47 protein-coding genes and 8 pseudogenes (1 of these 55 running past the window's edge) are annotated in these 57671 nt (G+C 32.4%); 30 read left to right on the top strand and 25 right to left on the bottom strand.

Annotation, left to right across the window (positions count from 1 at the left end):
- The 3 genes from LQ668_RS06540 to brnQ form a co-directional block, all read left to right on the top strand.
- Window positions 1–214, top strand: partial view of a thiolase family protein gene (locus LQ668_RS06540; protein WP_239775945.1) — the 3' portion only. Its footprint begins 944 nt before the window's first position; only the last 214 of its 1158 coding nucleotides appear in the window; its start codon lies off the left edge, out of view; it ends in the stop codon at window positions 212–214.
- Window positions 214–1491 (top strand): hydroxymethylglutaryl-CoA reductase, degradative, encoded by a 1278-nt coding sequence (locus LQ668_RS06535; protein ID WP_107634085.1) that lies wholly within the window; start codon window positions 214–216, stop codon window positions 1489–1491. Before LQ668_RS06540 ends, LQ668_RS06535 begins: the two co-directional genes overlap by 1 nt.
- A gap of 253 nt (window positions 1492–1744) precedes the next feature.
- Window positions 1745–3103, top strand: coding sequence for a branched-chain amino acid transport system II carrier protein (gene brnQ, locus LQ668_RS06530; RefSeq protein ID WP_025907512.1), 1359 nt, complete (start codon window positions 1745–1747; stop codon window positions 3101–3103).
- 72 nt (window positions 3104–3175) lie between these two features.
- Here brnQ and LQ668_RS06525 read toward each other — a convergent pair.
- Window positions 3176–4317 (bottom strand): IS3 family transposase gene (locus LQ668_RS06525; protein WP_239775944.1). Its coding sequence is split into 2 segments (ribosomal slippage): window positions 3176–4047 and window positions 4047–4317, totalling 1143 coding nucleotides; the frame shifts between segments, so codons are not numbered across the junction.
- Between the two features lie 324 nt (window positions 4318–4641).
- On the opposite strand from LQ668_RS06525, the gene LQ668_RS06520 reads away from it, so the two are divergent.
- The gene (locus tag LQ668_RS06520; RefSeq protein ID WP_158011165.1) at window positions 4642–4809 is read left to right on the top strand and encodes a hypothetical protein; all 168 of its coding nucleotides are present in this window, start codon (window positions 4642–4644) and stop codon (window positions 4807–4809) included.
- A 56-nt stretch (window positions 4810–4865) separates the two neighbouring features.
- Here the strand turns inward: LQ668_RS06520 and LQ668_RS06515 are convergent, their stop codons facing one another.
- Window positions 4866–5819 (bottom strand): family 20 glycosylhydrolase, encoded by a 954-nt coding sequence (locus LQ668_RS06515; RefSeq protein WP_275066855.1) that lies wholly within the window; start codon window positions 5817–5819, stop codon window positions 4866–4868.
- A 221-nt stretch (window positions 5820–6040) separates the two neighbouring features.
- Entirely contained in the window at window positions 6041–6532 is a 492-nt protein-coding gene (locus LQ668_RS06510) for a TspO/MBR family protein (RefSeq protein WP_239775943.1), read from the bottom strand.
- A 93-nt stretch (window positions 6533–6625) separates the two neighbouring features.
- Here LQ668_RS06510 and LQ668_RS06505 point away from each other — a divergent pair, with 93 nt between their 5' ends.
- Entirely contained in the window at window positions 6626–7246 is a 621-nt protein-coding gene (locus LQ668_RS06505) for an NAD(P)-dependent oxidoreductase (RefSeq protein WP_103362164.1), read from the top strand.
- A 173-nt stretch (window positions 7247–7419) separates the two neighbouring features.
- Here LQ668_RS06505 and LQ668_RS06500 read toward each other — a convergent pair whose 3' ends face one another.
- Window positions 7420–7584: a hypothetical protein gene (locus tag LQ668_RS06500; protein WP_158006029.1), complete on the bottom strand. Its 165-nt coding sequence runs from the start codon at window positions 7582–7584 to the stop codon at window positions 7420–7422.
- A gap of 154 nt (window positions 7585–7738) precedes the next feature.
- On the opposite strand from LQ668_RS06500, the gene LQ668_RS06495 reads away from it, so the two are divergent.
- The 4 genes from LQ668_RS06495 to LQ668_RS06480 all read left to right on the top strand — a co-directional run bounded on the left by LQ668_RS06495 (window position 7739) and on the right by LQ668_RS06480 (window position 12056).
- Window positions 7739–9040 carry an IucA/IucC family protein gene (locus tag LQ668_RS06495; protein WP_239775942.1) on the top strand — a complete coding sequence of 434 codons (1302 nt, stop codon included), beginning with the start codon at window positions 7739–7741 and terminating at the stop codon, window positions 9038–9040.
- Between the two features lie 118 nt (window positions 9041–9158).
- Window positions 9159–10088: an ABC transporter substrate-binding protein gene (locus LQ668_RS06490; RefSeq protein WP_025905391.1), complete on the top strand. Its 930-nt coding sequence runs from the start codon at window positions 9159–9161 to the stop codon at window positions 10086–10088.
- The gene (locus LQ668_RS06485; protein WP_025905392.1) at window positions 10078–11076 is read left to right on the top strand and encodes a FecCD family ABC transporter permease; all 999 of its coding nucleotides are present in this window, start codon (window positions 10078–10080) and stop codon (window positions 11074–11076) included. Before LQ668_RS06490 ends, LQ668_RS06485 begins: the two co-directional genes overlap by 11 nt.
- Window positions 11073–12056 carry a FecCD family ABC transporter permease gene (locus tag LQ668_RS06480; protein ID WP_107634128.1) on the top strand — a complete coding sequence of 328 codons (984 nt, stop codon included), beginning with the start codon at window positions 11073–11075 and terminating at the stop codon, window positions 12054–12056. The genes LQ668_RS06485 and LQ668_RS06480 overlap by 4 nt, the downstream gene beginning before the upstream one ends.
- Before the next feature lie 116 nt (window positions 12057–12172).
- Here the strand turns inward: LQ668_RS06480 and LQ668_RS06475 are convergent, their stop codons facing one another.
- The 5 genes from LQ668_RS06475 to dcuS form a co-directional block, all read right to left on the bottom strand.
- Window positions 12173–12772, bottom strand: a complete 600-nt coding sequence (locus tag LQ668_RS06475; protein WP_025905394.1) for a hypothetical protein — start codon at window positions 12770–12772, stop codon at window positions 12173–12175.
- A 139-nt stretch (window positions 12773–12911) separates the two neighbouring features.
- Entirely contained in the window at window positions 12912–14093 is a 1182-nt protein-coding gene (locus LQ668_RS06470; RefSeq protein WP_025905395.1) for an NAD(P)-dependent malic enzyme, read from the bottom strand.
- A 27-nt stretch (window positions 14094–14120) separates the two neighbouring features.
- Window positions 14121–15464: a 2-hydroxycarboxylate transporter family protein gene (locus LQ668_RS06465; protein WP_025905396.1), complete on the bottom strand. Its 1344-nt coding sequence runs from the start codon at window positions 15462–15464 to the stop codon at window positions 14121–14123.
- A gap of 136 nt (window positions 15465–15600) precedes the next feature.
- Window positions 15601–16314 (bottom strand): response regulator, encoded by a 714-nt coding sequence (locus LQ668_RS06460; protein WP_025905397.1) that lies wholly within the window; start codon window positions 16312–16314, stop codon window positions 15601–15603.
- Window positions 16308–17915 carry a DcuS/MalK family sensor histidine kinase gene (dcuS, locus tag LQ668_RS06455; RefSeq protein ID WP_025905398.1) on the bottom strand — a complete coding sequence of 536 codons (1608 nt, stop codon included), beginning with the start codon at window positions 17913–17915 and terminating at the stop codon, window positions 16308–16310. Before dcuS ends, LQ668_RS06460 begins: the two co-directional genes overlap by 7 nt.
- Before the next feature lie 196 nt (window positions 17916–18111).
- Between dcuS and LQ668_RS06450 the strand changes: the two genes are divergently transcribed.
- Both LQ668_RS06450 and LQ668_RS06445 read left to right on the top strand, forming a co-directional pair.
- Window positions 18112–18504 carry a (deoxy)nucleoside triphosphate pyrophosphohydrolase gene (locus LQ668_RS06450; RefSeq protein WP_025905399.1) on the top strand — a complete coding sequence of 131 codons (393 nt, stop codon included), beginning with the start codon at window positions 18112–18114 and terminating at the stop codon, window positions 18502–18504.
- Between the two features lie 2 nt (window positions 18505–18506).
- A complete protein-coding gene (locus LQ668_RS06445; protein ID WP_239775941.1) occupies window positions 18507–21389 on the top strand; it encodes a DEAD/DEAH box helicase in 2883 nt (960 codons plus the stop codon).
- Window positions 21390–21430: 41 nt separating this feature from the next.
- Here the strand turns inward: LQ668_RS06445 and LQ668_RS06440 are convergent, their stop codons facing one another.
- The gene (locus LQ668_RS06440) at window positions 21431–21904 is read right to left on the bottom strand and encodes a GNAT family N-acetyltransferase (RefSeq protein WP_107566037.1); all 474 of its coding nucleotides are present in this window, start codon (window positions 21902–21904) and stop codon (window positions 21431–21433) included.
- Between the two features lie 242 nt (window positions 21905–22146).
- Between LQ668_RS06440 and LQ668_RS12385 the strand changes: the two are divergent.
- The 4 genes and pseudogenes from LQ668_RS12385 to LQ668_RS06425 all read left to right on the top strand — a co-directional run.
- Window positions 22147–22263: pseudogene (locus LQ668_RS12385) on the top strand (IS3 family transposase); the annotation flags it as partial.
- A gap of 17 nt (window positions 22264–22280) precedes the next feature.
- A complete protein-coding gene (locus LQ668_RS06435; protein ID WP_198054465.1) occupies window positions 22281–22640 on the top strand; it encodes an IS3 family transposase in 360 nt (119 codons plus the stop codon).
- A 268-nt stretch (window positions 22641–22908) separates the two neighbouring features.
- A pseudogene (locus LQ668_RS06430) lies at window positions 22909–23214 on the top strand (M20/M25/M40 family metallo-hydrolase); the annotation flags it as partial.
- A gap of 24 nt (window positions 23215–23238) precedes the next feature.
- On the top strand, window positions 23239–23967 hold the full coding sequence (locus LQ668_RS06425; RefSeq protein ID WP_025907153.1) for an NAD-dependent protein deacylase: 729 nt from the start codon (window positions 23239–23241) through the stop codon (window positions 23965–23967).
- Window positions 23968–24420: 453 nt separating this feature from the next.
- Here the strand turns inward: LQ668_RS06425 and LQ668_RS06420 are convergent, their stop codons facing one another.
- Entirely contained in the window at window positions 24421–25911 is a 1491-nt protein-coding gene (locus LQ668_RS06420) for an MFS transporter (protein ID WP_037560301.1), read from the bottom strand.
- A 201-nt stretch (window positions 25912–26112) separates the two neighbouring features.
- On the bottom strand, window positions 26113–27051 hold the full coding sequence (locus LQ668_RS06415) for a TDT family transporter (protein ID WP_239775940.1): 939 nt from the start codon (window positions 27049–27051) through the stop codon (window positions 26113–26115).
- A 413-nt stretch (window positions 27052–27464) separates the two neighbouring features.
- Here LQ668_RS06415 and LQ668_RS06410 point away from each other — a divergent pair, with 413 nt between their 5' ends.
- Complete coding sequence (locus LQ668_RS06410) at window positions 27465–28463, top strand: M23 family metallopeptidase (protein WP_025907159.1); 999 nt, start codon at window positions 27465–27467, stop codon at window positions 28461–28463.
- Between the two features lie 183 nt (window positions 28464–28646).
- On the top strand, window positions 28647–29873 hold the full coding sequence (locus LQ668_RS06405; protein ID WP_119494115.1) for a pyridoxal-phosphate-dependent aminotransferase family protein: 1227 nt from the start codon (window positions 28647–28649) through the stop codon (window positions 29871–29873).
- A gap of 77 nt (window positions 29874–29950) precedes the next feature.
- Here LQ668_RS06405 and LQ668_RS06400 read toward each other — a convergent pair whose 3' ends face one another.
- Window positions 29951–31165 carry a CynX/NimT family MFS transporter gene (locus LQ668_RS06400; protein WP_025907163.1) on the bottom strand — a complete coding sequence of 405 codons (1215 nt, stop codon included), beginning with the start codon at window positions 31163–31165 and terminating at the stop codon, window positions 29951–29953.
- Between the two features lie 305 nt (window positions 31166–31470).
- Here LQ668_RS06400 and LQ668_RS06395 point away from each other — a divergent pair.
- A pseudogene (locus LQ668_RS06395) lies at window positions 31471–31611 on the top strand (IS256 family transposase); the annotation flags it as partial.
- A 172-nt stretch (window positions 31612–31783) separates the two neighbouring features.
- Here LQ668_RS06395 and ascB read toward each other — a convergent pair.
- From ascB to LQ668_RS06375, 4 genes and pseudogenes are all read right to left on the bottom strand, one after another.
- The gene (gene ascB, locus LQ668_RS06390) at window positions 31784–33202 is read right to left on the bottom strand and encodes a 6-phospho-beta-glucosidase (RefSeq protein ID WP_107572966.1); all 1419 of its coding nucleotides are present in this window, start codon (window positions 33200–33202) and stop codon (window positions 31784–31786) included.
- Window positions 33199–35073 carry a PTS cellobiose/arbutin/salicin transporter subunit IIBC gene (ascF, locus tag LQ668_RS06385; RefSeq protein ID WP_239775939.1) on the bottom strand — a complete coding sequence of 625 codons (1875 nt, stop codon included), beginning with the start codon at window positions 35071–35073 and terminating at the stop codon, window positions 33199–33201. Before ascF ends, ascB begins: the two co-directional genes overlap by 4 nt.
- 176 nt (window positions 35074–35249) lie before the next feature.
- Window positions 35250–36095: a BglG family transcription antiterminator LicT gene (gene licT / locus LQ668_RS06380; protein ID WP_025907170.1), complete on the bottom strand. Its 846-nt coding sequence runs from the start codon at window positions 36093–36095 to the stop codon at window positions 35250–35252.
- A 122-nt stretch (window positions 36096–36217) separates the two neighbouring features.
- Window positions 36218–37555, bottom strand: a pseudogene (locus LQ668_RS06375) (YfcC family protein).
- Window positions 37556–37889: 334 nt separating this feature from the next.
- On the opposite strand from LQ668_RS06375, the gene LQ668_RS06370 reads away from it, so the two are divergent.
- Together LQ668_RS06370 and LQ668_RS06365 are read left to right on the top strand one after the other, a co-directional pair.
- Window positions 37890–38636: a sirohydrochlorin chelatase gene (locus LQ668_RS06370; protein ID WP_107509824.1), complete on the top strand. Its 747-nt coding sequence runs from the start codon at window positions 37890–37892 to the stop codon at window positions 38634–38636.
- Window positions 38596–38862, top strand: coding sequence for a precorrin-2 dehydrogenase/sirohydrochlorin ferrochelatase family protein (locus tag LQ668_RS06365; RefSeq protein ID WP_133165631.1), 267 nt, complete (start codon window positions 38596–38598; stop codon window positions 38860–38862). Before LQ668_RS06370 ends, LQ668_RS06365 begins: the two co-directional genes overlap by 41 nt.
- An 83-nt stretch (window positions 38863–38945) precedes the next feature.
- Here LQ668_RS06365 and LQ668_RS06360 read toward each other — a convergent pair whose 3' ends face one another.
- A complete protein-coding gene (locus LQ668_RS06360) occupies window positions 38946–39653 on the bottom strand; it encodes a histidine kinase (RefSeq protein ID WP_239775938.1) in 708 nt (235 codons plus the stop codon).
- A 59-nt stretch (window positions 39654–39712) separates the two neighbouring features.
- Window positions 39713–39856, bottom strand: a pseudogene (locus LQ668_RS06355) (IS3 family transposase); the annotation flags it as partial.
- A gap of 964 nt (window positions 39857–40820) precedes the next feature.
- Between LQ668_RS06355 and LQ668_RS06350 the strand changes: the two are divergent.
- Together LQ668_RS06350 and LQ668_RS06345 are read left to right on the top strand one after the other, a co-directional pair.
- Window positions 40821–41015, top strand: a pseudogene (locus LQ668_RS06350) (tRNA-dihydrouridine synthase); the annotation flags it as partial.
- A 98-nt stretch (window positions 41016–41113) separates the two neighbouring features.
- Window positions 41114–42094 carry a tRNA dihydrouridine synthase gene (locus tag LQ668_RS06345; protein ID WP_107509822.1) on the top strand — a complete coding sequence of 327 codons (981 nt, stop codon included), beginning with the start codon at window positions 41114–41116 and terminating at the stop codon, window positions 42092–42094.
- 101 nt (window positions 42095–42195) lie between these two features.
- Here LQ668_RS06345 and LQ668_RS06340 read toward each other — a convergent pair whose 3' ends face one another.
- The gene (locus LQ668_RS06340) at window positions 42196–43236 is read right to left on the bottom strand and encodes an NAD(P)-dependent alcohol dehydrogenase (RefSeq protein ID WP_107509833.1); all 1041 of its coding nucleotides are present in this window, start codon (window positions 43234–43236) and stop codon (window positions 42196–42198) included.
- A 377-nt stretch (window positions 43237–43613) separates the two neighbouring features.
- Here LQ668_RS06340 and LQ668_RS06335 point away from each other — a divergent pair, with 377 nt between their 5' ends.
- The gene (locus LQ668_RS06335) at window positions 43614–46634 is read left to right on the top strand and encodes a YhgE/Pip domain-containing protein (RefSeq protein ID WP_239775937.1); all 3021 of its coding nucleotides are present in this window, start codon (window positions 43614–43616) and stop codon (window positions 46632–46634) included.
- Between the two features lie 303 nt (window positions 46635–46937).
- On the opposite strand, the gene LQ668_RS06330 is transcribed toward LQ668_RS06335, so the two are convergent.
- Window positions 46938–47612: an IS6-like element IS257 family transposase gene (locus tag LQ668_RS06330; RefSeq protein ID WP_071564456.1), complete on the bottom strand. Its 675-nt coding sequence runs from the start codon at window positions 47610–47612 to the stop codon at window positions 46938–46940.
- A gap of 566 nt (window positions 47613–48178) precedes the next feature.
- Here LQ668_RS06330 and LQ668_RS06325 point away from each other — a divergent pair.
- From LQ668_RS06325 to LQ668_RS06300, 7 genes are all read left to right on the top strand, one after another.
- Complete coding sequence (locus LQ668_RS06325; RefSeq protein WP_157946507.1) at window positions 48179–48343, top strand: hypothetical protein; 165 nt, start codon at window positions 48179–48181, stop codon at window positions 48341–48343.
- Between the two features lie 96 nt (window positions 48344–48439).
- The gene (locus tag LQ668_RS06320) at window positions 48440–48688 is read left to right on the top strand and encodes a hypothetical protein (protein WP_103361099.1); all 249 of its coding nucleotides are present in this window, start codon (window positions 48440–48442) and stop codon (window positions 48686–48688) included.
- A complete protein-coding gene (locus LQ668_RS06315; RefSeq protein ID WP_107510218.1) occupies window positions 48672–49046 on the top strand; it encodes a lasso peptide biosynthesis protein in 375 nt (124 codons plus the stop codon). Before LQ668_RS06320 ends, LQ668_RS06315 begins: the two co-directional genes overlap by 17 nt.
- The gene (locus tag LQ668_RS06310) at window positions 49043–50632 is read left to right on the top strand and encodes an asparagine synthase-related protein (protein ID WP_119634689.1); all 1590 of its coding nucleotides are present in this window, start codon (window positions 49043–49045) and stop codon (window positions 50630–50632) included. The genes LQ668_RS06315 and LQ668_RS06310 overlap by 4 nt, the downstream gene beginning before the upstream one ends.
- A gap of 34 nt (window positions 50633–50666) precedes the next feature.
- Entirely contained in the window at window positions 50667–50789 is a 123-nt protein-coding gene (locus LQ668_RS12380; protein ID WP_256891591.1) for a hypothetical protein, read from the top strand.
- A 78-nt stretch (window positions 50790–50867) separates the two neighbouring features.
- The gene (locus LQ668_RS06305) at window positions 50868–51722 is read left to right on the top strand and encodes an ABC transporter permease family protein (RefSeq protein ID WP_107510189.1); all 855 of its coding nucleotides are present in this window, start codon (window positions 50868–50870) and stop codon (window positions 51720–51722) included.
- Window positions 51719–52609, top strand: a complete 891-nt coding sequence (locus LQ668_RS06300; RefSeq protein ID WP_107510188.1) for an ABC transporter permease subunit — start codon at window positions 51719–51721, stop codon at window positions 52607–52609. Before LQ668_RS06305 ends, LQ668_RS06300 begins: the two co-directional genes overlap by 4 nt.
- A 163-nt stretch (window positions 52610–52772) precedes the next feature.
- Here the strand turns inward: LQ668_RS06300 and LQ668_RS06295 are convergent.
- The 4 genes and pseudogenes from LQ668_RS06295 to LQ668_RS06280 form a co-directional block, all read right to left on the bottom strand.
- A pseudogene (locus tag LQ668_RS06295) lies at window positions 52773–52898 on the bottom strand (IS3 family transposase); the annotation flags it as partial.
- 371 nt (window positions 52899–53269) lie between these two features.
- On the bottom strand, window positions 53270–55099 hold the full coding sequence (locus LQ668_RS06290) for a heavy metal translocating P-type ATPase (RefSeq protein WP_031903879.1): 1830 nt from the start codon (window positions 55097–55099) through the stop codon (window positions 53270–53272).
- Between the two features lie 292 nt (window positions 55100–55391).
- Window positions 55392–55673: pseudogene (locus tag LQ668_RS06285) on the bottom strand (type I restriction-modification system subunit M N-terminal domain-containing protein); the annotation flags it as partial.
- A gap of 94 nt (window positions 55674–55767) precedes the next feature.
- Window positions 55768–57306: an ATP-dependent nuclease gene (locus LQ668_RS06280; RefSeq protein ID WP_192946958.1), complete on the bottom strand. Its 1539-nt coding sequence runs from the start codon at window positions 57304–57306 to the stop codon at window positions 55768–55770.
- Window positions 57307–57671 lie beyond the last annotated feature (365 nt).

The following is a 57671-nucleotide window of genomic DNA, read 5'->3' as shown; positions in this document are numbered from 1 at the left end:
TGTTAAAAAGAACCTTAACATTCCAGATGAGAAATTTAACATTTATGGTGGCGCGATTGCTTTAGGTCACCCACTAGGCTCAACTGGCTCAAGATTAGTTACAACACTTGCACATGCCTTAAAACAAGAAGATAAGCAAACGGGTATTGCAACTGCATGTATCGGTGGTGGCTTAGGTATAGCATTAATGATAGAAAAAGGAGTAGGACTTTAATGAAACCTTTAACGAAAGATTTCAGACACTTATCACGACCTGAGAAAATCAAACAATTAAAAGATCATGGTTGGATTAAAGAAGAATCTGAGCAAATATTACTTAACAATTCAGAAATAGATAAAGAACTTTTAGAGAATTTAATCGAAAATGTCATTGGTCAAGGTACGCTACCAGTAGGTGTCTTACCTGAAATTATAGTAGAAGATAAAGCATACGCTGTACCTATGATGGTCGAAGAGCCTTCAGTAGTCGCAGCAGCAAGTTTCGGTTCTAAACTTTTCAACAAATCTGGTGGTCTTAAAGTTGTTCAAAATGACAATATTAAATTAGGTCAAATCGTATTTGATAATGTTACAGATACTGCTCAACTATCTAAGGATATACTAAATTTAGAATCAGATATACACCAAGTAGCCGATCAAGTCTACCCTTCTATCCTTAAAAGAGGTGGCGGTTACCGCAAAATCGAAACGGATGAATTCCCTGAAGAAGGCATGCTTTCTTTAAAAGTTCATATCGATACACGTGATGCAATGGGTGCTAATATTATCAATACTATTCTTGAAGGTATTGCACACTATTTAGAAACTCAATTAAGTGATACAAACGTATTAATGAGTATCCTTTCAAACTATTCAACAACATCTGTGATTCGCATCGAAGGTAAAATTGCCGTTTCAGACTTAGAAAAAGGTGAAGTAAGCGGTGCAGAAGTCGCACACCGTATGGAGAGAGCATCTGTATTAGCGCACATCGACCCATACAGAGCAGTGACTCATAATAAAGGTGTTATGAATGGTATTAGCTCTGTTGTATTAGCTTCAGGTAATGATACGAGAAGCGTTGAAGCAGGTGCGCATGCTTATGCAAGTAAAGACGGACAATATAGAAGTTTAACAACTTGGAAATATGATAGAAATAACGAATTTTTAGTAGGTACAATAGAATTACCATTAACACTTGGCATTATTGGCGGAAGCATAGACCTCTTACCAATATCTAAAGTTACATTAGACTTACTAGGCGTTAAAACAGCACAAGAATTAGCGCATATTGTAGCATCAGTCGGACTTGCACAGAACTTTTCAGCATGTCGTGCACTCGTATCAGAAGGTATACAACATGGTCATATGAACCTACACTATAAATCATTAGCAATTAAAATCGGTGCAAAAGGTAATGAAATCCAACTAATAACAGAAGCACTTAAAAATATGGATAAACCAAACCTAGAAGCAGCACAAGGATTACTTTATGAGATGAGAAATAACTAGAAATTTGGTGAGCTTAGATATGCGATTCGGTGCGCTAACGATCTTGTTTCGCTTTCTTGGACGTTAGAATTTCTAACGATCTTGATTTCGTTTCTTGATCGTTAGCGCCACAAAAGTAAACATAAAAGAGCCTAGAACAGTATTCATCCTTGTTCTAGGCTCTTTCTTTGTATATCCTCAATATCAATTTGACATCTTCTTACAAAACACATTAAGATAGTGAAGTTGATTAAAAAAATAGGAGAAATTTATCATCATGAAAAATAAACTTACTTTTAAAGAAAATATATATATCGGATCATTACTTTTTGGCTTGTTTTTTGGAGCGGGAAATTTAATCTTCCCTATTCATTTAGGTCAATTGGCAGGATCGAATGTTTTAACGGCCAATATTGGTTTCTTAATTACTGCGATTGGTTTACCATTCTTAGGAATTATCGCAATTGGTATTTCTAAGACGAATGGTATTTTTGAAGTAACGACACGTGTAAATCGCAAATATGCTTATATATTCACGATTTTACTTTATCTTGTAATTGGTCCCTTTTATGCTTTACCTAGGCTTGCAACGACATCGTTTGAAATTGCATTTACACCGTTTATTTCAGATTCATCTGTCACATTATATTTATCGATATTTAGTATTTTATTCTTCTTAGTTGCTTGGTTTTTCTCAAAAAAACCTTCAAAAATTCTAGAATATATCGGTAAATTTTTAAATCCTGTATTTTTAGTCCTTTTAGGCTTATTGATTTTATTAGCGTTTATTAATCCAATTGGACAAGTATCAAATGCTAATATTAGTCCTGATTATGAAAACAGCGCGTTATTAAAAGGTTTCATTGATGGTTATAATACGCTAGATGCTTTAGCTGCACTTGCATTCGGTATTATTATCGTATCAACTATTAAAAAGTTAGGTATTACAAACCCAAATCATATTGCGAAAGAAACATTCAAATCTGGTACGATTAGTATTATTTTAATGGGTATTATTTATAGTTTATTAGCATTTATGGGTACGATGAGTTTAGGTCATTTTAAAGCGAGTGAAAATGGTGGCATAGCTTTAGCTCAAATCGCACGATATTATTTAGGTGATTACGGCATCATATTACTATCACTCATCATTATCGTAGCTTGCTTAAAAACTGCTATTGGCCTAATCACAGCCTTTTCAGAAACATTCACAGAACTATTTCCAAAGCAAAACTATTTAATGTTTGCAACAGTTGTAAGTATTATTTCATGTATTTTTGCTAATGTTGGTTTAACAAAAATTATTGAATACTCTACACCAGTATTAATGTTTTTATATCCTTTAGCGATTACAATTATTTTGCTAACGTTATTCAGTTCATTCTTTAATCATTCAAAAATCATTTATCAATTTACGACATATTTTACAATGATCGCTTCATTTGTTGATGGTATTAAAGCAAGTCCTGAATTCATCGCAAATACAGGTTTTGCACATGCAGTTATCACTTTTGGCGAAAAATTCTTACCATTCTTCACGATTGGAATGGGTTGGGTATTACCAGCCGTTGTCGGATTTATCATCGGCTTCATCGTATATCAATTTAAGAAATCATCATACAAAACAACATAATTCAGACAAAAGCAAGTTACCTCGACTAGGCACTGCACCCTTACTAAGGGAGCTCAATAAAAACACTATTTTCTAGGCTGCTAATCCCCTATATTCTATAGGGGATAAGTAGCCTAGTTTTTGTTGAATTCTAACTTTATTATAGTTTTCAATGTAATTTTCGACAATATCTATTACAATGGTATTAGAGCTTCTAAGCTCACTGTTTAAGTAGAATGTTTCACACTTTATAGAGGCATGAAAACATTCTATTGGGGCATTATCAGCTGGCGTTCCCTTACGGGACATGCTTCTGGTAATGCCTTTTTCTGTACATAGGGCATAGTATTCATAAGAAATATACACACTTCCTTGATCACTATGTAATATAGTACCTGGTTCCAATTGAAGTTGTTTTAATGTCTCATTTACTAATTCTTGATTTTGTTTATTACCGATTTTATATGCCACAATTTCACCATTGTAAGCATCCATGATAGATGAAAGATACAACATTGTATTCCCGAAGGGTAAATAAGTGATATCTGTTAAAAGTACTTCTAAAGGTTTCTCTGCTTTGAAGTTTCTATTTAATAGATTATGTGTCTTATAATATGCATTCCCTGGTCTTTTCGATTTCTTCATTCGTACTTTACAATTTAAATTATGTTTTTGCATAATCCTTTGTACTTTTTTGTGATTAATTGGTTTATTATTTTTTCTATTTAATAAGGCAGTTATTTTTCTATAGCCATATGTAAAACGATGTTTCTTACATAATTCTATAATTTCACGTTCATCCTCAGATATACTGAAATCTTTGTTTTTCCATCTGTAATAATTTGATTTTGGAATATCTAAAGTTTCTAAAATGAGTTTTACTGTATATTTAGATTTTAATTCATTTACTAATTCAACAACTACTTCTGGGACCACTTCCTTTCCAATTCCTTGTACTTTTTTAAAATTTCATTTTCTACTTCTTTGCGCTTTAATTGAAATTTGAGCGATTCAACAGTACTTAACTCTTCTATACCTTTTCCATAGGAATATTGTTTACCCACTTGTTGATTAAACCTATGTGTTTCACCATCTCTATACCATTTCCACCACTTATTAACTTGAGATTCATTTTTAATATTTAAAGTATCCATTATTTCTCTTGTGCTAAATCCTTTGAGTTTCATTTCTACTACTTTATATTTTGTTTCAACTGAATATGCCACTCTTTTCATAGAAAAAACACCTCCGTATAAATTCATTTTAATATGAATTCAATGAAAGTGTTTTTATTTTACTCCCACATCCTGGGGTTAGTGCAAATCAATATATGGCGTGTTTTTTATATGGAGATATCATTTATAAAAATTTCCGTAAAACAATTTATAGATATACTTCAACGGTTTACTAAACCTATTCTTTTTTCGTATAAATTGTTGTAAAAAAATAACATAATAATTATCATTTTGTTTATCCAATATTTTAATTACTTTTTTTGTTATAAATTTGCTTTTTTTGGGTATTACATATATAGCTATACTAGAGAAAGAGGTAGAACCATGGTTATGAACAACGGGAAAGGCTATTATGAAGATATCAGTGATGATTTGTTGTATGTTTCACAATCTATTAGCCAAAAAATCTCATCTGAAGATTTTAATTTATCAGATGAGAAGGAGATTATTAAAGACATTCTAGAAAAGTTGGAATCCCAATCCTCAGAATAATTCGTTATATACCGTCATAACGACTGCTCAAACTCCCATAGCAATCGTTATGATTTTTACTTTTTAAGATTAAAATATGCTTTAATCAAAGGCACCTCTTGATTGATTAATTCTTCTTGTGTCATATCAGTTGCATGTTCACCCCAAAATGATAATGCAGATCCTTTAACATTTTGACTATTCACTTCATTATAAGGATTCTTATTATAATAAAATTTGTTATATGCATATGCCCAACCTATATATTCAGCCTGTTCATTAATATCGTCCTGGCTAAACTGTTTTGAAGGCAAGAAATATAACGAATAATAATTATAGTTATATACATCAAAATAATATTTATCAAAATCTTCTACAGTTAAATTAGATTTATTGTCTTCATTTTGCTTCCAATATAATATTGAATAATGGTTATTTAAAGACTTCACCCCTTCATGCGTGACCATATCATTCCACATCTGTGGCTCATATCCTTGTTGAAATGCATAGTCACCTATTTGATTCATATATTCTATAAAGCTATTTTGATGCGCACCTCCACCTGCTACTTCATCCCCACCGAGTACAATTCGTTGTTGTTCTGCAAATTGAGGTTGTTTAAACAACTCTGTTATTTCATCAATTTGTCTATTTGTAACATCTACTGCTTTACGATTTGAGAAAAAATCTAAAGTGTTATCACTATAATCACTGATTATTTCTTGATATAATGATTTATCATTTTGTTTAATCAAAGATAAAAAAGCTTTGGAATGAGAGGGAAAATCCATATCTGGAATGACCATTACATTTAAATCATTACTATACTCAATAAGTGATTTCACTTCTGTTTTTGTTAAATAACATGGATTAGAAAAACTTTTACGATCAAAATATTCTGATTCAATTGCGTAATTTTCATCATCTGAAAAATGTAATTGAAGGTATTGACCATTGTGATCATGTATATATTTAACGATGGTTTTTAAAGTTTCTAAGGAATATGATTTTCTTGCGATGTCTACGGTGATACCTTTTTGTATATTTTAAGCTTGTACTTCATTGTTTAAAAAAGTGAAACTTAATAAAACAGATAAAGTGATTAGTATTTTACTTTTCATGTTGTCACCTTTTTCTATATAGTATGCAAACTGTTTTAATATGTATATTGATATATTTTAAGCGGAAACTCAATTGAGCTATCCCGCTTAAAATATATACAAAAATGCTTTTTATTAACTAAGCAAATTCTCTACTTCTCAGTATATCTCGGGTTATCTTTATTAAGTGTCCAATTACCTGTTGTTAAATATGAGGCATAGGCAGACCAACAAACATAAGGGATTAATAACCACCCTGCTGACTTATTCACTTTATAAAATTGAACAGTTGTTAAAATGACTGCACTCAATAAAACATAACTTTCAATAAGTGCTGTACCTCTTAATTTATATTTAAAATAAAGAATTGACCATAAATAATTTAAGCCCAACTGACTATAATAAGTAGTCTGTGTTGATTTAGTAGCACGCTCTTTCGTTATAATAGAATGTGCGATACCCATGCTTAAATATAGTATAGGCCATACAATTGGGAATATATACCCAGGTGGTGAGAATGGTGGTTTTTTATTTTTAGAATAGTCCTTTGGTGCGTTTTGAACAGCATATTTTCCGATTAGTCTACCACCAACTAACGGTGTTGAAATGATACCAGCGTATTTCAATATTTTACTTAATTTCATACAGAATCACCTTTTCAAAAGTTTGATGTCTAGTATATATACCCGAATTTGTCTATCATTAAAATAAGAACTTTTATAAAAGGAGTAATACAAATGAAAATATTAATTTTAGGTGCTACAGGCAGAGTTGGACAAGAAGTATTAACACACGCACTATCGGACGGTCATGACGTAACCGTACTCGTTCGCGATAAAAATAAATTATGCGTCGACCATCAATCTGTGAGACTAATCGAAGGAAATGTATTAAATCCAAATGATATTCAAAAAGCAGCTGAATGTAACGACATTATTGTAAGTGCATTAAGTACAGACGGCTCCACTACATTATCAGAAGCTATGCCATTAATTATTGAAACAATGTCACAACAAGGCATTAAACGTATCATCACAATAGGTACTGCTGGCATATTACAAAGTCGAACTGACAAGAATTTACTACGCTATCAATCTAACGAATCTAAAAGACGCACAACACGTGCAGCAGAAGAACATCATAAAGTTTATACAATGCTTAAAGATTCAGAGCTAGATTGGACAATCATATGCCCAACCTATTTACCAGATGGCGAAAGAATCGGACAATACAGAGTCGAACGAGACTACTTACCAGAGAATGCCGTGAAAATATCTGTCCCAGACACAGCAGACTTCGTTTACGATCAAATATCGTCCGACGTATTTATTCAATCACGCGTTGGAATAGGATATTGATATAGAATTCTGAAATAGATTATAAAGACAATTCAACAAATACAAATGAAGCGACAACTGCAACATTATTCGCAATGTTAGGAAGTTTATTGTTCTTCAGAAAGCGTAAAACTGATAAATAATAAGATAACCCCTAAGAGATGTTTCATATGAAACATCTCTTAGGGGTCTTTTTATACTTTCATACTTTTAGGAGGAATCATTGCCCAACATATAAGTAATAATATAAATACAATTGCTGGGACTAGAAATCCGTGGATAGATATTGTTGCGACAACTGTTGCGATCAATGCAGATCCGAAGCTAGATCCAATATTTTCTACAATATTAAAATCCAACCTTTTTAGACTAACTAAAGTATTAAAATAATAGTTTTATATAATTTATCATAATTATTTATTATTATTTTCTATCATTGACAAACCTTGCAAACCCCCTATAATTGAGAATGATTCTCACTATATAAATTATTTGAAAAGGAAGTTGATCTTTTTGGAAATCGTATGTAACGAACAGATACAAGAAATACGTCAATATTTTCAAAATTTTTCAGAAGAAGACATAACAACTTTATATCAGAAAGCATACCGCGAAATCACGCGACGTATTGGTCAATTATCAAGTTTTGAAGATATTGATCAAGATGTCATTTATGATGATGAAAGCTTAGTACACGAAATTCAAGATTCTATTCGTAACCTCACTTTGAGTTATATTCAATTCGAACGTGATCATCAACAATATGGTCACCGTTATCAAAATATTTTTGAGTTTGTTGAACAAGAAAATATATCAGATGTCTTTTTTGAACAAAGTGTTACTGAGGGACATCCTTTTCACCCAATGACTAAGACAAAATTAGGATTCTCTATTGATGATGTTATTAAGTTTTCACCAGAATTTAGACAAACGGTGAATGTCATTCCTCTATTGTGCAATAAAGATTTTATAGATGAAATCAATATCTATCAATCACCTGCATTAGAGACTTTTAAAAAGAAAATTAATACATATTGTAAAGAACATGGCATTAAATTTGAAAACTATGCATTACTGTTTATTCATGAATGGCAATTGAAGCATTTTCTGTTACCACAGTTTGAAACATGTTTCGAACAACAGTTCATGATTCCATTACACGATTTAGATGAAGCCATTCAAATCTGTCACGACACAGAAAAAATCACTTTAACAGGTTTCCACTTTCATGCAATGAGCAATAATTTAGATGAAGATGCTCACGTCACATTCATTGAAAGTGCACTTGAATTTACGCATCAATATCAATCACATTTACCGGAAGAATATGCGATTAATGTAGGTGGTGGTATAGGTATCGACTATGATGAGCAAAAATATTTTGATTTTGATTATTTTGCAACACGTATCCATCACTTACCCCGTTTAACATTTGAACTTGGTCGTTTTATTACAGATCCTATAGGTTATTATGCCGCTCATGTTTACGATATTAAATCTATGCATGATCAAACATTCGTCTTATTAAACGGTGGCACAAACCATTTTAGATTTCCAAAAGCGTGGCAACATCATCAACCGTTTGAAATCATTCATTCGCATTCAACATCTAACAGAATAAAGTCCATCACTAATGATACGGTCGTATTAGCTGGAAAACTATGTACACCGAATGATGTATTTGGTCTCCCCTATGATATTGAAAGCATACAAACTGGTGACTGGGTAGTGTTCAAATATGCTGGAAGTTACGGATATGACATTAGCCATTTACAATTTTTATCTCATGAACTGCCGCTTATTCAATATATTTAAATATATTTTATTTAAACTAAAAGTATATTCCAAAAACATATTGACAAAAAAAGGTAGTATTTTATAATTGAAAATGAAAATCATTATCATAATTCAACTTGAGAAAGAGGTTAAAGAAATGAGAAAGCTTTTATCAGTTATAGTAGTACTTGTTGTAATGCTAGCAGCTTGTGGTAATAAACAAGAAGCATCTTCAAACAAAGATACACATGAAGTGAAACATGCCATGGGAACGACTAAAGTACCTAACAATCCTAAACGTGTTGTTGTATTAACAAATGAAGGTACAGAAGCACTTGTTTCAATGGGCGTTAAACCTGTTGGTGCTGCTAATTCATACTCTGGTAATCCGTGGTATAAACATTTAGAGAAGAAATATAAAGACATTGAGCCTGTTGGTGGAGAAAGTGAAATCAACTTAGAAAAAATCGCGAAACTTAAACCAGATTTAATTATCGGTAATAAATTCAGACAAGAAGCACAATACAAGAAACTTTCTGAAATCGCACCTACTGTATTCTCTAAAGAACTACGTGGCGACTGGAAAAACAACTTTAAATTATACGCGAAAGCTGTAAATAAAGAAGATAAAGGGAATGAAGTCTTAAAGAATTACGATAATCACGTTAAAAAAGCTAAAGAAGAAATTGGAGATAAAGCAAACTCAGAAGTATCAATGGTTCGCTTTATGCCAGGTGATGTAAGAATTTATCATAAAGATACATTCTCAGGTGTTATCTTAGATGAACTTGGTATTAAACGTCCTAAAGGTCAAGATAAAAACGACTTCGCAGAAAAAGGTGTTACAAAAGAACGTATTGATGCGATGGACGGAGATTACATCTTCTACTTTACTTTCCAAGAAGATGATAAGAAAGTTTCAGCATTAGAAAAAGAATGGGTAAACGATCCAGCATTTAAAGCATTAAATGCATCTAAAAAAGGTCATGTTTATAAAGTAGATGATGCTGTTTGGAACACTTCAGGTGGTGTATTATCTGCCAATATGATGATTGATGATTTAAAGGAAAAATTGATTGAAAAATAAATATCTTTGGTTATTTCTCCTATTTTCAGGTATGTTTGTCATACTATTCATATTAAGCATGATGCTTGGTTATAAGCATTTTACCTTTTCAGATATATGGCAACATTATATTCATGGAGAAACAATTAAAGATCAACGTGTACTGACACAATTAAGACTACCTCGCGCAATTTTGGGCGGGGTTGTCGGTGTTTTAATGGGTATTAGTGGTGTAATGATCCAAACCATTACACGAAACCCCTTCGCAAGTCCTGGTATTATGGGTGTTAACAGTGGTGCTAGTTTAATGGTTGTAATTGCGACTGTTGGGTTTGGTATGAACGGTGCATTTCAACAAACCGTTATGGCTTTTATCGGTACCATCATCATTGCAACTTTAATTATATTAGCCACAACATTACCCTTTAAGCCATTCAATGCGATGGAATTAACTTTATTCGGAGCAAGTATTAGTGCTTTTTGTATGGCTATCACTCAAGGTCTACTTATCTATAATGAATCAGCTATAGAAGAGTTGATATATTGGTTAAATGGTTCGGTAGCGAATAAACATATTAATATTTTAATGTACATATGGCCATTTATTATCGTTGGTTTAATCATATCTATTTACATGGCCAAACCGCTTAATCTTTATATGCTAAGTGATGATGCATTAAAAGGACTTGGTGCTAAAATATTATCCATTAAAGTATTTACGATGATTGCTGTTGTTCTATTAAGTGGATCTGCCGTGGCATTAGCTGGTCCGATTGCCTTTATAGGACTGATTACACCTCATATTGCGAAATTGTTATGTAAATCTCATAACCATTTTATCGTCATACCTTTATCAGGTGTTCTAGGTGGTTGTCTTCTATTATTAAGCGACATTTTAAGTAGATATTTATTAATGCCGAGAGAACTGCCAGTCGGTATTACAACTGCACTTATTGGTGCACCAATATTCATTTATTTAATTCTTAATCGTAAGGAGTTAACAGAATGAAGAAATTTATCATACTTATTATCATGCTCATGTTAACGACTTTACTCACACTCATGTTAGGTGATAGCTTTATCGCACCTCAAAATGTATTAAGTGGCTTATTTAAACTTGGTGATCCTTATACAAACTTAGTCATTAATACTTTAAGACTGCCGAGAGTCTTATTAGCAATTGTTACGGGTGCAGCACTCGGTATTGCAGGTTGTGTTTTACAATTTATTACGAAGAATCCACTAGCTTCTCCTGATGTGATTGGTATATCACAAGGTGCTAATGTTGGTTCATTAGTATTTCTTATTGTCTTAACAACAAGTACCGAAGTTTTATTATTACCAATAGCTTATCAGCCTATCTTTTCAATGCTTGGCGCGATAATTATCACGGCATTATTATATTATTTAGCTATGCGAAAAAGTTACAAACGAGATCGTCTCATACTCATTGGTATAAGCTTTAATATACTTTGCCAAGCGATTGTAATGTTCTTAATATTAACTTCAAATAAACGAAGTGCTCAAGCTCAAATTTGGATTACAGGATCTGTTCATCAAGCAGAATATCAACAAGTTATGATAGTAGGAAGCATCCTACTTATCGTTATGTTTGTCCTGACATATTATGCACGATCATTTGATATTCATTACTTAGGAAGAAATTTATCATTAGCATTAGGCAATCCTTATCAACACATATCTGTCATTGCATTAATATCAATGAGTATCTTAATTGGTATATCTATGAGTTATGTAGGTGGCATACAATTTGTTGGGTTAATCGCACCACACATCGCACTTAAACTCGGTGCACATCAATTTAGGAATCGAATATTTTATAGTGCCATAATCGGCGCCATCATACTATTATTAAGTGATTTAATCGGTAGAACACTCTTCTTACCAAAAGAAATCCCAGCCGGAATCTTTACCGCACTCATCGGTTCACCATTCTTTATGTATTTATTAATCAAGAGTAGGAAATGATATATAACTACCACAAAAAGGACTAGAAAATTTTCTAGTCCTTTTTGTTAATTTGTCTATATGCTTTCAATTAAATTTATAAAAACACCAGCTACATCATCATAGCTGGTATTATATTATCTTTGTATTTGATCGGCATTTTCAATGGCTGTTATTTTGCCATTCTTTGTTGTTATTAATATTGAGAAGGAATTGTTTGGATTATCATCATAAACTAACCCATCGCTATTTTCTATCGTTGGTGTTCCGTGAACGGATTTAAATGCTTCTACTGTTACATTTGTTGGCGCTACGTATATATGTTCTGCTTTATCTTTACTATTATATTTTACTGCTACGTTGCCATATTTTTCAGCCTGAGATTGTCCAGCTTCTATACGTCCATCTGACTTACCGAATTTCTTTTCAATGACATCTCGCGACAATCCAATACCTACTCCATAAAATCCGCTTCTTACATCAGAATTCATAAAGCCTTGGCTAAATTGAGTCGTTTGGACATCGATCCTTGGAGGATCGCCTTCTGGTTCCTCCGAATCATCACTGGATTCTTTGTCATGACTTTCCTCACTACTCGGTTCTTTATCAGCTGTTTGTTGATTACTAGAAAATTCAATACGATTATCACCAGCAATAAATTGATACACGATGAAACCAAATACACCAACGATTAAAAGTAGTAATACTAATATCATTCCCGAAAATATCTGTTTCAAATTCCTTCCTCCGAACTGTAATTTTCATAAAAAAGTTTATAAATGTATTGTAATTCATATCAAAATGACTTTCTATAGTAACCTAAAATAAAAAAAGAATAGATTTCTCTATTCTTTTTGAACTATTTCTAAATATATCTTACACCAACACTTCTGTTTTATTTTCTACACATTGTTGGACTGATGCTGCTACTTGATCGACGACTCTTTTTTCTAATGAATTTGGTATGACATAATTCGCATTGAGTTCGTCTTTGTTAATTGTTGCTGCTATGGCTTTTGCTGCTGCTATTTTCATTTCAGTTGTGATATGTTGTGTCTTGGCATCTAATACACCTCTAAATATACCCGGGAATGCTAATAGATTATTAATTTGATTTGGATAGTCTGAACGACCTGTTCCAACGATTGCTGCACCCGCTTCATACGCTTCTTCCGGATATATTTCTGGCGTTGGATTCGCTAATGCAAAGATAATTGGGTCGTTATTCATTGATTGAACATGTTCTTTTGATAATGCTTTTGGACCTGATACGCCGATAAATACATCAGCATCTTTAATAACATCTTCTAAAGTTCCATGGATATTATCAAGATTTGTATATTCAGCAATTTCTCTTTGTGCATCATTCAACCATTCTTCTGATTTATTTAAGACACCTTCTAGACTGACGAGCGTAATGTTTTGATAACCCGCTTCTAACAATAATTTCGCAATCGCAATGCCTGCTGAACCTGCACCATTTATAATGATTTTCGCATCTTTATCCGCTTTATCTACAACTTTAAGTGCATTGATTAATGCTGCAAGTACGACGATTGCTGTTCCGTGTTGATCGTCATGAAATACAGGTATATCTAATTCTTCTATTAAACGCTTCTCTATTTCAAAGCAACGAGGTGCTGAAATATCTTCTAAATTGATACCTGAAAAATTAGGTTGTAACGCTTTAATAATTGAAATGATTTCTTCAGTATCTTTCGTGTCTAATGAAATTGGAAAAGCATCAACATTCGCAAGTTTTTTAAAGAGAATGCTCTTACCTTCCATAACAGGAATGGCTGCTTTTGGACCGATATCACCTAAACCTAGTACAGCTGTCCCATCTGTAATAACTGCAATCATGTTACCTCTTGCAGTTAATGTATTTACTTTTGTTTCATCTTCAGCAATTGCTCTACATACTGCAGAAACACCTGGTGTATAGACAACACTTAAGTCTTCTTCTGAAGTCACATCTACTTTGCTCGTGATTTCAATTTTACCTGCGCGTTCTTGATGTAAATTTATAGATTCACCGTATTCATTACTTTCAGTCATTTTTAATTACTCCTTATTTATTTATATTTAGCTTAATAATTTTAATAAAAGTGATGCTAAGATTACGGTAGATACACCACCGATTCTAGTAGCAACTTGTGCAAACGGCATTAATGCCATACGTTTAGACGCTGATAATATCGCAACATCTCCTGTACCACCTAAGCCACTATGACAACCTGTTACGATGGCTGCATCAACAGGATACATCTTCATTAATTTTCCTACGAAATATCCAGATAATATCATGACAAATACAACTGAAGCACATACGATAACGTAGGCTGGTGTCACAATTTTCACAACATCTTCTAATGGAATATAAAGCATACCGAGACCGACCATTAACGGCCAAGTTAAACTTGTTGATATAAATTTGTATAAATTATGCGCTCCGTCTTCCATTTTGTGTGGCATCACTTTAAGACATTTAATTAATGTCGCAAATAAAATCATAATAACCGGTCCTGGGACACCAATGAATTTCTGACCAAGTGTACCAACAATAAAGAATGTACAAGCAATGAGTAACCCTGCACCCATTAATGAGAAATCAATGACTTTCTCTTTTTCTTCAGGAACTTCATTACCATCTTCAGATTTTACTAACTTCCCATTTCCTGAAAGATGCTTTTTCTTTTCTCCTAAACGCATCATAAGTCCTGCACTGACAACTGCGAAAATATTCCCAATAACAGCTGCTGGGATCATTTGAGATACGAATGATTCTGCTGATCCACCTAAAATAGATGAATATGCAATAGATAATGGAAGTATCCCTTCACCAATACCGCCACCGATAATTGGTACAACGATATAGAAGAAAGTATGTTGTAAATCATATCCAAACAATAATCCAACTAACATACCTGCTACGACAGCTAATACTGTACCCACTATTAAAGGTACAAACATGCGTGTGAAACCTTGAATTAACATTTTTCTATTCATGCCTAAAATACTACCGACTACTAAACAAGAAATATAGAAATACAAGAAATTAGATGTCTTCATCAAAGTCGTAACGGCTTCCATTGAAGATGTATTAATCACATTTAAAAATACTAAAATAGAAGGTACAAGCAATGCTAATATAGCTGGTCCACCTATTTCTTTTAATATAGGAATTCTCTGCCCTAAATCGCCAAGCAATATTCCTAAAATCATTATGACAGCAAATCCACCAATCATATCTGCTGGTAACGTATTATATACAGATGCTGTTAATATAATTGCAGCTAAGACAATGTATAACGGTAATGGTAATACACCAACTTTAGCTTTCATTAATTTTTCCCATAAGCTTTTTATATTATTTTGGATAGGCAACTCATTCTCGGTAACCGCTTCCAAATTGGTCTTCGTATTCATTTTTATCCCCCTTAATTGATATAAACTCATTTTATGAAAACGCAACCAAAAATTATAGCTTATGAAATTTTAATCATCTTTTTGTAATTAAAAAAACCAAACGAAACGTATCGTTTGGTTTTTCATTTAGACATCATCATGACATATAGCCTTGTAAATATTTTAAGTTGTCTTTATTTAACTTGTAGAAGTAGATCGGTCGGCCGATACCATATGTTAATGACTCTTCTAAAACTTCAATATCTGTTAAGAATTTTAAATACTTTCTTACAGATACTCTTGAAATATTAACTGCTTTAGAAATATCATCTGTTGAAAATGCATGATCTTCAAAGTCATTCATCTTCTCAATGATGCTTTGTAACGTTTCTTTTGTGACACCTTTTGGCAATTTCAGTTCTGAATCATCTGTAACAACTTGTTTATTCAAGAACTCTGCATCAATATCTGCTTGTTTAATTTGATGATTACCTTTAAAGAAAGTCTGTCCTTGCTTGTATTTAAGTAAAGACTTCTTAAATCTTTCAAATTCAAATGGTTTAATTAAATAATCTACCGCGCCATATCTGAAGGCTGTCTGAATATCTTCAGCATCTGTAGCAGCTGTTATCAGTATCGCATCTACTTGATAACCTTGCTCTCTTACATATTTCAAAAAAATTAAGCCATTTTCTTCTGGCATGTATATATCTAACAATAATAAATCGATCGTCTTTGACTGAATGACTTCCATTGCTTCTGTTACATTCTTTGCAAAATCAACTAACGCTTCAGGATCTATTTTTTCAATAAATTGACGATTAATTTGCGCAACCATTGGATCATCTTCAACTATAAGTATATTCAACATTTATCTTCGTCCTTTTTGAGATAGTTTATAACAACTGAGAACTGTACATTCCCTGCTTCATGGGCATCTATTGATATTTGACCATCAAGCTTTTCAACACTTTGTTGAACGAGGTGTAAACCATACCCTCTATTCTCACCTTTAGAAGAAAAACCTTTCTCAAATATATGTTCATCTAGTTCATGATTAAGCCCTACGCCTGAATCTATCACATCAATCATTAATTGGTTCTGTTTGTAATCCAAGTGTACGTCTATTGTTTTCTTTTTAAGTGATGATGATACTAATGAGTCTATACTATTATCAATTAAATTACCTATAATAGTAATCACTTCATGCGTAATATATGAATCTTTCGGTTCTGGTATCGTAGTATGATTCACGATAGAAAGCTTGATTTGTTGTTCACGCGCCAAACTAAGTTTACCAATTAAGAAACCAGCTAGTACAGCATCTTTAACCTTCGATGTGATATTTCCACTCTCTTGACTACCGAGTTCAACAATTTCACGTATGTACTGTTTTAAATCATCATAATGTTCCATCTGCAACATCCCAGAAATCACATGCAATCTATTACTAAATTCATGCGATTGAGCTCTTAACGTATCTGCATACGTCCGAACTCCTACCAACTGCTCTGATAATTTATGCACTTCTGTCTTATCTCTAAACGTCGATATCGCACCTACTATGTCATTATTCACAATTAATGGTACTCTATTCACCAATATCTTCACACCATTAATATCTTGCTCTTTATCAAGTTCAGGCTTACCAAGTTCTACAATCTTCGGTAATTGCGTCGAAGCCATATAGTCATTTATTTGCATTCCTATAGGATCACCTTTAAGACCTGCCTTCTTAAAAATATCCATTGCAGACTTATTGACCAAATTAATTTTACCTTCTTTATCAACTGCCACAATCCCTTCATGAACAGACTGTAACATCGTATTACGTTCACCTAGAATTTTCGCGATATGAGAAGGTTCAAGTCCTAACAAAATACGCTTAATATAAATCGATAATAAATACGCGCCAATAGCACCTACGATTAAACCAATCACAGATCCAATAATAATTTTCTTATTACCATCCGCCAACGCTTCATAAACTGTCTGCATAGGCACACCAACCGATACCGCACCCACTTGTTTACCATCAGCATATATAGGCGTAAAAGCACGCATCGTTAAACCAAGCGTACCTCTTGCTATAGACGTACCAGGTTTGCCATGTAAGACGTCCCCTTCATCGCCACCTTTAAAATGCTTACCAATCAACTTCTCATTCGGGTGAGACTTTCTAATGCCATTCATATCCATGACAACAATAAAACTCATGTCCGTTGTTTTTTGAATCTTAGACGTATATTCTTGAATTTTACGATCATCACTATCCTCAGCCAAAGACTTCTGAACAACCTCAGAACCCGCAATCGTCTTACCAATAACCTCCGCCTTCTCCTTCGTTGTTCTATGAATCGTATCCTTAATCGTATTACTGATTAATAAACACGTAATTAATAAAGAAAATAGCACCACAATACAAACCACAATAATCACAAGCGTACGCAACTTTAATCTTTGCTTCTTCAAAACATAACCGCCTTTAGTAAACATTACAAATGTCATTAATTATTAAGAATATATCATATTCTTAGTTTTCATATAATAAATCACTGGAAATTATCTAAAGTTGAATTTTTATGGATCGTAATTTTACATTTTATTAACCTTGAGAACAATTTTTGATAAAATATAGACAAATATCATAATTTTTGGAGGTAATATTTTGAAAAAACAAATCGAAGTTGTAGGTGCAATTATCTTTAATGATGATAAGGTACTTTGTGCACAAAGAAATGAAAATATGAGTTTACCTCTTATGTGGGAATTCCCTGGCGGTAAAATAGAAAAAGGTGAATCTGAAATAGAAGCTTTGAAACGAGAGATCAGTGAAGAAATGTTATGTGATCTTGAAGTTGGTGATAAAGTTACTTCTACTTCTTATGAATATGACTTTGGAATAGTTAACCTTCATACATATAAATGTAAATTGAAAGAAAAAATGCCTACACTTACTGAACATAAAAGTATTCAATGGCTTGATGTTAAAGATCTTGAAACTTTAGAATGGGCACCGGCCGATATACCTGCTGTCAAAATCATTGTAGATGAGGTATAAATATGAACAATTTATTAGAAGACTTTAATCAGTCGCTACACAAAGGGTTTATAGATCGTACAATTTCACATAAAGGTAATTTCATGCCGAAATTATTAGTTAATAATAATGAAGAAAATGTACTTTCTACTATTATTAATGAACTGCATAAATGTAAGACATTCACGATTTCAGTCGCTTTTATCACAGAAGGTGGATTAGCAAGTTTAAAATCGCATCTATATGATTTAGACAAAAAAGGTGTTCGAGGTAAAATTATTACTTCGAATTATTTGGGGTTCAATACGCCTAAAATGTATAAAGAATTATTAAAGCTTAAAAATGTAGTTGTAAAATTAACTGGTGTTAATGGATTTCACGCTAAAGGTTATGTATTTGACCATGAACATTATTCGTCCATGATTGTCGGAAGTTCTAATTTAACTTCTAACGCTTTAAAAGTTAACTACGAACATAATATCTTACTTTCTACTCAAAAGAATGGCGACCTCGTTTATAATATTAAAGCACAATTTGATGAACTATGGCATAATAGTACCCCTCTTTCTGATGAATGGATTCAAGATTATGAGAAGACATATGATGCCCGTAATTTAAAAGAAGCACAACGCATTACCGAGCAACAAAATGAAATCCAAAAAAATATTGATGCAGCAGTTAGAATCGAACCTAACATTATGCAAAAAGAAGCATTACATTCATTAGCTGAACTCAGAAAAGAGCATAAAGATAAAGCACTGATCATTTCAGCTACTGGTACAGGAAAAACAATTCTCTCTGCATTAGATGTGAGAAGTTACAATCCTAATCAATTTCTATTTATCGTTCATAATGAAGGTATTTTAAAAAGAGCTATTCAAGAATTTAAAAAAGTACTGCCATTCGCACAAGATAAGGATTTTGGCTTATTAACAGGGAAACAAAAGAATACTAACGCTAAATATTTATTTGCAACGATTCAAACATTATCTAAAGAAGATGTTTTTATGCAGTTTGATGAAAAGTACTTTGATTATATCGTTTACGATGAGGCGCATCGCTCTGCTGCCTCATCATATCAAAAGGTATTCAATTACTTTACACCTGATTTTGTACTTGGTATGACCGCAACACCTGAAAGAACCGATAATTTAAATATATTTGAAATGTTTGATTACAACATCGCTTATGAAATTAGATTACAAAAAGCGCTAGAAAGTGAAATACTCTGTCCCTTCCATTATTTCGGTGTCACAGACTATGTGCTTAATGGTCAATCTACAGATGATTACAGTAATTTAGCAGATTTAACTTCTGATGAAAGAGTTAAACATATTCTAGAAAAGACTCAATACTATGGATACTCTGGTGACACACTTAAAGGACTTATTTTCGTTAGTAGAAAAGATGAAGCATGGGAGCTCGCTAATAAATTAACTGCTCTTAACGTACCTTCACTTGCATTGACTGGTGAAGACAACATGGATAAACGACAAGAAGCAATCGAACAACTAAAATCAGGAGAAATCAATTACATTATTACCGTTAACTTATTTAACGAAGGTATTGATATCGCACCTGTAAATCAGATTGTCATGTTAAGGGAAACAGAATCAAGTATTATCTTTATTCAACAGCTTGGTAGAGGCTTAAGAAAAGCAGAAAACAAAGAATATTTAACGGTTATTGATTTTATAGGTAACTATAAGAAAAACTACCTCATTCCAGTCGCATTATCTGGTGATCAATCACAAAATAAAGATAATTACAGAAGATTTATAGCGGATAATACTGCATTAACAGGTGTTTCAACTATCAACTTTGAAGAAGTAGCTAAGAAACAAATATATGATTCACTGAAACAAGTCAACTTGAGTTCAGCAGCTCACATTAAACAGGCATTTAATGAAGTTGAACAAAGAATTGGTCGAACGCCATTATTAATGGATTTCATTAGACAGAATTCTATAGATCCTAGCGTGATATATTCTAGTGACAGTACTTATAATAACTATCATGAATTCATAGTCAGATTCAAGAAAACTGAAGACACATTAACTAAAAATGAAAGTCTCAACTTAACGTTCTTGTCTCGAGAAATCGCACCAGGCTTAAAAAACGTTGATTATACAATTTTAGAAGCTATTATTAGAAGACCTCATAAAATACATGAGCTACTACCAATCGCACAACAAATTGATTCAAACGTTACAAACGATGACATTCAGACAACCTTGAAAATTTTAGACCATCGTTTCTTTAGCGTTACAATAAACAAAACGTATGGTAGCCCTATTATCAACATAATCGATGATGAGGTTAGACTGACCGATACATTTTCATCAGCACTAGAAAAAACAGTATTCAAAACATACGTTGATGACATTATTGAATTAGCTAAATACAATAACATGGTACATCACGGTAACCAAAACGGCTTACTACTATATAACAAATATACAAGAAAAGACTTCGTTAAATTACTAAACTGGAAATCTGATGAGTCCGGAACAATAAACGGCTATAAATTCGGAAATAATACTTTACCAATTTTCATTACATATCATAAACAAGATGATATCAGTGATAATACAAAGTACGAAGATGAATTCCTAAGTCCCGACGAACTCAAATGGTTTACAAGAAGTAATCGTACATTAGAATCAAAAGAAGTCCAAAAAATCTTAGCACATCAAAAAAATAATATAGACATGTATATCTTTGTAAAGAAAGAAGACGTGGCAGACGGAAAAGAATTTTATTACCTGGGAAAAGCCCACTACATTAAAGATTCAGCAGAACAAACAATCATGCCAAATGCGAAACAACAAAATATCGTCACAATGACATTATCTATGGAATCACCTGTAAAAGACGAAATATATAGATATATCATAGAGGCGTAGGGAAGAGTCTAGGACATCATTGTTCTAGACTTTTCAATTCTCTACAAATATTTCTCCAACACTATTTCATCTCGAATTGGAATTCCGTTTTCTGCAAATTGTGGAATGGATGGCTTTTGTTTTCTTGCTTTTTCTACTGCATTTGGAATAACTTTTCTGATGTTATATCCTCTTTTTTGATAGAACTTCAAAGCATTTAAGTTATCATTTGTTGTTATGACTGAAATGTTTGTTATATCCTTTTCCTCAGATATTTCTTCTAACTTTTTCAACAATTGACTTCCTATTCCTACATTCTCCCTAAAACTATCCAATGAAATAATTTCTATTTGATCATTTCTTATTATATATGTAATCACACCAATTATTTCCGCTTCATCGTACGCAACAAATCCTGGTAAATCTGATAATTGATATGTTCCTGAAGAGACAACCATTTCATCATCACCCCAGTTATCAATATACAAATCGATGAGTACTTGTTTATTGATGTCATTAGTATGAATCACTTTCATTGTTAATCACCTGCTTCTTATACTTTAACCAAATTATATTAAATACTCTTTAATTTGTGCTATGAGCACTAAATTATTACAAAAAAATAACCATTCCCAACTTTGATACACTCCCCTAAAAGCAGACACTTTAAATATAAAAAGTGGACTATATTATGCACTAACCCCATGATGTGGGAGTAAAATAAAAACACTTTCGTTGAATTCATATTAAAATGAATTTATACGGAGGTGTTTTTTCTATGAAAAGAGTGGCATATTCAGTTGAAACAAAATATAAAGTAGTAGAAATGAAACTCAAAGGATTTAGCACAAGAGAAATAATGGATACTTTAAATATTAAAAATGAATCTCAAGTCGTCCTACATTAGATATAGTGATCAATCCACTAAAAGAAATGATAGAGAGTCGTCCAAACCTAGATCACCGTTTAACAATACATTCAGATCAAGGCTGGCACTATCAACATTCGCAATACACTAATTTATTAAAAGAACATAAGATATTTCAAAGTATGTCTAGAAAAGGTAATTGTCTAGATAATTCAGTTATGGAAAACTTTTTTGGGTTACTAAAACAAGAAATGTATTATGGCCAAAAATTTAAAGATTTTCAAGATCTTGAACAAGCTATTCATCGATATATTAATTTTTATAATAACGAAAGAATCAAATCAAAATTAAAAGGCTTATCTCCCAAAAATTACAGGAGACAAACCTTTGAAATAATATACTAATTAAGGTTTAGATTTTTGGGTTCAGTACACTCGTGAGTTTACTGCTCCTTTAACTCACGACTTTGAACATTTTCAAGCATTGCATCCAGCCTTTCACTCTCATCTCTCCATCTCCGCAATGTGTTTAATTTCAAAGTACAAGATTTCAACTATATAATAGTAATTGAGATAAAAACTATATAGAAATGGAGTTTTGATTATGAGTATATTTACTGATCAAGAGAAAGTAGACATTTTAGGTGATATAGTAAGTATGCGATCTGTTAATGATATTGAAATTGATACGTATATGTCTAGACCACCCGTTTACACAACTGGCCAAAATTCATTAATCGAGTTAGCTGTAAAAATGGGCGAAAAACATTTAAACACTACACTTCCAACTGAAGCATCACCAGGTGTTACAGATGCATCTGATTTATTAGTTTCTAAAGATGAGAACTTCTCATTTATAATGTATGGACCTGGTACAGTAGACCAAGCGCATCAAGTAGATGAACATGTATCCAAAGATGCATATCTTAAATTTATTGATTTATATACAGAATTCTTCCCTAAATACTTAGAAAAGTAATTCATTATAACCGGAGTGATTAACGTGAATACACAAATTCAACAACTTAAAAACATCATTGATTCATCTCAAAATATTACATTTTTTACGGGAGCAGGTATTTCGGTTGCTAGTGGTATACCCGACTTCCGTTCACTCGGTGGATTATATGATCAAATCTCAGAGAATGGCTATTCCCCAGAATATTTATTAAGTACTGATTATTTACAAAGTGACCCAAAAGGATTTATGGACTTTTGCTTTCAATATTTACTTTTCACAGATAAACAACCTAATATCGTACATCAATGGATAGCCCAACTCGAAAAAGACCATCGTTCACTCGGTGTCATCACACAGAATATCGATGGTCTTCATAGTAATGCCGGCAGTCTAAATACAGATGAATTGCACGGCACTATAAACCGATTTTATTGTACAAAATGCAAAAAAACATATACTAAATCTTATGTTATCGATAACCATTTACACCATTGCGAATCATGTGGTCATACCATTAGACCAGACATCGTATTATACGGTGAAATGCTAGATCAAGAAACAATATTCAATGCATTAAACAAAATAAGAGAAGCAGACACACTCGTAGTACTCGGGTCATCCTTACTCGTGCAACCCGCAGCAGGACTCATCTCAAACTTCGAAGGACAAAACCTCGTCATTATAAACAAAGACGAAACACCTTATGACACTACAGCAAACATCGTTATACATGATGACATGGTAGCTGTTGTACAGGGGTTGTTGGGGTGAGTTTGGCCAAATCACAACGAGTTCCCTCTTTTATTCTTGATAACAAAATACACTCATGGTATTATTTAAGTATTAAAAAACAATCAGCAACTTTGGAAGGGTCACTGAGTGTAAAAATTAAGGCGTATAGTCTATGCTATATTTCATTAGTCGTTTATGTTCGAGCATAAACGGTTATTTTTTATTGTCTTTTTTAAGCAATAAATAAATGGTAATAGGAAGTATTACCGTGTAAGTAATCTAGAATGTTAAATATATCTCTAGTTGCATACTTACATCTAAGCCCATATAATCACCTTCTTTCACCACGATCTAATAAGGCACGGTGAACATATAGGCAATCAATAAGCACGTTAATTTTTATGTACTAATTATAGCATGGTATCAATCCCTTCAACACCTAAAAAAAGACTACTTATCCCTCTATTTTCCGAGAAATAAGTAGTCTTTTTTTTATGTTATTTTCTTACCAGTTTCTGCTAATATTCTCCACAATAATAGGATAATTGCAGCAATGATTGTGATTGTTATGATTAGGATTAATAAATATGCATTATCAAATGCATTTGTACCTAATTCTAGTAATTTACTTTTTAATAATCCATTTGAATTTTCTGCTACGATCATCGTTTCTTCAAAACTGCCTTTTGCTTTTGCTGGTATTTCTGTTATCGACATGGAGCGTTCCATTAAATAAGTATAAGTAAATGAAAATACGCCACCAAGTGCGGCTATTCCTATTGACCCTCCGAGTTCATATGACACTTCTTCTACTGAAGCTGCCATACCTGCTTTATCGTCATCAACGTTTGTCATGATTGCATTTGATGCTACAGTCATTGCACCGCCTAACCCTAATCCTGCAATGCTAAGGAACAGTATTTGAATCCATAAATCATTGTGTAGAAATGCTGTGAATCCTACAATTCCGATTAATGAAATGATTAAATTGTAAATAAGTATTTTGATGCTATCAAATCGTGTTAAGATACTTCCTTGTACAATTGCTCCTATAAAAGCAGCTGCTGCCATCGACATTAAGACTAACCCTGCTTTTAAAGGTGTTAGATTTAAAATTAACTGTAATCTTTGAGATAAAATCATTTCAAAGCCAATTAATATGGATGCTGATGTAAATGCAGCTATCACACCTGATAAAAAGTATTTATTTTTAAATATATCTAAACTAATTAAAGGATTTAATAGACGTTTTTGTCGACTAATGAATAGTTTCAACGACCATAATCCAATCACTAATGTCAGTATAATCAGTACAATTGAAGGATTTTCTTTTGTGACTTCTTTAATAGCGTAGACAGTCCCTATAAGTCCTATCATAATGAGAATTGAACTTGTGATATCCCATTTTTTATCTTTGTTTCCTTTAATATTAGGAATTTGTATAAAAGCAACGATAATAACAAGTATCGTAATAGGAACATTAATTAGAAATACTGAACCCCACCAAAATTTAGTTAATAATAAACCACCTATTAAAGGTCCTAAACCAGCACCTGCTGATGCAATAGAAGACCAAATACCTAGCGCAAGTGCTCTATCTTTTTTGTCATCAAAGACTTGTTTAATAATAGCAAGTGTTGATGGCATCATTGTTGCTGCACCAATAGCCAATATAACTCTAGCCATAATTAAAGTGCCAGATGTTGGAGAAAAAGCTGCCACAACTGATGCTAAAGTAAAGATTACTAAACCAGATAAAAACATATTCTTATGTCCTACTTTATCACCCAACGTACCTAAACCAGGTAAGAGCCCTGCAACAACTAACGGATACGCATTTACAATCCATAATTTTTGAAAAGCACTCGCTTCCAACTCATACGTTATCGTAGGTAAAGCAGTATATAAAACAGTCATATCTATAACAATCAAAAATAACGCACTAGAAACCAATATCAACGAGAACCATTTATTAAATTTCATGATAAATCCTCCTTACTCAAATAATGGTAAGGTGTATAGTTACTATATAGTCAAACATAAACTTTTTAACCAAGTATATACTGGATTACGAGCGAATTATCGGTCCAGAAATAACAAATATGGACCGATATTATTTTTTATCGGTACAGAAACACCAAATATGGACCGATAATCTTTTTTATCGGTCCATATTTCTACATCCTAACTATACTCTACGTCTTTTGTTGTTAGGAATACGACATATTGATATAACACGTAGCATACGATAATTGCTGCCAACGTGATTTCAATTACAGAAAGTATTGTTCCGAATGTGATGGTGCTACTACTTGCATGACTATGCTGAGTGACATTATAAAGTGATGCGGCTGTTGTTACCCATGGGAACGTCATTGCTGAAAAGGATACTTTGAAGCCTCTTTGTAGTATTTTCGGTAAGAATATTAATGTAAATATAAACAACACTTGGGAAAGTATTAATAAGACGATAACATATACATTTGAATAAGTTGTATTGTTTAAGATATAACCATTTAAACAAAGTGCTGCTGGTGCACTCATAATAATCACCATCGGAAATTGTTCTTGGTTATATGTTTGCCACGACTTGCTGATTAGTACATACGCTAAAATCACCACTAGGCATACCGTTCCAAAGATTGTTGATACATGTCCGAGTGTTTCATTAAATGCTGTTGATGTTTCACTTATAACCCCTGTTCCGACAAACATCACAAACCAACTTGTGTTTGGCCATGATTTAAAATTTCTAAATGCATAGCGACTTATAAAAATAATAATCAAACTTATATGTAATAAAATGGCTGCATACCATAGCACGTTTAACAACTGAGATTGTACGGTATATTCCTGTTTTATAATGGATACAAGTATCATCAATGTCATAGGAAATGTTGGTGATATTGCAAATGTATGGATATTTTTGAGTTCTTTCAGAAACATACTAGGATAAATGATCCATTTCATGATAAATAATAAAATGATTGCACAGGAAATAATAAAGCTACATAGGCCGAGCGTCTTAAAATTAATATGATAAAATACATTACTCAATGCCATGATGCCTATTGCCAATCCGCTTATTGCGATTGGCGTTCTTTTTAATGCTGTTATAAACATATTGAATAGCCTTTCTTTCTATATTTTTCTAAAGTTTATGCTTCTATACGTATTCTTTAAATCATACCATTGTTTGTCGTTTTGTTTAATCACATTTCTTTGATCATGACATCATAAGCAAGACATTCAATTGCGTTTCATGAACTGTGATATCACGAAATTAGATATATTATTCATCATAAAATACATCGTTATATAAATAATATGTTTTTGGTAAGGTTTAAAGTATGGAAGCAATCAGAACATGGACAAAGTGACTTCCTTATAAATGAATTTTCCGAAAACTGTAATACTATTATCCAAATATTACACGTTATTAACTTAAACAAACAAAACAATTACAACTGTTTTCTTTTATTAAAAGTCATGATAATTTAATGTCAGACATATAGGAAAGGGAAGGTTCAGACATAATGAAGAAATTATTAACAAGCTCTATCGCAACTATAGGGTTACTTACAATGGGTGTTGCTCATCATGAGGCAAATGCTGCAGAACAAAACGTTGCAACACAATCAACTATTCAAGGTACAACAGGTTACGCAAATGGTTCATACTATACAATTGATAATAACGGGAATTATCATCATACATTAGACGGTAAATGGAATCAGGCCATGTTTGATAACCATGAATATAAATCATACGAAATCGATGCTAACGGTACATACCACTATTATTATTTCGTTAAAGGTGGACAAAGTTATGCACCAAGTCAATCACACGATTCAATTCAAAAACATGGTTACAACGTAGAAAATTCTAACGCTAAATCAACAAATAAGACATCTATTCAAAATAATAAAGTAGATTCAACAGATGTATCATCTAAACAAAATACTAATAACACTAATGCAAGTTCAAATACACAAGCTTCAGACAACAATGTAACTTATAACCAAAGTCAAAATAATACAACATCACAAGATGCACAATTAAATGACAACGAAGCAACAACAACGCAAGCAAATAACAATGAAAGTGCAAGCTCTCAAAAGTCAGAAGGTAAAGCACAAGCTTCTTCAAACTGGTTAACTAAGAACACTAAATTACAAGAATATGGTCAATATCACGGTGGCGGTGCTCACTATGGTGTCGATTATGCTATGAAAGAAAATACACCAGTGTATTCACTAACTGATGGAACTGTTATCCAAAGCGGTTGGAGCAATTACGGTGGTGGTAACCAAGTAACAATCAAAGAAAAAAATAGTGATTATTACCAATGGTATATGCACATGAACAAATTAAATGTTCAAAAAGGTGATTCAGTAACTGCAGGTCAACAAATTGGTGAGTCTGGTAGTACAGGTAACTCAACTGCACCTCATTTACATTTCCAACGTATGAAAGGCGGCGTTGGTAACGAATATTCAGTCAACCCAGATTCATACATTAACAATAACCAATAATATAATCTATAACGTCAAAAAGGCTGAGACATTCTATATTGTTTCAGCCTCTTATTTTACACATATTTTTTGTAATATTCTGACAAAAAGTAATAAAATAATCATCATTTTTGACGAATAATTGTATGAAAATCTAAGATATAATGTATAATGACTAAATTTATAGAAAAAGAGGTTAGCAATGTGGATACTTTAAAAGTGAACAAACGATTAATTATGACACCTGGACCTGTAAGTGTAGATCCACGTGTTTCTCAAGCAATGTCGAATTCTATACTCGGTCAATTCGATTTTGAATTTGTTAATATCATGAATGAAACAATGTCATTAATTCGTCAGTCATTCTTAACAAAAAATAAATGGGCTTTTCCAATTGATGGAACTAGCCGTGCTGGCTTAGAAGCCGTTATATCAAATATCGTAAAACCTGGTGATGAAGTACTCGTACCTGTAATTGGTCGATTTGGTTATTTATTTACTGAACTCGTAACACGTGCAGGAGGAATCGTCCACAATATACATAAACCGATGGGCGAAGTGTTTGATCAAGCAGAAATTATTGAAGCTTTAGATGAATATAAACCTAAAGTTCTTGCGATTGTACATGGCGAAACATCAACAGGAAGATTGCAACCTATCGATCAATTAGGACGTGCTTGTAAAGAAAGAGGCATCTTTTCAGTAGTAGATGCTGTCGCAACTTATCAAGGTATGGTTATTCCTGTAGATGAATGGGAACTAGACGCAGTCGTTGGTGGCGCTCAAAAATGTCTATCTATTCCTTCAGGTATTACACCGATTACGTTTAACGAGCGTTTCAGCGAAGAAATTAATAAACGCAAACGTGTAGAATTAGGTATTCGCTCTAATGAATCTACCGAAAAAGAACATTTCATTAGCAGCAACTACTTAGATTTAACACAGTTACAAGACTACTGGAGCCCTAAACGCCTCAATCATCACACAGAATCTACAACATCTGTTTATGCATTATATACTGGATTAAAATTAGCACTATCAGAGGGCATTGAAGCACGTGCCAAAAGACATAGCTATCACCAAGAAGCTTTAAAAACAGCTCTAAAAGCACTTGGATTAGAAATTTACGGTGACGAATCTAACGAGATGAAAATGGTCATTTGCGTTAAAATTCCAGAAGGCATCGATGATAATGCCTTTAGAAACGGCTTATTACAAAACTACGGCGTAGAAATTGCCGGATCATTCGGAGATTTACAAGGACAAATATGGAGAATTGGTATTATGGGTTACGGTGTTCAAAAACAAAACATCTTAACATTCTTATCAATCTTCGCAACATATTTAGTATCACACGACAGCCAGCAACATCTTAATGTCGCAGACTCCATTAAGACATTATTAGACTATTATGAACAAAATGAAATCTAGCATTTCTTGAATGATAAGTTAGCTACAATCCAAAAAAGTCTGAGACAGTAACTTTGTCTCAGACTTTTTTGTGATTTTTAAATCGTTTCATCTTCTACGACTCTATTTTTAGATGCTGGATAGCCTACTATAAAGAACAGAATAGACATAACGATTAAGGCGATGATGCCTGATATCCAACTGTCTGTCGCATCGTGTAAATATCCAATAAAGAATGGTCCAATGGCAGCTATTAAATACCCAATAGATTGCCCGAATCCTGATAATGCGATACTTCCGTCACTTGTACGTGCACGTATAGAGAAGAATGTCATACATAAGCTAAAGCATGCACCCATACCTAAACCTGCGATAATAATACCGATTACGAGTAATACTAATGATTGCGTAAAGAATAAACCAAATCCAACTAAGAATAGTATTGTGATGATCACAACTAATATACGTTGGTCTTTTAATTTAGACGCAATAATCGGGAATGTAAATGTCATTGGCACTTGTGAAAATTGGTTAAGCATGAGTAAATAACCTGCAGTTGATGGATCTAGACCTCTATCTACTAATATAGAAGGCACCCAAGCAACAACTGTATAGAATACCATTGATTGGAATCCCATTGTTAAAGCTACTAACCATGCTAATTTAGACTTCGTAATGTTCAATTTTGTATGTTGATTCTGTGCTTCTGATAGTTTATCTTGACGTTCTAGTTTAGCGCCTTTACTTGCTTTTGGAATCCATAAAATTAATGCGATAATCCCTAGCACGATCCAAAAAGCAAGGGACAGTCTAAACCCTAATGGAGATTGAGACATTGGGAAACTTAGTCCTCCACCTAATCCTGCAGTAAAGTTCATTGTCCCACTATAAATACCTGTTGCTAATCCAATTTGTAATGGAAAATACCATTTCACATAACTCGGTAATACAACATTACCAAATGCGATCGCAATACCTAGTAGAACTGTACCAATAATAAATAAATTAAAACCACCTGCAACACGTATGTACAAAGCAATAATTACTAATATCGTTGATAGTACAATTGTATTAGACATCGTCAAACGTTTAGTTACTTTAGATACTAATGGCGAAACGACTGCAAATATAATGAGTGGTATTGTTGTTAAAAAACCAGCAAGACTGTTATTAATTTGCATAACATCTTTAATTTCATCAACTACTGGACCTACTGATGTTAATGGTGCACGTAGCGTAGATGCGATAAATACAATCGCAATTATGATGCCCCAATTTTTTTGAATTCTATGTGTATTATAGGGTTCAATCATCTTATACCACCTTATTTCTAAAATTTTTTCTTATAAAACCATCAACGCAACATTAGTATAGTTCATTCATATTGAAGTGTATATAATATGAGAGTCTGGAACAACACTTTGTCCCAGACTTTTTTAATAGTATATCAGAGATATGATTGAGTGCAATGCTGCTATGTTGAGCGACTTGATCGTTAGCCATAGGGGAATGGGTTTTTCTTCGGTTTATAAAGTTTAGTATGTCCGCTAACGAGAGAGTGTAAAATAAACTGTGTAAGTAGAGTCGTACGTTCTCTACTTACACAGTTTATTTTACACTCTCAAAATTACTCTTTATTCGAACGAAAGAACTTCAAAAGAAATGGTCCACTGGTTACATTCCAAACTGGTCTATGGTTATGAACCAGCTTCTTTTACATGATCAAATTAAAGATAGAGTTATTAAGTATCTTGAATAACTTACACACTTAATTTGACAAAGCCAAGCCTCTTGATAAATAGATGGGCTCTATGTTGCTTGTTTGACCACTCTTGCAATATTCGCCCTCTCTCTACAACTACTCACCCTCTATATACTTCTTTCCAATATGATAAACGCTGGGACATTTCTCTTGTCCCAGCGTTTTCTATTTATATTCCATTCTGTTGTATGACTTGCTTATACCAATCAAATGACTTTTTCTTTCGACGTTCGAGTGTCCCACTTCCTGCATCGTCTTTATCCACATAAATCATTCCATATCGTTTACTCATTTCTCCTGTTGAAGCAGATACTAAATCGATAATACCCCAACTTATATACCCCAACAATGGAACGCCATCTTGAATACCATCGTACATAGCTTCTATATGCTGTTTCATATAATCAATTCTATAATCATCTTGAATTGTACCATCTGCTTCTATCTCATCTTTGGCACCTAATCCATTTTCAACAACAAATAGTGGCTTTTCAAATCTTTCATATATTTGATTCATCGTTATCCTTAAACCAAGCGGATCGATAACCCATCCCCAATCGCTCATTTTAAGATAAGGATTTTTGGCTGATACAATTACATTTCCTTCGTTTTTTTCAACTCTTGATATATCCGCAATAGATGTTCGAGACGCATAATAACTAAATGCTACAAAATCCACCGTCTCTTTCAGTATTTCTTTATCTGACTCATCTATTTCAATGTTAATCCCTTTAGCCTTAAAAAATGAATCCATATAGTATGGATATTTACCTTTCGCTTGTACATCTACAAAGAAAGTATTTGTTCTTTCATCATTCATAGACTGCCATACATCTTCTGGATTACAACTGTATGGATAGAAACTACCACCAGCAATCATACATCCAATTTTTGCGTGTGGCGTAATACGATGACAACTTCGAACAGCTTTCGCACTTGCTACTAACATATAATGTGCAGCTTGATATAATATTTCTTCTCTATTTTCACTATTATCAAAGTACAATCCGCCACCTGAAAATGGACTGTGTAACACTACATTAATTTCATTGAATGGAATCCAATAATTGACGTATTCTCCAAAATTATTAAAGCAAGTTTCTGCAAATTTAATATATAAATCGATCGTTTCTCTATTTTTCCACCCATTATATTTTTCAACTATCCCCATTGGAATATCAAAATGCGCAAGTGTAACGAGTAATTCCATACCATGTTGTTTACATGTCTTGAATAGACCTTTGTAATAATTTATACCTGCCTGATTCGGCATTTCTTCATCGCCATTTGGGAAAATCCTACTCCAAGAAATAGATGTTCTAAATACTTTCAACCCCATTTCAGCAAGTAACGCGATATCCTCTTTATAATGATGATAAAAATCTATACCAGTATGACTTGGATAATATTCATTCTGATCAAGTTCACTCTTTTTATAACCTAACTTTATATCTTGTCTCTTCGTACCATGAGGAATTAAATCAATATTACTGATTCCTCTACCATCTTTATCCCAAGCGCCTTCTGTTTGATTGGCTGCTATTGCGCCACCCCAAAGAAAATTTTCCGGGAAATATTTTATTGTCATGATTTAACCACTCCTAATATGGATGTTTGTGCTTTAACCTCTGCGTGATCAAAGGATGTTATTGATTCATATTCATCTGTATTTGTAACGACAATAATCGTTGTCGGATCATAACCTGATTCAATAATTTGTGTTAAATCAAATGTACCAAGAATATCGCCAACAGTTACATGATCACCTTGTTCAATTGTTGATGTAAATGGTTCTCCATTTAATTTCACAGTATCAATACCTACATGTACTAATACTTCAACACCATTATCTCCTGTTATACCGATAGCATGTTTTGTTGGAAATACAGAAGTTACCGTACCTGTTACTGGAGCATAAATTTTATTACCTGTTGGTTCAATTGCCATGCTTTTCCCGATTACTTCTCTACTAAATACGTCATCTTCAACACTTTCAATTGGTTTTATATGTCCTTCAACAGGTGCTGCAACTGTTAGATGATCTTGAGAACCTAAATCTAATAATTCATCTTCAGATTCTGGAATATCTTCAAATCCAAGTACTAACGTTAAGATAAATGAAAGAACAACCGATAGAACCATTACTACAATAATCCACACTATACTCATTGGATTATCTTTTTCAATAAATTGTACACTCGTAAACAAACCTGGTGCTGCCATAGAATGACTTGCTAAACCTGCAAGCCCTGCTACAGCACCTGCAACAAATCCTGTAATTACAGATGCAATCATTGGGCGTTTTAATCGAATAGCAACCCCATATAATGCTGGTTCAGTTATACCTGCAATAATGGCTGATGATGCAGCTGCCAATGACGTTTGACGTAATTCTCTATTTTTCGTTTTAAATGCTACTGCTAATGAAACGCCCCCTAATGATAAGTTAGCGCCAATCTCGGATGGCATAACCATACCTTCTTTACCTGTTTCAGCAATTGTTTGAACAATCGTTGGTGTGAATACACGGTGCATACCTGTCATAACTAATAATGGCCATAAGGCACCTACGATAGCTACTGCTAAAAAGCCTAATTTATCATGTACAAAGAAGACAATTTGAGACAGACCTGTACCAATCAAAATACCTGTAGGACCTACGATAATAATCGCTATTGGTGCAGCAATTAATAAGATTAACATTGGCTTCAAGAAGTTCTTCATTACAATTGGTGTAATACGATCTGCAAAATCTTCAATATATTTCAGCAACCAAGTCATGACGATTGCTGGAATAATCGTATAAGTATATTTCACTGACATAACTGTAATAAATGCGAAAGTTGCTTCTTTACCTTCTGCTGCTTTTTCCATAATTTCCATAAACACTGGATGTACCATAACACCAGCAATTGCTAATGCTAAAAATACGTTACTGTTAAATTTCCTTGCTGCAGATACTGCCACAAGCATTGGTAAGAAGAAGAACGGTGCATCTCCTATAGTATTTAAAATATTATACGTTGAACTGCTTTCTGACAGTACACCCGTCATACTTAATAACATGGCCAATAATTTAATCATCGAACCACCAATAATAGCAGGAATTAATGGTGACATCGTTCCGATAATAGCATCAAGAATATTGATACCCACCTGTTTAAATGTTAACTTTTTCTTTTCAACTGGCTCATTACTTTTAGCGCCTCCACTGACGCCATTCTTCATCAATGCTGTATAAGTATGTGATACATTGTTCCCTACAATAACTTGATATTGTCCACCTTGCTTACGTAACCCCATAACACCATCAATATTTTTTATTGCATCATCATCAGCCTTACTGTCATCTTTCAACACAAATCTTAATCTTGTCATACAATGCGTTAAATTTTTAACATTATCACTACCGCCAATGTGTTTAAGTATTTCATCAGCCATCCTTTGTTCATTTGTCATCTTTATATCTCTCCCATCTTGTTTAGAACAATAAAAAAGAGACCCAAATCATAAATAGATAGACTTATCCCTAGATAAATTCACCTATTAATGATTTAGGTCTCGCCTGCCGAACAGTAACAATCCTAAACAATTAATTGTTTATTTTGTTTTCGTAACATCAATATATCACATAATTATTTATTGTCAACGCTTTCATTTCTGGAAATTAATCTCTGTATATGAATCGTTAAGTACAATGCTTCATCGTGGGTCATTTCATACTGATACTTTTTCAATAAAAATACTTCAATTTTCTTTACACATTTAAATGCATTCTTATATTTCTCTTTTACTATCTCATAAAGTTCGATTTCATTCGTATCAAGTGGGTTACTTGAGAAAATACGTTGAGCAAGAAATTTTAAATGTGTCACGAATCTATAATAAGTTAAACTTTCTTCATCGAAATCTAATCTAAAATGGTATTTCACTAAACTTAAAATATTTTGCACCATTTCTGTTACTTGATTATAGTCTGTTAAGTTATTATGTTCTGCATTTAACAAATGAATTGCAATAAATCCCGCTTCATCTTCAGGTAAACGAACACCAACAATTTCAGCAATCCAATCTAATGCTTGCACACCAATTTCATACTCAGTCGGATAAAAACGTTTCGTTTCCCATAGCAATCCATTCTTAATAGCCATTCCCTCTTTTTGACGCTCAATAGCAAAGTTTATATGATCCGTCAGTGCAACATAAATAGTATCGCTGAGATCTTTTTGATATTTATCCTTCGATACTTCGATAATTTTCTCAACAGCTTGAACCACTTCAATCGGCACTTCGATTAATAACGTTTTAAAGCGATCAGAAATTTCCTGGCTACTTAAATCAAATATTTTTTCAATCTTTGATTCTTCCACAATGTCGCCTTCTTGCTTTTGAAAACCTATCCCTTTCCCCATCACAACACGTTCCTGGTTGTTGTGGGTGACACTAATCACATTATGATTGATGACTCTATTTATCTTCATATGACACCCCTTTAATTAATAAATACATTGTGCCACATTGTTATAATAATTATCAATCTATAAATAAAAGAGACCCAAGTTTTCAAACTTGAATCTCCTTTTACAACTTATTAATTTTCTCCCTACGACCAACCTATCAACTGTGCAAAGATTAATGAAATGATTGAAATGACACCACATACGATAAAGAGTGGGAAGAAGAATCGGATCCATTTTGTATATGATACGCCTCCGATTGCTAATGCTGCCATAAAGTATCCACTTGTCGGATAGAAGACATGTGTAAAGCCGTCTCCTAATTGGAAGGCTAAGACTGCGGTCTGTCTTGTTATACCTAACATATCCGCTAATGGTGCCATAATCGGCATCTTCACTAAGGCTTGTCCGCTTCCTGAAGAAATAATAAAATTAATAAGCACTTGCACGATATACATACCGACTACTGCTACTGTTGGTGTTGCTCCATCGATAACAGAACCTAATCCATGAACGATACTATCCATAATTTTACCGTCTTCAAGTACAACAGCAATTGAACGTGCGAGCCCTACAATAATGGCACCCATTAATACATCTTTGAAACCATCATTAAAAGACTCACAAATTTCACGTGTATTCAATCCAGTTACGAGACCTACTACAATACCCATAACTATGAAAAGACCTGACATTTCTACCATAAACCATCCTTGTGTAATAACCCCGTATACAAGAATGATAAAGAATAAGAGCACGACGCCAATACCAATTTTTTGTCGTTTAGTCGCAACGAGTGGTTCTTGATTCGTAATATCTTTGTACATATGTCGCTACTCAGTATCATCATGATAAACTAAACTGATTGAAGGATCTTTTTTAACTTTTTTAGCGTATTTCATAATAAATAATACCGTTACAAATAGTACAATCACAAAAATAACTAAACGTAATCCGATTCCTGAGAATGTTGGAATACCTGATAATTTTTGAGCTAGACCTGTATTGATCGGGTTTAACACACCGACCGTGAAGCCGACTACAGTACCACACAATGCAATAGATGTAGCGGTTATAGAGTCATAACCTAACGCAATAATAAGCGGTATAATAACCGGAATATAAACAAGTGACAACTCTGCTGTACCGATTAATGTTGCAATAATCGCAAATACTGTTGTTAACACTGGAATAATCAAAATACTTTTATTTATAAACTGACGTGCAAGTTTATCCACACCAATTTCAATAATACCTGTACGTCTTAACACCATAAACATCCCACCTATGATAAGTGTAAAGAAGACAATTTCTCCTGCTTCAATTAAACCTCGTGGTATAATCGAAATAAAATCAACCAAACCAACTGGTGCTGAATCTATGTAATGGAATGAATCTGCATCTACCATTTCTCTACCCTCAGGCCCTTTAACCCTATCAAACTCGCCTGATGGAATTAAATATGTAGAAATAGTTGCAATCACACCGAAAACAAATAAAATCACATATATATATGTGACATACTAAACTTTTTGTTCGACCTATCTTCGTTCTTTGCCTTACCATTTTCCTTTACCAATGTGCACGACCCCTTTGCTTATTTTGATAAACAATTTTATGCTATCACGTTTAGGAAAATTTATAATTATACAAATCAGAAAATTTAAAAAATATTTTTGTCAGTTATTACAAAAAATCATATGCACAAATTATTTTTCACGTTATTATATAGGGAATTCCCTATTTTTCTTATTTTTGAGAAAAAATTCACAAACTTTCGTTATATTGTTTTAGAATAAAGATGTAGGAGGGATTGTCATGCGAAAGACGATTTTAGTTGTTCATGGTATGAGAAAGGGAAAGTTAAATGAAACGTTATTAAATTTTATTCATCAAACTTTTAATAGTGATGAGATTGATTATGAGGTGGCCTTTTTAGAAAGTGAAGAGATCTTATTAGATGAAGTGATTCAACAAACGGTTGATGCTGGATATTCACGTATTCATCTTGTGCCGTTATTATTGTTTACCGCTTCTCATTATTACGAAGATATCGAAGCTTTATATGAAACATTTCAAGAAAATAATCCGAACGTGCAGTTTATATTAAGTAAACCTTTAGGCACACACCCGATTATGACAAACTGGGTTGCTTCTCAACTTGAAGCTTACAAAGACGACATTGATGATGAAACTGGCATTGTCGTACTTGCTCACGGTAATGCACGCTTTGATGAACCGGATGTTGCACTTAGACGAATTTGTCGCGAACTATCAACAGATCAAAACCCATGTTATCCAAGTATGGTCTATGGTGAACTTCGCTTTAAAGAAACATTACCGAAAATCGCTAAGAAGCATCGTAAATTATTAATTATTCCATTTTTCTTCTATGATGGTTTCCTTGTAAACAAGTCGAAACGTCAAATAGAATCACTCGGTTTACCGAACCCTATCACATATACGACTGCCATTAATTTTCATCCGTTATTAAAAGACATTGTACATTTTAGAATTGCTGAGTGTGAGGCGATACCGGATGTATCCAATTCAACTGAACCTTAAAGGTAAACATGTCGTCATTATTGCTGGCGGCAAAATTGCATGGAGAAAGTTCTCTAAATTGAAATCAGAGCCTTGCTCAATTGATGTTATCGCACGTGAATTTCATGAGCACTTTGATACGATTCAACTAACGAAACATATTTGCCTTATACAAGTGGACTATCAACGAGAACATATTGCCCATGCAGACTTAATTATTATCGCAACGAACCAGCCCGAAAAGTGAATACATCGTCAAAAAAGACATGAAAGGCAATATTATTGAGAAGAAGCATATAGAGAATAGATATCAATAGACGGTAGAAATTTTTAAAACAACAGGTATAAGTAAAAATAAGGAGGAGCGATTATGAAAAAAAAGAACAGTTCAAATAATGATTTTACTATGGCAACGGTTTTAAATGTTATTCTTCTATTCGCTATAATTTTTACAATGCCAATAGAGAGTTTAACTTTGTCTATCGTATTCGCTATATTAGCAGGAGTGAATGCGGTATATTTAATGATATTTAACCCTTTACTATCTTGATAATTATCAACTTTAAATCCTATTCCATCATCAACAAAAGACACTTGATTTTGGTTTATCGTAACTTTAATATTTTTGGCATTGGAATGTTCATATATATTAGAAATAATATTCTCAAATAATCTCTCAAACCACAATTCTTCTCCTGACCAAATTAATTGGTTCTGAACACCTTCTAATTTTATGTTCATATTTTGCCTCTGGATAAGGTATTGCCATTTATCTATTATTTTCTTACAAATGCTTACAACATCTACTTCACGATTAAATGTATAAAAATATTGAATATTCTCTTTCTGATCTATTGAAATATTTTTAATCAGTTTTGAAATATAGTCTATTCTTTCATAAGACACTTCAATATTTTCATCCTCTATTCCATATTGCTGAGAAAGATGGAATAGTTCTAACCTTAATGCAGTTAATGGTGTGTTGATATCATGAGATATTTGATCTATATGATTTTGCTCTACCTTAGTTCTTTCCAATAATTCTATTTCTTTATAACTGAGTCTATCTATTAGCAAATTAATAGATAGACCTAATTCATCAATCTCATCTCTACTTCTTTACGTTTCAACTCAATTTTAAGTGTTTCAACAGTACTTAACTCTTCGATACCTTTTCCGTAGGAATATTGTTTTCCTACTTGTTGATTGAATCTATGTGTTTCACCATTTCTATAAGATCTTTCTTTTTGAATCACTTTACCTTCATCATCTTTTTCTTCATTACCTGATTATTTTCTCCGAAAATTATTAACTTACCATTTTCATATGAAATATCTATTGGTCTTTTGAAAAGCCTAGAGCTCTGCTTTTAATTCATATCTATCATCTTTTTCACTAATATCAGTTTTTATACCTTGTTCATCAAGAAAATTACTAAAAAATTGTCTTCTAAACGGTTTTAAATCATAAGCCATAACAATCACTCCTTATAATATTTAACCTAATTTTTCATTAATACTTTTGACATACTACAAATAATTTAAATATTCTTCCCAATTACTGTTAAATTTGAATTCAACAAAAGGGTTAAATTCAAATACACCATCAAATTTAAACCAAAGAGTGTTGAACCCAAAAAGGTCCAATACTCTTTATAATTATTTATTACCAAAAACAAGCGTTTTTCTAAAAAATCCAAAAATAACAACACAAACTTATGAACCTTTTTAGGTTCAATCATCCAAAATATTTATTTTTTTCTCCAAAAAGATGTATTTCCTTTTTAAAACTTATAAATATTTTTAAAAAATTATCAAAAAGATGTATTTCCTTTTTAAAACTTATAAATATCTTTAAAAAATTATCAAAAAGATGTATTTCTTTTTTAAAACTTATAAATATCTTTAAAAAATTATCAAAAAGATGTATTTCTTTTTTAAAACTTATAAATATCTTTAAAAAATTATCAAAAAGATGTATTTCCTTTTTAAGAGAGTATTTTGAACAAACTCTAATTTTATATACTTTTCTAAATGTATAATCACGTTTATTTCTTAAAACGCAAATACACTCCAAGTAAAAGTAAGTTATAACTATACATATTTGTTACCAAAAAATATACACCTTAACTACATTTAAACCATAAATTACTTGCAACCTTTGTTCTTCTATAAGAAGGTGTTTGGTTATGTGATAACCACATCATTATTCGATAAATACGCGACAAGTGAAACAAGACAATTCAAAAGCTTACGTAGATTCTTCAAAATTTACGTCCGCAGCATGAGAGGCGCTAGCGAATTAAGACATCAATTAATGAGTACAGAAACAACAGATGAAGTACGCGCATTACTAGATGAATTCGAAGCCCAAGATGTTATGATAGATAATTTGCATTAAAATGAGTAAATATCCTTTTGTATAAGTTGCACTTTTATGGTAATATCATCATGGATAAATATTTAATAAATTAATAAATAAGAAGGTTAAAATATATTATGAAAGAAAATTTTTGGAGTGAATTGCCACGTCCATTTTTTATTTTGGCACCTATGGAAGATGTTACGGATATCGTCTTTCGTCACGTAGTCAGTGAAGCGGCTAGACCAGATGTCTTTTTCACTGAGTTTACAAATACGGAAAGTTTTTGTCACCCTGAAGGTATACACAGTGTTCGCGGACGCTTAACATTCAGTGAAGATGAACAACCTATCGTCGCACATATATGGGGCGACAAGCCAGATCATTTCCGAGAAATGAGTATCGGAATGGCAGAAATGGGCTTTAAAGGTATTGATTTGAATATGGGATGTCCCGTAGCAAACGTTGCAGGCAAAGGTAAAGGTTCCGGCTTAATACTAAGACCTGAACGTGCCGCTGAAATTATTCAAGCAGCTAAAGCTGGTGGTCTACCGGTAAGTGTTAAGACACGCCTCGGTTATTATGATATAGAAGAATGGAGAGATTGGTTAAAGCACGTCTTCGAACAAGATATCGCAAACTTATCAATTCATCTTCGTACGCGTAAAGAAATGAGTAAAGTAGATGCACACTGGGAATTAATCGAAGCTATCAAGAATTTGCGTGACGAAATCGCACCTAATACATTGTTAACGATAAACGGTGATATTCCTGATAGACAGACAGGTCTTGAACTTGCTGAAAAATACGGCATCGATGGTGTTATGATTGGTAGAGGTATCTTCAATAATCCATTTGCATTTGAGAAAGAGCCTCGTGACCATACAAGTAAAGAACTATTAGACCTACTCAGATTACATCTCACATTATTCGACAAATACGCAACTAGTGAAACAAGACAATTCAAAAGCTTACGTAGATTCTTCAAAATTTACGTCCGCAGCATGAGAGGCGCTAGCGAATTAAGACATCAATTAATGAGTACAGAAACAACAGACGAAGTACGCGCATTACTAGATGAATTCGAAGCCCAAACGGAAGACGTCGTAGAATCTTAAAGTGAATCAATAAATCATCCCCTGTTAACGTTATCGTTAGCAGGGGATTTTTTGTTAGATAAAACAAAAAAGTGCCCATCATATGGACACTTTTTTCGTTATTACATTGTGCTTGTATCTATTACGAAACGATATTTAACGTCTGATGATAAGACTCTTTCATATGCTTCGTCTATTTGATCTGCTGAAATTAGTTCGATTTGTGGTCTAATGTTATGTTCTGAACAGAAGTCTAACATTTCTTGTGTTTCTCTTATACCACCAATTGCTGAACCTGCAAATGATCTACGGTGACCGATTAAGTTTGCTACGCGTAATGATACGGGTTCTGCTGGTGCTCCTACGTTTACAAGTGTACCGTCTAATCTTAATAATTGAAGATAATCATCTATTGGTAAATTAGCACTTACGGTATTAATGATTAAATCAAATGAGTTAGCAAGTTCTTCAAATGTTGACTCATCACTTGTTGCATAATAATGAGAAGCGCCTAATTTTAAGCCGTCTTCTTTTTTATTTAATGTACGTGATAATACTGTTACATCAGCGCCCATTGCATGTGCAATTTGAACGGCCATATGACCAAGTCCACCCATACCGATAACAGCTACATTTTTACCTTCGTATGCTTTCCAGTGATTTAAAGGTGAATAAGTCGTAATACCTGCACAAAGTAAAGGTGCCGCTTCATCTAAAGGAATATTATCTGGAATACGTAGTACGAAATCTTCATGTACGACGATATGTGTTGAATAACCACCTTGAGTTGGCTCACCATATCTGTCAGTACCTGCATATGTACCAACCATTCCTTTTACGCAGTATTGTTCTTCGCCATTTTGACAATGTTCACATTCACCGCATGAATCAACCATACAACCAACACCAACACGGTCATCTACTTGATATTTACTCACATCAGAACCAACTTCTTTAACAATACCCGCAATCTCATGACCCGGTACTAAAGGATAGTTCACTGGTCCCCATTCTCCATGTGCAGTGTGAATATCCGAATGACATATCCCTGCATATTTAATTTCTATCAAAATATCATGTTTATCTAAATCTCTTCTCGTAATTTCTGTCGCAAAAAAATTAGAATCCGGACTACTTACTGCTCTCGCTTTAGCATTTAGCATCATAAATTCCTCCGTTACTTACTGGATAGAATACAGTCATTCGTATTCTTCTTTGATAATATTAGACTCGTGTGTAATCATCGTCAATTTATATGACTTGCTTTTAAGGACCACAACATTCACTCCACCCTCTTTCAATGTAGACATGACATCTGCAGTCATTGAAAGAGGGCTTTTTTTATCGATATCCAAAAATAGAAATATTTTCTATTTTAATATACTGATATATCTATAACATGCTATTTTAGTCGTATATTAGTCTTTATAAATATACTTATATAACAAATTGGGATTGAATTGATTTTGAACATAGGGTATGATAGCGGTATTGATATTTATAGTACATGTCATGTACTAATGGATAAGGAGTTATAATTTTGAAGAAACCATTTGAAATTTTTATTGAAGATATTAAAAATATCAGACGTGTGCCGTTTGTGATTATATTATTATTAGGTCTTTCTATTTTGCCATCATTCTATGCGTGGTTTAATTTAAGTTCTACGTGGGATCCTTACAACAATACGCAAGGTATTAAAATTGCGGTTGTGAATGAAGATAAGGGTGCTAAGATTGAAGGTAAACATATTAATGTTGGTGACCAATTAGTTGAACAGTTGAAGAAGAACGATAAGTTTGGATGGGAATTTGTAAATCGTAAGAAGGCTGACGATGGTGTTGAAAAAGGTGATTATTATGCCTCTATATATTTACATAAGACTTTTTCTGATGAAGTCACGAGTATCTATCATAAGAAACCAAAGAAAGCCGTCATTGATTACAAAGTAAACGAGAAATTAAATGCGATTGCACCTAAAATGACAAACGCTGGTGCATCATCCATTGTAGATTCTTTAAATAAAGAGTTTGGCGAGAATGCAACGCAAGCATTATTAAAAGAAGCAAATCAAGTCGGTTTAGACCTTGAAAATGAATTACCTACTTTAAGCAAAATTAAAAATGCTGTATATACTGCTGAAGATAATCTTCCTAAAATAGAAGAATTCAAAGAGAAAGTGATAGAAATTGATGAACATCAAGATGACATTACGAAGTATAAAGATGAATTCGAAGCGCTAGGAAATTACAAAGGCGACATTAATGAAGGCGTTAAGAAAATAAATGAAGTCAACAGTAAAATGGGTGACATTAATCAAGCAGCTCAATTAATTACGAAACTAAATGCTAAAATGCCTGAAATCGAAAGTGCATTAGCAAAAGCTAATAAAGTACAACAACAATTTCCTAAAATCAATAAAGGCGTACCTCAAGGTATTGAAGCAACTGAAAAAGCATTAGCAGCTATCAATAAAGCAGAACAATATTTACCTGAATTAAATCGTAAATTAGATCGGTATGAAGCAGATGCTAAAAAAGCTCAGGAAAAAACTGAAAAAGCGAACGAAAAATTGAAATCAGAAGCTGAGAAAGACAAGAAAGATACTAAAGATAACGAAGCGAAACCTGAACAAAGTACAGAAGAACCTCAACAGTCGTCAGAAGAAAACAATGAAGACAATAATACTGACCAAAATGCTGAAGAACAAGAAAGTGATAAAGAACAATCAGACGACACTTCTAAAGAAGAAACTGAAGAAAAACCATCAACTGAAGAACAAGAGAAAGATAATAATATCGTAACAACGCAACAAGCTTATGAAGAAGAAAATGATAATAACGAAAATAATGACCAAGCTTCTAAAAACGTATTAACTGATCAAGAATTAAATGAAATGAAATCTGCACTGAGCGAATCTTTAACAGCACTCGCAGACTATAGTAACGAACAAGCAACTATGAACAAAAAAGATTTAGAAAGCATGCAAGCCATTAATCAAAGTATCTTAATGAGTCAAGACAGTAAACAACTTACAGACACTGTGAAAAACAATCAATCACGCTTACAACAAGGTGTCGCTTTTAATGATTCTATGATTGATATTTTAAAGGAACTTCAGAAATCTGAAGGTATTGATACTTCATCAGCCATTTCACAATTTGAATCAGCTAACAAAGATTTGCAAAGTGTTATAAATGGCCAAAGCAATCTGATTAATGCTTTAAATAACGGTAAATCTGGGAAAGAAGAAGTCTTAACATTAGATAAATTAATAGATTCTAATCTTGTATCTTTAGACAATTTATTGAAGTATACGAGCAGTGATTTTAAGACGACTTTAATGGAAGGCGTTAACCAAATCGATCAAGCGTTAACTAAAGGAATCGATGATATCTCGAAGATTAGAAGTTCTATGAACATGATAGATAATGTAATTCAAACTGGGAAAAGTTCCTTACAAAATGGTCATGATTTATTAGTCAGCATCAACAATGAATTACCTGAACTTGAAAGAAAGTTTAATAACATTAATGAAGTAGCTCAAACAAACTTCCCTAAATTTAAAGAGCAAGTTGGTAAAGGTGCTTATTACGTTGAAAATGAACTACCAAATGTTCAATCAGAAGTTAAAAAGCTCGCACAGTTCTCAAATAATGATTTACCGACAATGATTGATAAATACGATCGCGCTGTTCAATTAATAGACGAAAACTTACCAGAAGCTCAAAAAGAAATTCATGACTTAGCAGAATTTGCGCGAAATGATTTACCAGGTATTGAAGAAGATATTAAGAAAGCAGCGAAGAAAGTTAGAGAAATAGATAAAGATGATACAGTTCACGAGCTGATTAAATTATTGAAAAATGATTTAAAGAAACAAGCAGATATTATCGCACACCCAATAGAATTAAAAGAAGAATCACTATTTAGTGTGCCAAACTATGGGACAGCAAGTACACCATTCTATACATCTTTAGCAATTTGGGTAGGTGCTTTACTATTATCTAACTTATTAACAACAGATATTAAAAATCCAGAAATTAAGCAGAAATATTCATTGAGAGAAACATTCGTTGGAAAGAGCTTTATATTTATTATTATAGGTGTCATACAGTCCATTATCGTGTCACTAGGAGATATGTTTATTTTAGGCGCAGCAATTGATAATAGATTATTATTTATACTATTATCCGTACTCGTTTCAATCGTATTTATAAGCATCGTCTATACATTAGTGTCCCTATTCGGTAACGTAGGTAAAGCATTAGCAATTGTCATTATGGTACTACAAATAGCAGGCGGTGGCGGAACATTCCCAATACAAGTCACACCAAAATTCTTCCAAGCCATACATCCGTACCTGCCGTTTACTTATGCTGTAGATGCTTTAAGAGAAGCGGTTGGAGGCGTCGTACCAGAAATACTCATATACAATCTCATATGTCTCGTATTATTTGGTGTCGTCATATTCACAATAGGATTTATCGTTAAACCAATACTTGACCCATGGAAAAAGAAAACAATCAAACGCGCCGAAGACAGTTACTTAATGGAATAATTAAAATTACCCCTACAATTTACAACATCAGTAAATTGTAGGGGTATTAATTATTTATTATATAATATTACTAATTTTCATTATGATTCTTTTTTCTATTTCTAAGGTTTAAAACAGCTACTATATCTTTTAAATAATCTCCTTTTAGATTATAGCTAAATCTATAGATAATATAGCTTATAATAACACTGATTATAGGTAGTACAATCATGAGAAAGCGCAAACCATTCTTTGTATAATCACTCGGTTCTGTTGCAAAGTAAAAAATATAGCTAACCACTAATATATCATGTAAGTGTTCGCTTAACTTGCTAGCATGATGCTAATTTCGTGGCATGGGGAAAATCCGTAGATCTGAAGAGACCTGCGGTTCTTTTTATATAGAGCGTAAATACATTCAATACCTTTTAAAGTATTCTTTGCCGTATTGATACTTTGATATCTTGTCTTTCTTACTTTAATATGACGGTGATCTTGCTCAATGAGGTTATTCAGATATTTCGATGTACAATGACAGTCAGGTTTAAGTTTAAAAGCTTTAATTACTTTAGCCATTGCTACCTTCGTTGAAGGTGCCTGATCTGTAACTACCTTTTGAGGTTTACCAAATTGTTTAATGAGACGTTTGATAAACGCATATGCTGAATGATTATCTCGTTGCTTACGCAACCAAATATCTAATGTATGTCCCTCTGAATCAATGGCACGATATAAATAGCTCCATTTTCCTTTTATTTTGATGTACGTCTCATCAATACGCCATTTGTAATAAGCTTTTTTATGCTTTTTCTTCCAAATTTGATATAAAATTGGGGCATATTCTTGAACCCAACGGTAGACCGTTGAATGATGAACGTTTACACCGCGTTCCCTTAATATTTCAGATATATCACGATAACTCAATGCATATCTTAGATAGTAGCCAACGGCTACAATGATAACATCCTTGTTAAATTGTTTATATCTGAAATAGTTCATACAGAAGACTCCTTTTTGTTAAAATTATACTATAAATTCAACTTTGCAACAGAACCACTTGTGGTAAGCTTCTGCTTATCAGTTAATGATGAGGTTTTTTTACATTTAAATGTTCATGATGAAAAGTAATCCATTTAATAGGAAGAAGGAAAGTATCGCATGGATTCTAAACTCTCCTTTTAATTACTTATAATTAATACACTAGTAAGGTAATTTACTCATATTGACTGAAGTTCTAGTAAAACCTTCCCTATTAAGCATTGTGCTTACTTCGTCTAAATTTTTTTGACTTTTAGGATTAATGATTACTTCTTTTAACATTTCATATGTGAATCTACAAGTTGTGAATGGTTTACTATTTATATACAATTCAGGATTTAATAAATTATCCTCATTGATGTTGAAAATAATATATCTAATTTCTTCTTCATGTCTTAAATGAGGGTTTTTGAAAAATAATGAAAAGAAATGAAGCGCTTGTGCACTAACCCCAGGATGTGGGAGTAAAATAAGAACACTTTCGTTGAATTCATATTAAAATGAATTTATACGGAGGTGTTTTTTCTATGAAAAGAGTGGCATATTCAGTTGAAACAAAATATAAAGTAGTAGAAATGAAACTCAAAGGATTTAGCACAAGAGAAATAATGGATACTTTAAATATTAAAATATGTTCTTTAAAGACTAAACTGAAAATGTATTTCTGCATTTTGAATTATCTAGAAAATTGAGTGAAATAGAAACTTGTGTATTATCTGAAGATTGTGTAAAATTTTATCAAAGATTACTTTATATAAATTAATTGTAATAAAATGGGGGTAGGTATTTTGAAATTAGTTGATGGAATTATATTGCAAGATAAAGAAGCTTCGGCAGTAATTTACGATGATTCTAAAGAACTCTTTTTTGAAGTAGATTATATAGGTAAATTAATATTGTCCTATTTATTGGGAAACGATTCCGTGAAGAGTCAAATTTTACGAGAATTTGAAATAGATAGTAATGATTTAAATACGGAAATTGAAAATTTTAAACACCAATTGAAAGAAGCTGGGATAATTGAAGATATTGTATAAATTAAGTATTACATTAGCTTATTACTTTGTAGATTACTTACTTAAAAAACACACAGTTAATCAAACGATAGATATTGTGAATAAAAACAAAATTAGACCATTTAAAAATACTGATAAATATATTGAAGCTTTAGAAGAAACTGCATATAAATTTGAAAAAAAGGATATGGTTTGTTTACATAAAGCACTTGCAACTTTTTTGTTAATAAAAAACAAAGAACAGTTAACTTTTAATATTGGTCTTTCTAAATATAATTTTGAATCACATTCATGGATAACGGAAAATGGTCTTGTCATTACAGATAATCATGAATATGTAAAAGATAAATACATAGTGATTAAGGAGGTACATCATTGATATATGATATGAATAAATCAAACATCTATAACAATAAAGGCCAATTTGATACTGAGAAGTCGACCATTCATTTCTTTATAGGAGTAATAGGTGAAGTATTCTCTGGTGATAAACATTTAAAAATTGAAGAAATTTTGAATTATGTACAAAAAGAAGAGGTTGATAAACTGGCAGGTCGTTACACAATAATTTTTATAAACAAAAAAATGAATACTGTCAAAATTTATAGAGATCCAACAGGGTTACAGACGATATATTTTATGAATGGAAATCAAAGAGTTGTAATTTCTAATAAGTTATCTGATTTTCAACAATATTTTGAAGCGGTAAATAGAAATTATATAAGCCAATATTTGAATAATGAAAACTATATATCAGATTTAACTATTTATGAAGGGATATTTAGAGTTAAACCCGGACATGTAACAACAATAACTGATAGCAATTTTAGTACAAAGAAGTTCTATAAATTTAAGAGTAGATCAATACGCTATAAAGACAGTGATGAATACCAAGAAGAATTTAAATTAGTCTTTGATAGAGCATTAAAGAGAAGTATACAAAATGTAGATAAACTAGGGTTATCCCTTAGTGGAGGATTAGATTCTACTTCTATATATTCTAGAATGTGTGACAAAAAAATTTTAACCGATGATATAAACTTATATTCTTTATGTTATCCAAATAATTTAGATAGTGATGAATCTAGATATATTAAAGAAACTTTATCATTATATCCTTCTAAAAATCATCATTTCATTAATGCAGATGATAATTGGACGTTTAAAGAATTTGAAAAAGATTTTAGTAATTTTAAAGAACCTTTTCACTTTATTGGGTCAAACCTCAATAAAACTTTATTAAATACTATGAAGATAGATGGTATAACACATCATTTAACTGGTCATGGTGGTGATGATGTATTGAATGTTGATATTTACTATTTGAATAATCTTTATAAAAAGAATAAATATTTAAAATTGACAAAAGAGTTGATGAAAAATAGAAAAAAGTATACATCAAGTGAATTGATTCAAGCTATAAAAAATGAAAAATTCACACAAATAAGTAATCCATATTTATTAGATTCTAAAAAGGTTCATAAGAATCATTTTAACTGGGATGAAATAAATATGGATGTGTACTTTGAGTCAATTATAAATAATACTAATACTGAATGGATGGATATAAATATAAACTCACCACTAAATATTGAAGCTAGATACCCCTTCTTAGACATTAACTTGGTGGAATTCTTGCTAAATATTCCAGTTGAGCAGAAAGAGCAACTATCAGTATCAAAATATATTCTCAGAAATTCATTTAAAAATCTATTACCTGAGAAAATATATAGTAGAAACACAAAATCATTGAACCTTCCCCAACTACTATTAGGCTTACAAAAAGAAAAAGGTAACATTATGAGATACACAAATTTCGAATATTTAAATCAATATGAGAAAACCAATAAGCGGAAAATTGAGCAGGATATAAATGATCTGAGTAAAAGTACAAATAAAACTTTTTATCCAATAGTCAATATAGCTAAATTACTAAGCGTTGAACTGTGGTTGAGATCTAAATAAATTAACAGGGGGCATTCTTAGGAGGTGAATCAGAATGAAAAAAACTTATACATCACCATCATTGGTATTATTAGGTAATGCTAAGGATTTAATTAAAGGTAGTCATTCAAGTAGAATTCCTGAAAATGCAGTAGGTATTTCTTTTTATAAAGGATAATAAAGAATTTTAAGTACAGCTTTTAAGATTACTTTGAATGCCTCCTGTTAATTTATTTAGAAAGTAGGTAAATATCTTATGAGAAAATTGTTCAATTACATGATGACAATTATTGTGTTCTTATTATTAGCGTGTTTGCCTGCTTTATTTGATGATCAACATTTTAGTTTTATGAACTATCTTAATGCGTTGAAGTCGACGTTTTTATACATATTTCATCCACAAGATATTATATTTACAAATAAAATATCACATGTTGAACGCAGTTTATTTCCGTTCTTTATTGAACCATGGTTGAATACTATCTTTATTTTATTTGCTGCGTTATTGTTAGCTTTTATCGTATCTTTATTATTTACTTACCTTCTATATGTTAATGAACATATTAAAAAATGGTATTTAAAAATTAATACGGTCCTATCTATTATTCCGGATATTTTTTATATACCTTTTTCAATTTCGTTGGTGATATTATTTTATAGATATACAGATATTCTATTGTTTAATGTAGCAGATAGTTTTGAGAACAAAGCTTTGTTATTTCCTGTTTTAGTACTATCCATTATCCCTTTAGTGAGTAGTGTGACATTTTTAAGTAGTATTCTAGATGATGTATCTCATACCGATTATATTGAATTTTCTAAAGCTAAGGGGTTATCAAATGTAGAGTTATATTTTAATCATATATTAAGGAATTTGTTTGCATCCTACTTAATCAATTTTAAACATATTATCTGGATCACGCTTTCAAGTTTATTACTACTGGAGAGAATCTTTAACATGCACGGTTTGTCATCATTTATATTTGATTACGGATCCCCAGAAGTATTATTTGTCACATTTATATTGATTTATATACCTGTATCTATCGCCATATTTATGAGTCATAAAGTATTGTTTACCATCACTGGCGTACAGGGAGGGTTATCATGAAGAAATTTTATATACTATTAACGTTACTTATCTTACCTGCCCTAGTGGGTGTCGTTTATTTTGATTTACTAAACATCACGCCTAAACCTATGAACTTTCTATACAATTCTAATGGGGATATTATCAAGAGTTCGCCATTTGCACCTAGCTTTAAAGCTTTGTTTGGAGTAGATGCTGCTTCTAAAAACATGTTATTTGAAGTGTTGTCTGGATATCGTATCACTTTACTGATTATCATGGTTATATCAAGTTTATCTATTCTTTGTTCAGTAGTAATTGGAACTTATTTAGCATTTAATCGTAAGACAACAAGTATTTACAGTATCTTTTCTAATGCTTTATTTTATATTCCTCAATCTATATTGGCATATATCTTATTACACCCTTTACTATATGAAACAATAGACGGCTTTACGACCAATACGCAATTTAGAATAATTTACAATATCATCATTCTGACAATCTTAATGACACCAACGACAACTATGCTGATAAAAGAATCAACCCAACACTTATTAAATCAAGACTATATCGAAGCTGCATATACCATTAGTCCTAATCATAAACATATTTTTATCAAACATGTATTACCTAACATACAAACTCAATATTTGATCATATTTTTGAGAATATGCTTTCAAACCTTGCTAGTTATGACACACCTAGCCTTCTTCAAAATATTCTTCGGAGGCACAAAAGTTTGCTATGGCCCTGCATGCGAAATTATAGAGAGACCAAGTATCAATGACTTAAGCAGTTTATTAGGCTTTCACTCAAACGAGCTAACAACAAACTGGTGGACATTTTATGCACCATTAGTTGGCATATTATATATATTCATTATTATTAATTTATTGTCTAATCTATTAAAAGTAATACAAAGATAAGAAAAGTAGCGCAAATATAATTAACCCAAAACGACCCCCAAATCCTGAACATGTTGAGACGTGTTCGGGATATTTTAATGTAAAAAGGAAGCGGAAAGGAACGTACCAGATAAAAATTGTCCAGTTTACTGTTGACATACCAAGATGGAATGTCAACAGTTTTTCAGACACTTTTCATGTGAAGATTTTTAAACGCCACTGGCTTTAAGTACTGTAATGAAGAATGTGGTCTAAAATTGTTGTACCAATTTACATAATCAAATAATTCTGTTTCTAACTGTTCTAAGTTTTAATTTATATATTTTTTATAAAAATTAAAAACCTCATCACTTATGATACGATTCTGCTTATCGGTAGATGATGCGGTTTTTAGTTAAATTTGGGTGTGATAATCAGAGAGTTATCATAAGTGATGCGAAGTTTAATTAAAATTAAAAGGAAGCCAGAAATGGCTTCCTTTATTTTATGTCTCATTTAATTTCCTTAGTATGCAGTCCCTCCGTCGTCTACTGCAAGACCTGTCCATTAACGAAACTCGATTCGTCTGAGCCTAGGAAAACTGATTCTTCTGCTGCTCTCAGGCTGTTTTCCGAACCGTCTGCAGCGAGCAATATTGATTTATACAAGGTGTATTCCTCTTTACAGTAGATAAATATACTATTATTTCGCTCTTAATAGTCTTAATCCGTTTAGGATAACGAGTATCGTTGATCCTTCGTGGAAGAGCACTGCTGTTGGTAGATTTAGGAGTCCGAATATATTTAATAATACAAGTATAACAATCACACTAATAGAGAAGATAATATTTGCTAAAATAATGCGATTGAGTCGATTACTTAACATGAAACTATAGAATAGTTTTTGTAAGTTGTTTTTAACGATTACGACGTCTGATGATTCCATCGCAACGGATGATCCGCTTCCCATTGCAATACCGATATCAGCGTTTGCCAGTGCGGGTGCGTCGTTGATTCCATCTCCAATCATCCCGACAATCTTACTCTTCTTCTGACTTTCATTTACAAAGCGTACTTTGTCCTCAGGGAGACATGATGCGGTGTAGTCTGTGATGCCCACTTCTCCAGCAACTTTTTCTGCAACAGTTTCATTATCTCCTGTTAAGAGTACGACTTCAATGTCAGAGTTCTGGAAGTTTTCAACGGCATGTACTGCTTCATCACGGACTTGGTCTGCCAGCGAGAAGTATCCAGTAATTTGTCCACTCTCTCCGACAAAGATATTCGTATTTCCAGCAATGATTTGATCTCTGTAGTTCGATGGGTCTGTGTAGTCTTTAAATGCATCGGGTTTACCGACGATGATATCGCCTTTCTTCATTCCGCTGCCGACGATTTCTTCTACCGGTTCACTGTCATCGACACTATCTAAATCTAAAGTTTTAAACTTCTTCACAATCGCTTCTGCGATCGGGTGACTCGAGTGTTGTTCAATCGTTACCACTTCTTTTAATGTATCTTCATCCGCTGCGTATTCTTCAACGACGAAGTCACCGTATGTGAGTGTTCCTGTCTTATCACTATATAGAATGTCCATCGTGCTCAGTGCCTCCATCGCGGCACCGCCTTTAAACAGAATACCGTTTTTCGCACCGTTACTAATCGCACTCAGTGTCGCTGGTGTTGCCGATGCAACGAGCGCACACGGGCTTGCTACTGTCAGCATGACCATTCCACGGTAGAATGATTCTTCAAATCCTAAATTATTAAAGAAGTAAAGGATAGCGATAAACACCGGTACCCCGATTAAAACAGAGATTACATATTTCGATTCAATTCGATCGATGGTTTTCGATAGTTTCGATGGTCTTTGCTGTGCTTCTTCAACCATACGCACGATATTCGAGAAGATCGTATCATCACTCGTTTTCGTTACAGTTAATCTAAACGAGTTGCCATCGTTTACCGTACCGGCAAAAACTTCTTCATCCTTTTCTTTTACAACCGGAACAGATTCCCCTGTCAGCGCTGCTTCGTTAACCGATACTTGACGGTCTGCCTGTCCATCGATTGGGATTTGTTCCCCTTTAGCAACAAGGACGATATCGCCTTGGATCAGTTCTTCTGTAGGAATTTCCGTAATTTCTCCATCAGCCCCGATTCTACTTGCTGTTGAAGGAAGGTGGGACATCAGTTCAGAAATGGCTTTTGTGGATTTACTAGTCGCGTAGTTCTCAAGCACTTCAGCACCCGCAAAGATTAGAAGTAACAGTGCACCCTCTGACTCATAATTGATGATGACCGCACCAATAGCAGCAAGAATCATCAGTAAGTCAACGTTTGGTGAACGTTCTCTAATCGTCTCGATGACCGCATTCTTGGATGCATAGAAACCGAGAAAGAAAATTGCGATGTAAAACGCAATGGAACTGTAGATACCCTCTACCGGCATCAATGCAAATCCGAGGATTATAAAGATAATCCCTGCAACGAGAAACTGCCCCTGCCTGTTTGTAAATAAGTAGTTGAACAAGATAAAAATCCTTCCGTTTTGATTTTTTTAAGGCTGTCTGAAAAATAAAAATCTTCTTACATATTATATCGTATATAGCGTTTTATTCAATGAATATACCCCGTATATGTATATAGATTTACAAAGAAAAATTCTGCTGCATTTTGTCTGTAGCAGAGTTAATATTTTAATAATCTATCACTGGTTCAAGCTTACCGTCGTTCATTTGGAACACGCGGTCACAGTATTCAAGCATACGTTCATCGTGTGTCACCATGATTGCTGCTTTATTGTGTTTTTTCACACCGTTAGAAATCAGTTGAACGATTTCAGGTTTCTTAGAGTTTTCATTGATATATGTCCAGTGTGCTTCTTTAGGAACCCAGAATATATTCTCTGCTAAGTATTCATCTTTATCTTCTTCATCAGCATATTCATCATTCAATAATTCTTCATATTTTTCCTCAAACGAATCAGATACATATTTCAAGAATATAATACCTAACGCTACATTTTTATACTCAGCAGCATCCATGCTTCCTCTCAATTTATCTGCTGCTTGCCATAATTTTTCTTCAAAACCTATAGTTGCCATTAATAACACCTCTTAAATATTTTTAATTTAAATATATCAAAATTTAAATAATTATATGCCTGTATTTTTAAATATAATAACATTAACCTAAGTGTTATTTTTTTTTGTTTAAAGTAATATATATTTCTTGGAACTTAGACGTTGTTTTTTGAAAATTGGGTTCATCTAGTTCTTTTAATTTTCTAATAATCAAAAGATTTAATGAATATTTATTAATATGATATTTAGAGTCTTTTTTCATAATATTTTTCTTCTTAATTACATTTTCGAAAGACTTGAAATTCTGGTAACTTTCCAAATCTTCTTTTAAGGTATCTGAAATTTCATCTTCAATTAGCAATTCAGAGATACACTCAATAATAAATTCTTTCTCAAATAAATCTTCAAGTTGTATTGAGTATTCATCTTCGATTTTTTCATCCAAATTTGACTCTTTGATAGATTTATTATTATTTAAAATTATCCTATTATTATAATCACTATTAAAATTATTTTGAATTTTTTTTGCCATTTCCAATCCTTTTTTATCATAGTCTAGAACTCCTAGTGGTGGATTAGGAAATACCTCTTTATACACAGTAATAAAATCTGAAATTTTATCAGCTCCTTCTGTTTCAATGAATGTTAAGCTCTTTTTAGGAAATAACCTGTGGTAGATGTATTGATGAACAATTTTATCGGTTTTACCTTCTACCATCACTACAGTCGAATTAATGTTTATTCTTAAAGTATCTAATAAATTTATACCCATGATTTGATTTATTTCCAATAGTTTGACTTTATCTTTTTTATTGTAATCGATATATGTTCCTTGTAAAACATCTCTTTCGATTAGAAGAATATTATTTATATCAGTTTCATTTATAAAAGCTGTCGAGTGGGTACTGATAATTATTTGTGAATTTTTAAATACTTCTTGAATCTTTTTATATAAATATCTTTGGGCTTCTATATGTAAATGAACTTCTGGCTCGTCAAAGAGAATAATATCTGGCATTTTATTATTTTTTACATTGTATTTATTAATATAATACGACATTATTATTAATTTTTTTACTCCATTACTTTTTTCATTAATTGGTGCTGTATCGCCATAGCAATCTGCAACATATAATTCATTATTAAAAATTAAAAGGGAATAGTAGTCCTTACTTATAGCTAATAAGTCTCTATTTATATTAGATAATAAAATTGCAACTTCATTATTATCTAAGTCATCAAAAAATTGAACTATCTCTATTATTGATTGATCAAGAGAAGTATTATTATCTACTTTAGCTATTTTAATTCGTTTATTTACAGCTTCTTTTGCGCTTTCATTATATATTGTATTAGTATTATTATCTTCATATTCAATAGAATGTTTATTTTTATTATTAAGAGTAATAATTTGTTTATTACTTGTTGAGAGTATGGTTTTAGGTAATTTTCTTTCAAAATTTTCTAATCTACTTATACTTTGGAAAGCTGTATCTAAGTTTTTAACATCTAATGATTCAAATATTGCACTAATTATATTTGATTTGCCCGAGTTATTTGATCCTACTATAATATTTAAATTTCTATTTAGGTTTAGTTCCAAATGTTTTATAGATTTATAATTATAAATTTCTATTGTTTTTAGTGAATTCATATATTTTTTGTGACTCCATTTCTTTCATAATTAATTATAGCTTAATAAAATTTTGTATATTATATAGTATAACAGAACGTGAATAAATCCAATTGAACAGTAATAAGCAAGTTTTGAAGTTCATAAATTATAAAATCATTGCAAGAGTAACTATTATAAAGAGGGGAAAGTCATTTCAATTAAGAGGAACTATAGTACAAAAAGTTATAAAAGCTATAAATTTTAATGATTCGTTAAAACCTTAAATAAAATATTTTTAGCAAAATCACTAATAAGGGGAAGCATATCATAAATGATGCGGTTTCTTATAAAATTAAACAAGGAAGAAATTCAAGATTTATAATGAATTTCTTCCTTGTTGATTC

It is taken from the genome of Mammaliicoccus sp. K-M42 (assembly GCF_022386375.1).
In the GTDB taxonomy this organism is placed as follows: domain Bacteria; phylum Bacillota; class Bacilli; order Staphylococcales; family Staphylococcaceae; genus Mammaliicoccus; species Mammaliicoccus fleurettii.
This window is presented reverse-complemented; position numbering and strand designations above follow the sequence as displayed.

Excerpts from the sequence above, each read along its gene's own strand:
- LQ668_RS06410 (WP_025907159.1), top strand. The coding sequence starts at position 27,465 with ATGAAGAAATTATTAACAAGCTCTATCGCAACTATAGGGTTACTTACA.
- LQ668_RS06325 (WP_157946507.1), top strand. The coding sequence starts at position 48,179 with ATGAAAAGAGTGGCATATTCAGTTGAAACAAAATATAAAGTAGTAGAA.
- licT (WP_025907170.1), bottom strand. The coding sequence starts at position 36,095 with ATGAAGATAAATAGAGTCATCAATCATAATGTGATTAGTGTCACCCAC.
- LQ668_RS06445 (WP_239775941.1), top strand. The coding sequence starts at position 18,507 with ATGAACAATTTATTAGAAGACTTTAATCAGTCGCTACACAAAGGGTTT.
- LQ668_RS06420 (WP_037560301.1), bottom strand. The coding sequence starts at position 25,911 with ATGAAATTTAATAAATGGTTCTCGTTGATATTGGTTTCTAGTGCGTTA.
- LQ668_RS12380 (WP_256891591.1), top strand. The coding sequence starts at position 50,667 with ATGAAAAAAACTTATACATCACCATCATTGGTATTATTAGGTAATGCT.
- LQ668_RS06460 (WP_025905397.1), bottom strand. The coding sequence starts at position 16,314 with ATGTTGAATATACTTATAGTTGAAGATGATCCAATGGTTGCGCAAATT.
- LQ668_RS06330 (WP_071564456.1), bottom strand. The coding sequence starts at position 47,612 with ATGAACTATTTCAGATATAAACAATTTAACAAGGATGTTATCATTGTA.
- LQ668_RS06465 (WP_025905396.1), bottom strand. The coding sequence starts at position 15,464 with ATGAATACGAAGACCAATTTGGAAGCGGTTACCGAGAATGAGTTGCCT.
- LQ668_RS06510 (WP_239775943.1), bottom strand. The coding sequence starts at position 6,532 with ATGAAATTAAGTAAAATATTGAAATACGCTGGTATCATTTCAACACCG.
- LQ668_RS06280 (WP_192946958.1), bottom strand. The coding sequence starts at position 57,306 with ATGAATTCACTAAAAACAATAGAAATTTATAATTATAAATCTATAAAA.
- LQ668_RS06490 (WP_025905391.1), top strand. The coding sequence starts at position 9,159 with ATGAGAAAGCTTTTATCAGTTATAGTAGTACTTGTTGTAATGCTAGCA.
- ascB (WP_107572966.1), bottom strand. The coding sequence starts at position 33,202 with ATGACAATAAAATATTTCCCGGAAAATTTTCTTTGGGGTGGCGCAATA.
- LQ668_RS06340 (WP_107509833.1), bottom strand. The coding sequence starts at position 43,236 with ATGCTAAATGCTAAAGCGAGAGCAGTAAGTAGTCCGGATTCTAATTTT.
- LQ668_RS06345 (WP_107509822.1), top strand. The coding sequence starts at position 41,114 with ATGAAAGAAAATTTTTGGAGTGAATTGCCACGTCCATTTTTTATTTTG.
- LQ668_RS06505 (WP_103362164.1), top strand. The coding sequence starts at position 6,626 with ATGAAAATATTAATTTTAGGTGCTACAGGCAGAGTTGGACAAGAAGTA.
- LQ668_RS06535 (WP_107634085.1), top strand. The coding sequence starts at position 214 with ATGAAACCTTTAACGAAAGATTTCAGACACTTATCACGACCTGAGAAA.
- LQ668_RS06470 (WP_025905395.1), bottom strand. The coding sequence starts at position 14,093 with ATGACTGAAAGTAATGAATACGGTGAATCTATAAATTTACATCAAGAA.
- LQ668_RS06480 (WP_107634128.1), top strand. The coding sequence starts at position 11,073 with ATGAAGAAATTTATCATACTTATTATCATGCTCATGTTAACGACTTTA.
- LQ668_RS06305 (WP_107510189.1), top strand. The coding sequence starts at position 50,868 with ATGAGAAAATTGTTCAATTACATGATGACAATTATTGTGTTCTTATTA.
- ascF (WP_239775939.1), bottom strand. The coding sequence starts at position 35,073 with ATGACAAATGAACAAAGGATGGCTGATGAAATACTTAAACACATTGGC.
- LQ668_RS06300 (WP_107510188.1), top strand. The coding sequence starts at position 51,719 with ATGAAGAAATTTTATATACTATTAACGTTACTTATCTTACCTGCCCTA.
- LQ668_RS06520 (WP_158011165.1), top strand. The coding sequence starts at position 4,642 with ATGGTTATGAACAACGGGAAAGGCTATTATGAAGATATCAGTGATGAT.
- LQ668_RS06415 (WP_239775940.1), bottom strand. The coding sequence starts at position 27,051 with ATGTTTATAACAGCATTAAAAAGAACGCCAATCGCAATAAGCGGATTG.
- LQ668_RS06370 (WP_107509824.1), top strand. The coding sequence starts at position 37,890 with ATGCGAAAGACGATTTTAGTTGTTCATGGTATGAGAAAGGGAAAGTTA.
- LQ668_RS06400 (WP_025907163.1), bottom strand. The coding sequence starts at position 31,165 with ATGATTGAACCCTATAATACACATAGAATTCAAAAAAATTGGGGCATC.
- LQ668_RS06440 (WP_107566037.1), bottom strand. The coding sequence starts at position 21,904 with ATGAAAGTGATTCATACTAATGACATCAATAAACAAGTACTCATCGAT.